Raw genomic sequence first — 50,076 nt, 5'->3', positions numbered from 1 at the left:
GGCCTGCGCGGAAGATGTAACGGGGCTCAAACCAGGCACCGAAGCCGCGGATTCACGCTAAGCGTGAGTGGTAGGGGAGCGTTCTGTAAGTCTGCGAAGGTGTATCGAGAGGTATGCTGGAGATATCAGAAGTGCGAATGCTGACGTAAGTAACGATAAAGGGGGTGAAAAGCCTCCTCGCCGGAAGACCAAGGGTTCCTGTCCAACGTTAATCGGGGCAGGGTGAGTCGACCCCTAAGGCGAGGCCGAAAGGCGTAGTCGATGGGAAGCAGGTTAATATTCCTGCACGACTTGTAATTGCGATGGGGGGACGGAGAAGGCTAGGTGGGCCAGGCGACGGTTGTCCTGGTGAAAGTGCGTAGGTGGTGTTTCTAGGCAAATCCGGAGACACAACACTGAGACACGAGACGAACGCACTACGGTGCGGAAGCCATTGATGCCCTGCTTCCAGGAAAAGCCTCTAAGCTTCAGATTACAAGTCATCGTACCCCAAACCGACACAGGTGGTCGGGTAGAGAATACCAAGGCGCTTGAGAGAACTCGGGTGAAGGAACTAGGCAAAATAGAACCGTAACTTCGGGAGAAGGTTCGCTCTTGATGGTGAAGTCCCTTGCGGATGGAGCTGTCGGGAGTCGCAGTGACCAGATGGCTGGGACTGTTTATCAAAAACACAGCACTCTGCAAACACGAAAGTGGACGTATAGGGTGTGACACCTGCCCGGTGCCGGAAGGTTAATTGATGGGGTTAGCGCAAGCGAAGCTCTTGATCGAAGCCCCGGTAAACGGCGGCCGTAACTATAACGGTCCTAAGGTAGCGAAATTCCTTGTCGGGTAAGTTCCGACCTGCACGAATGGTGTAACCATGGCCATGCTGTCTCCACCCGAGACTCAGTGAAATCGAATTCGCCGTGAAGATGCGGTGTACCCGCGGCTAGACGGAAAGACCCCGTGAACCTTTACTACAGCTTGGCACTGAACATTGAACCTACATGTGTAGGATAGGTGGGAGGCTTTGAAGGCGTGACGCCAGTTGCGCTGGAGCCGTCCTTGAAATACCACCCTTGTATGTTTGATGTTCTAACGCAGGGCCCTGAATCGGGCTCGCGGACAGTGCCTGGTGGGTAGTTTGACTGGGGCGGTCTCCTCCCAAAGAGTAACGGAGGAGCACGAAGGTTGGCTAATCCTGGTCGGACATCAGGAGGTTAGTGCAATGGCATAAGCCAGCTTAACTGCGAGACGGACAGGTCGAGCAGGTACGAAAGTAGGTCATAGTGATCCGGTGGTTCTGAATGGAAGGGCCATCGCTCAACGGATAAAAGGTACTCCGGGGATAACAGGCTGATACCGCCCAAGAGTTCATATCGACGGCGGTGTTTGGCACCTCGATGTCGGCTCATCACATCCTGGGGCTGAAGTCGGTCCCAAGGGTATGGCTGTTCGCCATTTAAAGTGGTACGCGAGCTGGGTTCAGAACGTCGTGAGACAGTTCGGTCCCTATCTGCCGTGGGCGTTGGATGATTGAAGGGAGTTGCTCCTAGTACGAGAGGACCGGAGTGAACGAACCTCTGGTGTTCGGGTTGTCACGCCAGTGGCACTGCCCGGTAGCTAAGTTCGGAATCGATAACCGCTGAAAGCATCTAAGCGGGAAGCGAGCCCTGAGATGAGTCATCCCTGACCCCTTGAGGGTCCTAAAGGGCCGTTGGAGACCACAACGTTGATAGGTGGGGTGTGTAAGCGTAGCGATACGTTGAGCTAACCCATACTAATTACCCGTGAGGCTTAACCATACAACACCCAAGAAGTGTTTCTGGCCTTGTAGCGAATGAACGAATTACTTACATCAGCTTTTTCAGATTGAAGATTTTGCCTGGCGGCAATAGCGCAGTGGAACCACCTGACCCCATGCCGAACTCAGAAGTGAAACGCTGTAGCGCCGATGGTAGTGTGGCATTCGCCATGCGAGAGTAGGACACTGCCAGGCACCCAATACAAGAAACCCCGCTCACTCGAGCGGGGTTTTTTATTGCCTGAAATTAAGCACTCACTGGAGTGCAAGCGGGCACTATGGTGCTGTTCGTCGTTCACTTGTTGCCTGTACCGGAAAAAGTTGCGCCTGCTCTGGCCGCATTGAACCCACATATTGGCTCTCTCCGTTCTCATCATTTTTAGCGTAATAACCCAGTCGGAGCCGTTCTGTCTAAACCCACCGCCCGCGCTGCGATTGGGGTTGTATCTGAATCATAACTCGGTAGAGTAAGGGGCATTCCGGGTTTGCCCGTGCCATGGTCTCGGTTTCTTTTTCTGGTATGGGACTCTCCGCCTGTTTTCATTCACCTTCACTCAGTGGTACCGATATGGAACAAGTAAACAAGTCAACCTTCAACGATGTGCTGGAATATGTGCGTATGTCCCGTCGTCAGAACAAGCTCAAGCGTGAAATCGCGGACAACGAGAAAAAGATCCGTGACAACCAGAAGCGGGTACTGTTGCTCGACAACCTGAGTGACTATATCAAGCCCGGTATGAGCATTGACGAGGTTCAGGCCATCATCGCCAACATGCGGACCGATTATGAAGAGCGCGTAGATGACCATATCATCAAAAATGCCGAGCTTTCCAAGGAGCGCAAGGAGCTGAGTACCAAGCTGAAGAGCATGAGCACCAGCAAATAATCCCGCCCCGCTCTCGTCAACACCGGCCTCTGGCCGGTGTTTCATTTTCATGCCGCAGCTCGGATCTCTTGCCGCGTTGCAACAATCGGCTCCCATTTTCACAATCGCCCTGTTAACATCGCTGCAAAGCGGTCAATAGATTTCAAGCCCTTGACTTGAAACGACTAAGCTTGATTGAAAGACAATAAATTGCGCAACCATGGTGGGGCTGATATGGGCGCATCAAAACAGACGGATTCAAATAAAGTGGCATCTCAGGATTCATCCGTACCTAACGCGGACGGACAACAACAGCGTAAACGCCGACCTTGGTGGCGCTGGTTGTTCTGTTTTATCTTCTTGCTTTGCCTGGCTGCCGTGATCGCCCTGGTGGGTTATGAAATGAAGACCTCCCGACTGCAGTCACAGGAGATCTCCCGCTATGCGGCCACCCTGACCTATCAGCTCGAACCCGGCCCCAGCAAGCAGATAGCCTTCCCCGACGACGGCCCGTTCGACAAGCGACTCGGTTATGTGCTGATGCCCATGATCCAGGAACGTCTCGTTCAGCGTGGCTACCAGGTGAGCGAGCAGGTCCGTTTTTCCGATGCGCTCTACAACTACGCCAGCCACGGTTTCTTCGTGCCTTATACCGAGAAGGTCCAGGCAGGATTGACACTCTATGACTGCCGTGCTGAGCCTTTCTACCAGTACAAGTATCCGACTCATTACTATCCGGATTTCAATGCCATACCGCCCTTGGTCATCCAGTCTCTGCTGTTTATCGAGAACCGTGACCTCCTGAGCAACAAGGAACCGCTGGCCAACCCGGCCGTAGACTGGCCGCGCTTTGCCAAGGCGGCGCTGTCTCAGGTGGGCAAGGCGCTGGATATGCAGGATCAATCTGCTGGCGGCAGCACCCTGGCGACCCAGGTGGAAAAGTATCGTCATTCTCCCGATGGACTGACCGTTTCGCCGACCGAGAAGATCCGCCAGATGGTCTCGGCCAGCGTTCGTGCCTATCGGCTGGGGCCCGAGACACTGGAGGCCCGCAAGCTGGTTGCCTGGGCCTACCTCAACTCGGTCCCGCTCTCTGCGGCGCCCGGTTATGGCGAGGTGCACGGTCTCGGTGATGGCCTCTGGGTCTGGTTTGGCGCCAATGTCGATGAGGTGAATCGACTGCTGGATCCCGCTCGCAACCAGGATTCTACCCTGGCCGAGCAGGGCCTTGCCTTGCGCCAGGTTGTCTCTCTGATGATCGCCCACCGCCGTCCTTCCTATTACCTGGCGCAGGGGAGAGAGGTACTGTCTACCCTGACAGACAGCTATCTGCGACTCTTCGTGCAGGAGGGAATGATCACCCCCCCCCTGATGGAGTCGGCTCTCAAGGCCAAGCTGGTCTTCCGCGATTTCCTGCAGGCACCTGCCATCACTCGAGTCAACAACAACAAGGGGCTGCAGGTGGCTCGCACTCGTCTCAGTCGTCAGCTCGGGGTGCAGCTTTATGACCTGGATCGCATGGATCTGATGGCCAACACCACCCTCAATATGCCGCTGCAGAACGAGGTGTCACGGTATCTGCAGCAACTGGCAGACCCTTCATTCGCAGCCCAGGTGGGCCTGTTCGGTGAGCGCCTGCTCTCGCCGGAGAAGACGGGTGATGTGAAGTACAGCTTTACCCTGTTCGAGAAGACGCCGGAAGGGGTCAAGGTGAGGGTGCAGACCGACAACACGGACCAGCCGTTCGATATCAACGAGGGCAGCAAGCTTGAACTGGGATCCACCGCCAAGTTGCGGGTGCTGACCACCTATCTCGAGATTGTCACCGAGTTGCATGACAGCTACGGCAATATGCCGGTGGAGAGCCTGCGAAAGATCGAAGTGTCCGATCAGGACAACATCAGCCGCTGGGCCATCGCCTATCTGATGAGTGCCAAGGACAGAAGCCTGCCGGTGATGCTGGAGGCCGCACTGGACCGCAAGTATTCCGCAAGTCCCTATGAAGGCTTCTTTACCGGCGGTGGCATGCACACCTTCAACAACTTCCGCAAGGAAGACAACGGTCGCATCCCGCCCATTCGCGATGCGCTGCGGGAATCCATCAACCTGCCCTTCGTGCGCTTGATGCGGGACATCGTCCGCTACAGCCTCTACAAGGAGGGAAATCGTGCCCAGTTGTTGAAAGATGACAGGGATCCTCGCCGTACCGAGTACCTGGCCAAGTTTGCTGACAAGGAGGGCCAGACCTACCTGCTGAGGTTCTGGCGCAAATATCGTGGCAAGAGTGCAGAAGAGCAGCTCGATACCTTCCTCGATGGTCTCAAACCCAGCGCGGTGCGTCTCGCCGCCGTGCATCGCTATCTGATGCCGGAAGCCTCCCAGGCCGACTTTGCCGCTTTCCTGGCCAAGCGCCTGCCGCGGGAGAAATTGACCGAGAAGCGCATCGAGCAGCTCTATACCAATTACGGCCCTGGCAAATATTCTCTGCCGGATCAAGGTTATATCGCACGGGTGCATCCACTTGAGCTGTGGTTGCTTGCCTATCTCAAGGAGTTTGACAAGGCCACCTTTACCGATGCGGTAACCGCCAGCCGTGACGAGCGTCAGGAGGTCTACAGCTGGCTGTTCAAGACCCGTCATCGCAGTGCCCGGGATAGCCGGATCCGCACCATGCTGGAGGTTGAGGCCTTCCTCGACATCCATCAGCGCTGGGCTCGCCTGGGCTACCCGTTCGATCACCTGGTTCCGTCCCTGGCGACCGCACTGGGCAGCTCGGGCGATCGTCCTGCTGCGTTGGCCGAGCTGATGGGGATCATCCAGAACGGCGGCATTCGTGCGCCGACCCTGCGCATCGAGCACCTCTCCTTTGCCAAGGGGACCCCCTTCGCCACCGTCTTTGAGCCGGCGAACACCCAGGGGGCACGGGTGATGCCTGCCGAGGTGGCCAACGCCTTGCGCAATGCACTCTCCAAGGTGGTGGAAGGGGGGACGGCGCGGCGCATCGCCGGGGCCTTCGCCTTGCAGGATGGTACTGTCCTGGCCCTGGGGGGCAAGACGGGGACCGGGGACAACCGGATCGAGACGGTGGGTCGCTACGGCAATGTGACCAGTTCACTGGCTCGCAACCGGACTGCGACTTTCGTCTTCTACATCGGGGATGATCACTTCGGCACGCTGACGGCCTATGTACCCGGCAGCCAGTCCGACAAGTTCCGCTTCACGTCGGCGCTGCCTGTACAGGTGCTCAAGGGGATGGCCCCCCTGCTGGTCCCCTATCTGCAACCCGCTACTCACACCCAGTGCGTGGCGGGCAGCTGAGCGGATAGCGTATGAAAAAACGGGGCCATTGCGGCCCCGTTTGATTGTGTACTGCACGCCGCCCTGAGGCGGACGTGAGTCATCACTTACAACAGATCTTCAATTTCACCGCGCAGGTACTGGTACATCTCGCGATAGGCTACCGGCGGCTTGTTCAGCTCCCGTTCCTTGTTGGCGGTGCGGATCAGCTGACGCAGCTTCTGGCGATCCAGCTCGTGGAACTGGGACATCAGCTCGTTAAGGGCGCTGTCGCCTTCGGTGATCAGCCGCTCGCGCCACTGTTCGAGGCGGTGCAGGCGGGCGTTCACGGTGGAGTGACGCATCTTGATGATGGAGAGGGCCTCTTCAATGGGGGCCACATCGCGGCTACGCATCAGACGGCCGATGAACTGGAGATGGCGACGGAAGGACTCATCCTTCTTCGGCTTGAGCTTGCGACCCAGCTCGACCGCTTCGGCGAGCTCTTCATCCAGGGGGATCTTCTCCAGCTCGCTGTGACTTAGGGAGACGATCTCTTCCCCCATCTTCTGCAAGGCCTCGGCATCACGCTTGAGCTGGCTCTTGCTGGGGCCCCAGTCTTCCCACTCGTTGTCGTCTTGATATTGACTCATCGGTCTCTGTATTCCTGTCATTCACGTTTGGCGGATATGTTACCAGCTTCTCCCGCTGGGCGCAGGGGTCTGATATGCTTAGCCCCTTTCCTTCCCTTCATACAGATGTGAGTTATGGACCAGCAAGATCAAATCCGCCAGGATCAATCCCATCTCGAGGCCGTGGTCGCCGAGGCCCTTGAGATAGCGAAAGGGCTGGGCGCCGGGCTTGCCGAAGTCTCCATCAGCAAACAGACCGGCCTCTCGGTGAACACCCGGGGCTGCGAGCTGGAAAGCATCGAATTCAACAAGGATGGCGCACTCGGCATCGCCGTCTATCGCGATGGTTGCAAGGGGTCCTCCTCCACCACGGATCTGACCAAGCCGGCCATTCGCGCCGCCGTGGAAGCGGCCATGGAGATCGCCCGCCACACCTCTCCCGATGACTGCGCCGGTCTTGCGGATGCGGATCTGCTGGCCTGGGATGCCCCGGACCTGCAACTGTGCCACCAAATCGAGCTGGATCCCCAGCGTGGCATCGCGCTGGCCATCGAGTGCGAGCGGCTGGCCCTGGGACGGGATGCCCGCATCAAGCACTCTGACGGAGCCAGTTTCTCCAGCCACCTGGGCGTCAAGGTTTATGGCAACAGCCACGGCTTCGTCAAAGGCTATGCTGCATCGCGCAACTCCCTGAGCTGCGTACTGATCGGCGAGCAGGATGGCGACATGCAGCGCGACTACGGCTACTCCTCCAGCCGCTCCCTGGACGGGCTGTGGAGCCCCCAGCGCATCGCTGACGAGGCGGTGGAGCGCACTGTTTCCCGCCTGGGGGCTCGCAAGATCAGCACCCGCCATGCCCCTGTGCTGTTCCACCCCGATACCGCTGCCGGTCTGTGGGGCCATCTGGTGATGGCCATCAGCGGGGGCAACCTCTATCGCAAGTCGAGCTTCCTGCTGGACAAACTGGGCAAGCAGATCCTGCCCGAGTGGCTCACCATCCAGGAGTTCCCCCACTTGCCGGGAGGACATGCCAGCACCCCGTTCGACGGGGAAGGGGTTCGCACCCGCGACATGGACATCATCCGCAACGGCGAGCTGATGAGCTGGCTGCTCACCTCCTACTCCGCCCGCAAACTGGGCCTGACCACCACGGGCCATGCCGGGGGTATCCATAACTGGCAGGTTTCCAATACCGGCCAGGACTTCCAGGGCATGCTCAAGGAGATGGGTACCGGCCTGCTGGTGACCGAGCTGATGGGGCAGGGGGTCAACATCGTCAATGGTGATTACTCCCGCGGCGCAGCCGGTTTCTGGGTTGAAAATGGCGAGATCCTCTATCCGGTGGAGGAGATCACCATTGCTGGCAATCTGGCCGACATGTTCAGCCATATCGTGGCGGTGGGTAGTGATGAGGATGAGCGTTCCAGCCTCAAGACCGGCTCCGTACTGGTCGAGCAGATGAAACTGGCGGGGCACTGATCCCCTCCGTCCGATCTGGACTATGGTGTCTAGTCCTGAGATAGGTCTACACATTTTCAGCTAGCTTTTAGCACTCAGAACCCCCGATGCGTCACATCAGGGGTTCTGTATTTCAATGCCTGATGCGGTTGCTCCAGGTTATAAGTATCCACTGCCTTTCGCACTTTTCCCCGCCTGCGCCAGCCTCTGCAGGCTTTGCAGCAGTGACTCTCTTTTCAAGATCTCAGTGCATTTTGGTGACAGTTATGAGTATCTGTCATCAAGCATTTGACCCCGTGTTGTTCATGCAATGACTGATACAACCCCGAACAATACTGCACCTGGTGGTCCGAATGATGAATAAGCTTTCCGTGGTCACGTTGTTGCTTCAGTGTTTTCTCGATCACCATCGACTCGGCATTCATCTCTTAGTTGCCACTATTTTGCGTGAGCAGGTGTCCGTCACCTAGCTCAGGTAGAGCGGCCCTGAGTGTCATAACGCGTCTGCGTCTGTTTATAGGTGAGCTTGCCTTCTTCAATCTGCTCGACCAGGGCCAGTTTAAAAATCAGAGTAATTGTATTGTGTTCGTTTACGCCCTGTCCCATCGAGATCTCCATCTATTCGGAGGAGAAGATGCAAACCATATTCAGGCAGATGCGCCGATCAGACGTCGGCCAGCTGCAATGCCTGGCGGTAGTACTCGTTGGCCTTGTTGGTCAGGCGGCGCTTGTCCATCACCTGGCCGAGGGCGTGGTAGAGGGCGGCATCCGGCGCCTTCGCCACTTCCTGCTCCAGCAGGCGCTGGGCGTCGTCCAGTTGGCCGGCCAGCAGGCAGACCCGGGCCAGCGCGGCTTCGGCGCCAGGCTGATCCTGGATCTTTCTGAGCAGGGTCAGCATGGGCTGGTAGTCGTCCAGTTTGAGCTTGGGCAGGCGGGCGAACAGCTCGGGGGAGGGATCCTTGCGCAGGGCCTCCAGCCAGAGATCGGCGGCTTCGGCATCGGCCCCCAATCGGCGCAGGCGATCCCCGTAACTGGCCAGCAACACGGGATCCTGGCGCTGTTTGCGGGGCAGTCCCTGCCAGACCGTGCGCAGGGTGTCGAGGGAGCCGCTGGCGGCCTCCAGACGACCGCACCACGCCTGGTGCAGCAGGGTCTCTTCCTGCTGGGCGGTCAGCTTGCCCACCTTGCGCAGGGCAGGGGCGAGATCGATGAGGGCCGCCCAGTCTTCACGGGCCAGATACACCTGACGCAGCTGATCCAGCACCATGGGGTGGCGCGGGTTGAGGGCATAGATGGACTCGAGGCGACCGAGGGCGCTGTCGTACTGGCCCTGCTCAATCTGCAACTGGGTCTGGATCAGGGTCAGTGCCAGCTCTGCCTTGGGGTTCTCTTCCTGAGCTTTCTGCAGGTAGTGATCCCGGCGCACGTCATCGCCCCGGGCCTGGGCCACCCGGGCGGCGCTCAGGTAGTTGAGCAGCGGGGTGTCGCTGTTGTCTGCGCCCTTGATGAGGAGCTTCTCGGCCTGGTTGTAGTGCCCCTCGGCCATGGCCAGGGTGGCATTGACGGTTTGCAGGTTGGCCTTGCGGCGGCGGCGGGAGCCGAACCAGCCCTGGGTCTTGCGGCGCAGGCCGAACAGGCGGGCCAGCACCCATTCCACGATGAGCAGGGCGCCGTAGAACAGCACCGCCAGGATCACCGCGCTGGTGACCGAGGATTCCACCGTGTAGTTGCCCAGCGAGATGAGCACATAACCCTTGTTGCCGGAGGCTTCGGGACCGAAGATGAGGCCCGCCACCATCACGGCGACTATGACGATCAGACGAATCATGGTCTCCTCCTCAGTTGCCGGCCAGGATGCGTTGCAGGCGTTCGGTCAGCACCTGTTCCAGCATGGTCTGGGTCTTGAACTGATCCGGGTAGTCAAACTGGATCTGCTCGCCTTTGAGCTTGTCGAGCTCGGACTGCATGTACTGGGTGGCGCTGTTGTCGGCATCGAAATACTGGGTCAGCCAGCGCTGGGCCTTCTCCAGGCTGTCGACATAGAGGGACTGCTGTTCACGATAGACGGCGAGCTGGGCCTGCAGCAGCTTGGTCTTGAGGTTCTCCCGCAGGAAGATCTCCTGCTGCGGGGAGAGCAGGGCTTCCACGGCGCCATCGCGGCGACGGATGGTGATGAAGTTTTCGGTGAACTTGACCCAGTTCTTCTTCAGGTTGCTCTGCCACTCGTCCGGGTTGGTGCTGACGGTCTGGTCGGGCTCGCTCTTGGCTTCCGGCATGCTAACGGTGGAGAGGGGCAGCAGCTCGATCTGGTCCGAGAGGGCGGCCAGCTTCAGGGTCAACCCTTCGCGATCGACTCGCGGCATCCCCTTGAGCTTGGCGATGTCTTCCGCCAGCGCCTTGCGGATGGGCATCAGGCTGGGGTCGTTGAGCGCCTTGATGCGCTCGTCGGCGTTGCCGAGCAATGTGATGGCGGAGACGATGTCGTGTTCGAGCCACAGCTTGCGGCCCGCCATGCGCACCAGGTATTCGGATTCGGCCAGCATCCAGTCGTTGGGGCGCTTGTCGTCCAGATCCAGCACCTTGGTCTGCAAGGCGTCCAGCGCCTCCTGCAACTGCTGCTGGCTCTTGCCGAGGGCACCGATCTGTTCGGCATCCTTGCTGCTGCCCTGATCAATCCTGGTCATGGCGCCGGCCAGTTGCTGCTTGAGGGCTACCAGTTCGGCCTGCTGGGCAACGGCGTTCTGGTGTCCGTGGACATAGAGACCACCGGCCAGCCCCAGGGCCAACAGGATGGCGATGCCGCCAAGCACGGTGCCAGAGCTGCCCTTCTTGCTCCCTGTCGTTCCGGGCGCGGGCTTGTTGTTGTCGGCCACGGCGGCCGCGGCACTCGGCTGGACTTCTTGCTGTTCAGTCATTCCATCTTCCTCAGTTCCAGGGCGGCCACCAGAGCCTGGTTGGATGCACCTTGGGCAATCACGATACGGGTAAAACCAGCCCCTTCTGCCATCTCGGCCACCCGGGGACTGGGCACCACCAGCAGGCGGTCATAAAGCCAGGGGTGCTGCGGGCCGGGCACCAGGGCCAGCAACCGCTGCAACAATTCGCCACTGGTGATGAGCAGGCTGTCGAGCCCGGCTGCCTGCCAGTGGCGGGTCAATGCGTCCCCGTCAAGATCGGGGTAGTGGCGATCGTAGGTGGCACAATAGTGCACCAGTGCGCCCCGTGAGGCCAGCGTCCGGGCGATGAGATCCCGCCCGTCGTTGCCGCGCAGGATCAGCACCCGGCGGCCACTCACCCCTTGCAGTGCCGGCAGGGCCAGCAGCCCTTCGCTGCGGGGATCGGCCGGGCACAGGGCCTGGATGCCCGCCTCGGCGAAGGCATCCGCACTCGCCTGGCCGACTGCAAAGTAATCAATATGTGGCCAGGTCTGACCAGTTTGCAACAGAAAATGATGTGCAAAATGAACGGCATGCATGCTGACGGCGATAACGAGGTCCGCCTCCCGCAGCATGTCACCCAGGTGAGGGAGGTCGCATCCCGGCCGGGTTTCCAGCAACGGACAGCAGAGCGGTGCGTGACCCAGCTGGTGCAGCATCTGCACCAGCTGGTTGGCCTGGGCGGCCGGGCGCACCACCAGGGGGACCATCAGGGGGCGCTCCGAGCAGATGACCGCGAACCTGGCTGTGCTGCACTCATGCCCGGTAGACCTCGGCCAGGATGACGTCGGCGCCGGCGGCCAGCAGGCGCTGGGCCAGGGTGTGGCCCAGTGCCTCGCCTTCTGCCAGGGGGCCGCGGATCTCGTCGCGAATGACGCGGCTGCCATCCGGGCTGCCCACCAGGCCGCGCAGCCATACCTCTTCTCCCTGTACCAGGGCATAGGCCCCGATAGGAACCTGACAGCCCCCTTGCAGGGCGCGGTTCATGGCGCGCTCGGTCAGCACCCGGATGCGGGTCTCGGGGTGTTCGAGCGGCGCCAGCAGGGCGTGCAGCTCGTGATCGTCGAGGCGGCATTCGATGCCGACCGCCCCCTGGCCGTTGGCGGGCAGGCTCTGCTCGGGCTCGATGAAGGCGGCGATACGATGGGCAATCTCCAGTCGTTTCAGGCCGGCGGCGGCCAGGATGATGGCGTCATAATCACCGGCATCCAGCTTGGCGAGGCGGGTGTTGACGTTGCCCCGCAGGTCGCGGATCACGAGATCAGGGCGCGCAGCGCGCAGCTGGCACTGACGGCGCAGGCTGGAGGTGCCGACCACGGCCCCTTGAGGCAGCTCGTCTATCTGGTTGAAATGGTTGGAAACAAAGGCATCACGCGGGTCTTCGCGCTCACAGATGGTGTGCAGGCCGAGTCCGTCGGGGAACTCCACAGGTACGTCTTTCATGGAGTGGACAGCGATGTCGGCACGCCCTTCCAGCATGGCAGTCTCCAGTTCCTTGACGAACAACCCCTTGCCGCCGACCTTGGCGAGGGGGGTGTCGAGGATCTTGTCACCCTGGGTGCTCATGGGCACCAGTTCGACCTGCAGATCCGGATGGAGTGCCTCCAGCCGATCTTTCACAAAATTGGCCTGCCACAGGGCCAGTGGGCTCTTTCGAGTGGCAATTCTCAGGGTTCGGGCTGCCATATCAATCAGTTGTTTCATCTTTTGAGAGGAAAACGATCTTACCACCCTTTGCTGGGGCTTTCATGGCGCAGCCCGCAAAAGCGGGGCCAAGCTCAAAAACGGGGGCTGAAAATTATTTTCATTCAGCCAATAATTGATTTTAAGTTATTGAAAACAAGCAATTTTATTGCTTTCCGCTGATACCGTTACGAACGGGGTCAGAAATAATCCGGTGATTGTGTGCGGGCTTGTTTACCACTGCTGTTTGCATTGTTAACATGATCACACTTTTTTGACGTCTCCCCGTTTTGGTGCGTCATTTCTCTTCCCCATAGGTAGGGCATTGCTGGTTAAACTCGACACGCTGGTGGCGCGCTACGACGAACTCAATCGTCTCAAGACGCAACGAGCGCTGGATCTCATGAGTCGCTACGGGCAGCAGGTTTTCCACTTGCTGCCTGTCATGCTGCACTTCAATCACCCCCTGTTGCCCGGTTATGTGGCAGGGGATGTGCCTCATGGTATCTGGAGTTTTGTCGCCAACGAGGCCCAGCAGGCCTTCATCCAGGATCTCTGCCAGAACGCCAACTGCCAGGGCGGTCTCAGTACCCACGACAAGTCCATTCAGGGCCTCTACTCCATGGGGAGCACCTCCTCCATCGGTCAGTGCTGCCACTCGGATCTCGACATCTGGGTCTGTCATGTGGCCGGTCTGTCGAGCGAGCGCCTCGCCCTGCTGGAACAGAAGTGCCAGCACCTCTCCATGTGGGCGGAGCAGCGGGGGGTCGATCTCAACTTCTTCCTGATCCCCGAAGACAAGTTCCGTCAGCGCAACGATGCCCAGATGCAGGGGGAGAGCTGCGGCAGCGCCCAGCACCTGCTGCTGCTCGACGAGTTCTACCGCAGCGCCATGCACATCGCCGGCAAGCGGCTGCTCTGGTATCTGGTGCCCAGCGAGTATGACGACCACTACGACGACTACGTCAACGGCCTGTTTGCCCACGGCAAGTTGAGCCAGGATGACTGGCTCGATCTCGGCGGCTTTGATCGCATTCCTGCCGAGGAGTATTTCGGCTCCGCCCTGTGGCAGCTCTACAAGGGGATCGACTCCCCCTACAAGGCGGTGCTCAAGTCGGTGCTGATGGAGGCCTACTCCCACGAGTATCCCAACACCCGGCTGCTGTCGGTGACCAGTCGCGACTGGTTCCAGCACAACGAGGGGATGCACTACCGCCTCGACAACTACTGCCTGATGCTGGACAAGGTGACCAACTACCTCAAGTCCATCGGCGACATGCAGCGCCTCGATCTGGTGCGTCGCTGCTTCTATCTGAAGGTGTGCGACGGGCTGAGCCATCCCAAGGAAGATCACTCCCCGGACTGGCGCCGGGAGCAGATGGCCCAGCTGGTGGCCTACTGGGGCTGGAGTCCGGAGCGCCTTTACCACCTTGATCACCGCCAGGAGTGGAAGGTGGAGGACGTCAAGGTGGCCTACGCCGAGTTGCTGGAGGCTCTGATGCAGAGCTACCGCAATCTCATCCAGTTCGCCCGGCGCAACAACATCAGCGAGTCCATCAACCCGGAAGACATCGGCATCCTGTCGCGCAAGCTCTATGCCGCATTCGAGAGCCTGCCGGGCAAGGTGCAGCGCATCAACCTCAAGATTGCGCCGGATCTCGGCGAGCCGGATCTCAGCCTGGTACAGGTACCCCACGGCCGCCTGAATCGCGCCGGCTGGTATCTCTACAAGCATTCCCTCGAACCCGCCGACATCATCGGCCGGGCGCCGCTCGAATATAACGGCTACATCAGCAAGCTGGTGGCCTGGGCCTATTTCAACGGCCTGCTGACGCCCCAGTCCCGGGTGCACCTGTTCAACCAGGGCTCGGATCTGCACATCGACAACCTGCATCAGTTCTGTCGCGATCTCTCCGGGACCTTCCCGGTCAAGTATCCCCGCGCGACCAACCTGGCCCTGAGCCGGCCGTGCGAGATCCGCCAGCTCTCCATCTTCCTGAACCTGGAGACGGACCCGTCCAGCCACTGGGTGGGGCAGGTGATCGAGTTCGATGCCAACGCCGCCGATGTCTTCTCGTTCGGTCGCAACCAGGAGTGTCTGGTGGGATCCGTGGATCTCGTCTATCGCAACTCCTGGAGCGAGATCCGCACCCTGCACTTCGAGGGGGAGGAAGCCGTGGTGGACGCCCTCACCACCATACTCGGCAAGATGCACCAAGATGCCGCGGCCCCCGAGATGATCGAGGTGTTCTGCTATAGCCAGCACTTCCGCTCCCTGGTGCGCACCCGCTTCCAGCAGCTTGTGGCTGAATGCATCGAGTTGCGTCTGGCCCGGGACAAGCAGCAGCTGGTCAAGACGCTGGCGCTTGGCAAGGAGAAGTACGGCATCTTCTTCGAGCGGCGCGGCGTGTCGGTGAAGAAGCTGGAGAACGCCATCGACTTCTACCGCCACATCTCCCACAACAAGCTGGATCACCTGCCGCTGCGCCTCGACAAGACTCACAGCCAGCACCTGCCCGGCATCGTCGACGCCTACGCCAGCGAAGGGCTGGTGCAGTTCTTCTTCGATACCCGGGATGCAGGCACCAACATCTATATCCTGGACGAGGCGAACCGGGTGGAGATCTACCAGCACTTCGCCGGCAACAAGGACGAACTGGTACAGGGGGTGAACCGGTTCTACACCTCGGGTCACGAGCGATTCAGCAATGCGGGTCAGTTCAGCAACTTCAACCTGCCCCAGTACTACGAAATCGTGCAGGTGGGTGACAAACTCGATGTGATCCCCTACCGCAGCCAGAGCCCGCAGCGGGACACCCCAGGAGCGGCGCGGGAAGTAGGATGATGCGCTGATAACAGCACCGGCAAGATGGCAAACGGCCTGCATGATGCAGGCCGTTGTCCTATCCGTGGTGCGGGAATCAGGCGTGGAGGGGGCGCAGCCAGTGGGGGGATGCCGTCGAGCATCGCCGTCAGGGATGAAAGCAAACGGCCTGCTGATGCAGGCCGTTGTCTTACCCGTTATCCGACAATCAGGCGCCGAGGCGGGCCAGCAACCAGCTGCGAATGTCGCCCAGCTGGGGGCGGCAGATCTCGTGGCGCATGGGGTATTCGTGCCACTCGGGGCTGAGTCCCGCCGCTTCCAGCCGGTTCTTGGCGTCCCAGCCCATGGAGAGGTTCACCACGTCGTCATAGATGCCGTGCATGTAGCAGATGGGCAGGGCGCGGGCCGCCTTGCTCATCTCGCCGGGCAGGGTGTTGGGCGCAGCCAGGTAGGTGGACATGCAGAGCAGGCCTGCCAGGGGCACCGGATGACGCAGGGCGGTGAAGGAGGCGATGACGCCCCCCTGGGAGAAGCCGGCCAGCACGATGCGCTCGGGGGCGAAACCCTCGGCCACCAACTGTTCGATCAGCGAGGCGATACGGGCCGCTGACTCCCTGACATGGGACTCCACGGCGCGATCCGCCGGATCCTCGAAGCTCTTGATGTCGTACCAGCCGCGCATCCGGTAGCCCATGTTGATGGTGATGGGGCGCTCGGGCGCATCGGGCAGCAGATGGCGGACGGGCAGGTCGGCGGGCAGGGCCAGCGCCTCCACCAGGGGGGCGAGGCCGGCGCCGGAGTCCCCCAGCCCGTGCAGCCAGATCACCGCATGGCGGGCACCTTCGGGATGCAGATCCGTCATGAGAAGACCACGGGCTCGCCGGCCTGGGTGGTGCAGGCCCGGGTCAGCAGGGCCTTGAGCTCGTCGCCGAAGCGGTTGTCGATCCAGCTGTCACCGCGCAGCTCGAAGTGGAAGCCGTTCTCCCGGGTGGCGACCCAGATCTGGTGCAGGGGCTCCTGCTTGTTGATGATGACCTTGGTCTTGTTCTCGAAGCTCAAGGTCAGCACCCCGCCGGCGCGTTCGCAGTCGATATCCGGATACCCCTCGTCGATGGTGTCTTCCACATACTGGAAAAAGGCGTCGGTCAGGGCGTGATACTCGTGATCCTTCATCGGTTTATCCTGTTGCTTTTAACAATGTGAGTGCGATTATAGAGGGCCAAAAATTTTTTCGCAGCGAACCATTATGATTACCCAGTTCACCAAGTGCCTGTTTGCCGCGTCGCTGTCGCTCGGGTTGGCCGCCTGTGGCCTGACGGGGCCGCTCTACATGCCGCCGGCCGAACAGCCCGCACCTGCAGAGCAGACACAGCCCATGACAGAGAGTACACCGCAAGCCGCCTCGCCTGCGACCGCTACACCGGCCTCAGAGGCCGCGCCGCAATAATCTAGGAAGGAACCGCCCCCTTGGATCACTTTAACTACGACGCAGACGGTCAGCTTCAGGCCGAACAGCTTCCCCTGCAACAGCTTGCCGACCAGTACGGCACTCCGCTCTATGTCTACTCCCGCGCCACCCTGGAACGCCACTGGCATGCCTTCGACCAGGCGGCTGGCGACATTCCCCACCTGATCTGCTATGCGGTCAAGGCCAACTCCAACCTGGCCCTGCTCAATCTGCTGGCACGCCTCGGTTCGGGCTTTGACATCGTCTCCGGCGGCGAGCTGTCCCGGGTGCTGGCGGCGGGCGGTGATCCGGCCAAGGTGGTCTTCTCCGGCGTCGCCAAGAGCGAAGCCGAGATGCGCCTTGCGCTGGAAAAAGAGATCCTCTGCTTCAACCTGGAGTCCGAAGCCGAGCTGGAGCGCCTGAACCGGGTCGCAGGCAGCATGGGCAAGAAGGCGCGGGTCTCGGTGCGGGTCAACCCGGACATCGACGCAGGCACGCACCCCTATATCTCCACCGGCCTCAAGCAGAACAAGTTCGGCATCCCCATCGAACAGGCGCCCGCCATCTACCGCAAGGCAGCGGCCATGGCCCACATCGAGATCAAGGGGGTGGATTGCCATATCGGCTCGCAACTCACTGAATTGAATCCCTTTATGGAGGCGGCGGACAAGCTGCTCAAGCTCATCGACGAGCTGGCGGCGGAAGGCATCCACATCCATCACCTGGACGTGGGCGGCGGTCTGGGGGTCAACTACGGCGCCGAGCAGCCGCCGCACCCCACCGAGTATGCCGAGGCGCTCAAGCAGAAGCTGGCGGGCCGGGATCTGACCCTCTTGTTCGAACCGGGCCGCGCCATCGTCGCCAACGCCGGTGTGCTGTTGACCCGGGTCGAGTTCCTCAAACCCGGCGAGACCCGCAACTTCGCCCTGATCGACGCCGGCATGAACGATCTGCTGCGCCCCTCCCTCTACGGCGCCTGGATGAACATCATCGAGGTGGACAGCCGGGCGACCCACGAGAAGGCACTCTATGACGTGGTGGGCCCGGTGTGCGAGACCGGCGACTTCCTCGGCAAGGAGCGTACCCTGGCGATTGCCGAGGGCTCCCTGCTGGCGGTGCGCTCCGCTGGCGCCTACGGCTTTACCATGTCCTCCAACTACAACACCCGACCCCGTGCGGCCGAGGTGCTGGTGGACGGTGACCAGGCGCACCTCATCCGTGAGCGGGAGCAGTTGGCGGATCTCTGGCGTGGCGAGCACCTGCTGCCGTGATGGATGGATTTTCAGCGTTCCTCCATGTGAGAGCGTGATTAACGGTGAGACAGGAACGCGCGATGTTGATTGAGTTTTCCAAAATGCACGGCCTCGGTAACGACTTCATGGTGGTGGATGGTGTCACCCAGAAGGTGTTCTTCAGCAACGACATCATCAAGAAGCTGGCGGATCGTCACTTCGGTATCGGCTTCGACCAGCTGTTGCTGGTGGAGCCGCCCTATGACCCCGAGCTCGACTTCCACTACCGCATCTTCAATGCCGATGGCAGCGAGGTGGAACAGTGCGGCAACGGGGCCCGTTGCTTCGCCCGTTTCGTGCGTCTCAAGGGGCTGGTCAACCGGGATCGCATCGCGGTCAGCACCGCTCGGGGCCGCATCACTCTGCAGCTGGAAGGGGAGAACCAGGTCACGGTCAACATGGGGGTGCCCCAGTTCGAGCCGGGCAAGATCCCGTTCCGTGCCCAGAAGGCGGAGAAGACGTATCTGCTGCGGGCCCAGGATCACACCGTGATGTGCGGCGCCGTCTCCATGGGCAACCCTCACTGCGTCATCGAGGTGCCCTCGGTGGCCGATGCGCCGGTGGAGACCCTGGGACCCATCATGGAGCGCCACGAGCGCTTCCCCGAACGGGTCAACGTCGGCTTCATGGAGATGGCCAACGCCAGCGAGATCAAGCTGCGGGTCTTCGAGCGCGGGGTGGGGGAGACCCTGGCCTGCGGGACCGGGGCCTGTGCGGCCGTGGTGATAGGCATCAGCCAGGGCAAGCTCAAGGAGCGGGTCACCGTCACCCTGCCGGGTGGCAAGCTGACCATCGCCTGGAAGGGACCGGGTCAGCCCGTCTACATGACGGGGCCGGCCGAGCACGTCTTTGACGGCCAGATAGAGTTGTAGACAAGGAGCGGGTGATCCCGCTCCATCAACGGATCATATCGGGGCCCTTGGCCCCTTTTTCGGATGGATCAACCAAGTTATGAGCGAACTCAAACGGCAGGAATCACTGGTGGATGAAGCCACAGTGCTGGAGTACCTGGCCCGTTATCCCGAGTTTTTCCTGCGTCACGGGGCCATGCTGGACAAGATCCGCATTCCCCATGCGCAAAAGGGCACCATCTCCCTGGTGGAGCGCCAGCTGGACAGACAGCGGGAGCGCATCGAGCAGCTGGAGCAGGAGATCACCGAACTGATGGGGGTCGCCAGCGAGAACGAGCGGATCTTCCGGGTCTATGCGGATCTCTACGGGGAGATCTACGGCTGCCAGACCCTGTTCGAGCTGAGCGCCGTGATGGGCAAGGCCTTCGTCCAGCGGCTGCGACTCACCGGCCTGCGGCTCTGGCTCAATCCCAGGCATTTCCAGCTGAGCGGCCCCGAGCAGCGTTTCCTGGCGCAGGGCAAACAGCTCGAACAACTGCTGGGGCAGCGCCTGCCCGGCACGGACTACTATTTCGGTCGCCTCAACCAGAGCGAGAAGCAGGCACTGTTTGGCAATGATGTGCTGGTCAACTCGGTGGCCCTGATGCGGCTCGGGGAGCTCGGCGTGCTGGCCTTCGCGAGCTCGGATCCCAGCCACTTCACCCCCCACAACGACACCCTGCTGCTGGGTCAGCTGGGGCGTCTGTTGCAGCTGCGTCTGCCCGAGCTGGCCCGTGGCTAAGGCAACGACCCGATCCCCTGCCAGGACGCCCCCTGCCGCCGACCCCCTGCCGGTCGCACTGGCGGGGGAGCTGAACGCCTTTATCGAATACCTGAGGGTCGAGCGCCAGCTCAGCCCCCACACCCGCAGCAACTATCAGGCCCACCTGGAAGCCATGACCGCCGAGCTGGTGAAGCTCGGGGTCGACGACTGGGCCCGGCTCGAGGCGAGCCAGGTGCGCAGTCTGGTGACCCGGATGCACAAGGGAGGGCTGGCGCCCCGTTCCCTTGCCACCAAGGTGTCGGCCCTGCGCAGCTTCTGCGACTGGCAGGTGCGCCAGGGGCGGCTCACCGCCAACCCGGCGCGTGGCATCGTCACCCCCAAGCAGGGGCGGCCCCTGCCCAAGAACCTGGACGTGGACGAGATGTACCAGCTGCTCAACATCACCGACGAGCAGGATCCGCTGGCGGTGCGGGATCGCGCCATCATGGAGCTGATGTACTCCTCCGGCCTGCGCCTTGCCGAGCTGGTGGGGCTCAACCTCGCGGACGTGAAGCTCGACGAGCGCCAGCTCAGGGTGATCGGCAAGGGCTCACGGGAGCGGGTGCTGCCCATCGGGCGGATGGCGGTGGAGTGGTTGCACAAGTGGCTCAAGGTACGCCCCCTGCTGGCCGGTGACGAGGGGGAGGCATTGTTCGTCTCCAAGCGCAGGCAGCGGCTCTCGGCCCGCTCGGTACAGGAGCGGCTCGACGGCTGGGGCAACAAGCAGGCTCTCAATGCCCACGTGCATCCCCACAAGCTGCGCCACAGCTTCGCCACCCACATGCTGGAATCCTCCGGCGACCTGCGGGCGGTGCAGGAGCTGCTGGGGCATGCGGATCTCTCCACCACCCAGATCTATACCCACCTCGACTTCCAGCATCTGGCCAAGGTATATGACAGTGCCCACCCGCGGGCGAAGCGAGATCCGGAAACGCCGGAGGATGAGTGATGTGGTGTGCGATCTGCGGGGATGACAATCTCCACGTCGCCCGGGTCAGGCGGGAGCCCGCAACGCCAGAGGATGAGGAGTAAAGAGGAACAGCCATGCAGTTTTACCGTCGCTGGCAGCCGGTGGCCGCCATCTCGTTCGATCTGGACGACACCCTCTATGACAACGGCCCCGCCATCGCGCGGGCGGAACAGTGGATGCTGGACCACCTGCGCAGCGAATACCTGGCTACCGCCATGCTGGACAAGCCGCGCTGGCTCGCGCTCAAGCGCCAGTTGCTGCTGGACCACCCGGCGCTTAGCCACGACGTCAGCCTGACGCGCCAGCGTGGCATTCGCGAGGCCCTGGTGCAGGGGGGCATGGAGCCCAGGCTGGCGGAGCAGCAGGCCCGGGCGGTGTTCACCGGCTTCATGGCCGAGCGCTCGAAGATAGAGGTGAGCGAGGCGACTCACGCCCTGCTGGCTCGTCTGGCGGCGCGCTACCCGCTGGCGGTGATCACCAACGGCAACCTGGATCTGGAGCAGGCAGGTCTGGCTGGCTACTTCACCCTGGTCTGCAAGGCGGGAGCGGGAGCCAGAATGAAACCGGCGCCCGACATGTTCGTGCAGGTGCAAGAGGCCCTGAGGCTGGCCCCCGGCCGCATCCTTCATGTGGGGGATCACCCGGTGACCGACGTGCTGGGGGCCAGGCTGCACGGCTTTCGGGCCGCCTGGCTCAACGAGAGCGGTCAGTCCTGGCAGTCGCTGTCGCTGCTGCCGGATGTGGAGCTGGGGCTGCTGCAGGATCTGGCCACCCTGCTGCTCTGAGCTGGGGATGAGGGACAGATTCCGTGATGTATATCTGGCAATAATAACAAGGGAGCAAGGGCGTGAAGGGAATGAAGGGTGTCATCTGGCTGGCGATCCCCGTGATGCTGGCGGGATGCGATCTGGTGCAAGACCGTTACCGGATGGAGTTCAGGGACGGATCCTGGCGGGAGATCGCCATCTCCCCGTTTTCCGACGAGGCGCGCTGGCGCGAGGGGTGTGCCACCGGCGAGATCCAGGTGGACATGACCCTGCCCCTGAAACGGGGCAAGGTGGTGAATGGCCGGGAGCAACTGCTCATCGGCGGCGAGCTGTTCGAGCTGGAGGATGCCCGTCTCTATCGCGGCAACGGCATGGTGCTCGGGCAGGCCCCGGACCATATCCAGCGGGGCCTCAAGGGGCTGGATGTCTGCCGAACCCTGCGCCCTGATCGCGGGGCCCTGCCCAAGCTCAAGGGCAAGGGATTTGGCGACTAGCACTTCTGCTGCTTGAACGGGCAGGAGGCGTCGCCGAAAGCAGTGGGCAGCTTGATGGCGTGGGGGGGTCACAGGCCCGTCACGTCGGATGCCTCTGGGTAGCCCCCGATGTACGAGGCCCTGCCCAGGCTCAAGGGCAAGGGGTCGGCGACTAGCCGACCTGCTGCCTGAACCGGCGACAGGCGTCGCCAAAGGCGGTGAAGAGCTTGATGGAGTGGGGGTTCTCGCTGGCCTTCCACTCCGGGTGCCACTGCACCGCCAGCAGGAAGGGGGAGAGGGCGGGAGCGTGGATCGCCTCGATCAGCCCGTCTTCGGCATGGGCCAGGGGGGCCAGCCCCTTGGCCAGCGTCTTGATCCCCTGCCCGTGGAGGGAGTTGACCGGAATCGACGGCTGCCCCATCAGCTCGGCCAGCCAGGTACCGGGCACCAGCTCGACCTGATGGCTCTCGCCATACTGCTCGTCCACCGGGTCATCCGCATCCTCCCGATGATCGTCATAACCCGGCTCGCAATAGACCTTCTGGTGAATGTCGCCTCCCAGGGCCACGTTGATCTCCTGCATGCCGCGGCAGATCCCGAGGATCGGCAGGCCACGGTCGAGGGCGGCGCGCACCAGGGGAATATCGAACAGATCCCTGTCCCTGTCCTGGGGCTTCTCCGGGGTGAGGTTCTCCTGGCCATAGAGGGCAGGATCGATGTTGGATCCGGCACCGCTCAGATAGACCCCGTCGGCGAGGTCCAGATACTGCTCCAGATCCTCGGTGCCACAGCAGGTGGGCACCAGCAGCGGCACGCAGCCGCTGATCTCCACCAGAGGCTTGATGTATTTGTGGGTCATGACCTGGTAGGCGTGGCCACTGCGGGCCTGGGCCCCCATGGTCATCAGCACGACGGGTTTGTTATGGGAACTGAGGTTGGGCATAGGTCACCTTGGCTATCCTTGGCGGTCTCATCCTGCGCCTTGGGAAGGCCCTTGCCGCCTCGGCTCGCAAGGGCATGCCTCAAGGCATGGTCGTGGGATCAGGGTCGCGCCAGAGTGCCAGAATCGTCGGTCAGCCTTGGCAACGACAGCCTGGATCCTGCTTCCAGTCTGCCAAGGCCGTTCAATATGTCAAACAAAATGATGCAATTATGTTAACCGTTGATGCCGGGATACGGCTCTTAGTCCTATTTAAAGGGGCTTGAGGGGGAATGCCTGGCGCGGCGAGCGATTTGATGGTGGATATATTAAACATCTGGCCGGGCGGCCGGATAGCAGAAGGGGCCCACAGGGCCCCTTGTCGACTCAGGCGTTCAGGATGAAACGTTCGATCACCTGGGCGACCCCGTCTTCATCGTTGCGCCCCGTGGTGTGCTGTGCCAGCGCCTTGATCTCGTCGGTGGCGTTGCCCATGGCGACCCCGAGTCCGGCGTAGGCGATCATGTGGTGATCGTTTCCCGCATCTCCCACCGCGATCACCTGGGAGGCATCCAGCCCCAGGTGCTCGGCCAGGGTGGCGACGCCGGTGCCCTTGTTGCTGCGCTTGTTCATGAACTCGAGGAAATAGGGTGCGCTGCGCACCACGGTATAGCGCTCGTGGAGCTCGGCGGGCAGCTGGGCGATGGCACGGGAGAGCAGGGGCTCTGGGTCAATCATCATCACCTTCATGATCTGCTCGTCGTCGGGCAGGGTGGCGAAGTCCACCAGGTTGATGGGTTGACCGATGAGGCGGGATTCGTGCTCGGTGTAGGGGCTGATCCTGGGGCTGATGAGCCCCTGGCGGACGGAGAAGCCGTGGATGTTCACCCCCAGCTCACAGGCCAGGTGGGCGATGGCACGGGCGTCGCTGCCGGTCAGCAACTGGCTGCGGATGATGCGTTGCTCGGACACCTGCTGCACCAGGGCGCCGTTGTAGCAGATGACGTAGTCATCCTGGCCGGTGAGGCCCAGCTCGGTCAGGGCGGCGGTCATGCCTTCCAGCGGGCGGCCGGAGGCCAGCACCACGGTCACGCCCCTGGCGCGGGCTGCCGCGATGGCGGCCTGGGTGCGGGGGGAGATTCGGCCCTCTGGGGTCAGCAGGGTGCCATCCATATCCAATGCGATCAGCTTGTACATCTTCTCACTACCTGAGTCTGGCCGGCCCGCCCGATGGGGCCATGGGGAGGCTGAGTGTAGCGAAAATCGCCGCCGGGATCACGCCGCCTGCCGAAGCGGGGGCACGTTGCCCCTCAGCGCTGGCCCTGGTAGGGGGTCAGTTGCAGTTGATCTTCCCGGATGGCGAAGTGGATGGGGCCGTGCTCGATGTCGACCCTGTTGTGGTGGTGGGCCATCTCCACCTCGACGCCGGGGAAGAGGCGCTGGGTGGCGATGATGTCCATGTTGGCCATGAGCGCCTGCAGCTCCCGCTGCGCCTCGGCGAGCTGCTCGTCCAGGCTCTTGCTCTCGTCGAACTGGCGGGTGCGCAGCGCCTTGATCTTCTGCAGGGTCTCGGGATTGCGCTTGTCACGGGGCAGTTGCAGCAGCCGCAGGATGAGATCCTGCAGCTTGTCTATCTGCTCGGCGCAGGTCTGTTTGCGCTGGCGCAGCGCCAGCTCCTGCTCCTTCTGGCTGAAATAGCCACCGAGGATCTGCAACCGGGTCCGGTTGGCCGCCGAGGCTCCGAGCACCGGTGCCATGATGAGCCGGTTGGCGATGTTGATGCCGCCGATGAGGTGCCCCTTGCGCATGGCGCTATCCCCCACCTTGAGATCCTGGCCGCTGCGGCAATAGCAGTGGCTGAGCTGGCTCAGGATATGGATGTCGCCATCGGCCTCCAGCCTGGCGTACTGGGCATAGCTGGCGTGGATCTCCCCTCCGGCGTTGAGGTGGCAGAGGTATTCGTCGTCCGCCAGCTTGCGCCCTATGATGCCGTTGCGCACCGTGATGGTGCCGCCGGATTCGATGTAGCCACCCTCGACGAAGCCGCCGATCACCACGTCCCCGCTGGTCTTGACGCGCATGCCGGGCATGACGTCCCCGGTGACCAGCAGCGATCCCTCGAACTCGACGTGGCCGTGGCGGATGTCGACCTGCTTGACGTTGAGCACCTCATCGACCCGCATCCCGGCACGCTCCTGACAGGGGAGCCCCGGGCGTGTCGCCAGCAGCAGGTCCGGATCCTCGGGGGAGAGGCAGGTGCCGTCACCCGGCGTCATGGCGCTCTCCTTGCCGTGGCGGGCGGTCAGGGTCTGGCCCGTCACGGTGAAGCCGTCGATGCCCTGGGTGGCGGGGTGCCTGCGCATCAGCAACGCCCCCGCCTTGACGGTGAGAAGGGGGCCGAGGTCGCGCATGTCCACCTTGCCGTGATCCCGCTCCTGGGGTTTGAGGATCCGCTCGGCTGCGGTCTCCACCAGCCGCTCCAGGCGGGTATCCAGGCCGTGCCTGGCGGCCTTGCCGAGGGCGATGACGGGATTGAGCTGGGCACCGGGGGCCGCCTCACCCGCCGCCTGGATGGCGGCGGCAAGCAGTCGCTCGCTCACCCCCTGCTTGACCGTGCTGGCCGCCAGGGCCTCCTGCAACTGGGCCAGGGTCAGGGGCTGGCCACCCCAATCCGCGGTGATCTGCGCCCTGGCGCTCATCTGGTCTTTGTCCACCTGGATGAGCAGCCTGGCATCCTGGCGCCGGGCAATGGGGACTGGCGGATGCGCGGGGGCATCCGGCTCTGCGATGAGGGCGTTGAGCAGGGTGACGGCTTCGCGGATCCCCTCGCCGAGGGGTTCGTAGCGCCGACAGTTGGAGAGTCGCAGCAGGGCCAGGACGTCGCTTTCCTGGATGGGCTCGGTGAGGCCCGGGGTGATGCACAGGCAGACATAGCTCATGTCGGCCGACAGCTGAAACCACGCTTTGCTTAACACCGGGCCCTCCTTCGTTGTCTCTGTCCGGTTTGCCCCATGCCGGGGCCTCTCCTTGCCGGCATCCAATGCCGCCGGGGCGGATCCAACGCGCAGTATTCGGGTATTTTTCCTTCCGGGTCAACGATCTGAATGCAAATGGGTGAGCCGGGTTGAGGAAATATCGGCTGACGGGAGAGGGGCAGAGCCGGCCATGCCATGGGCTCCATTGCAGTTTTTTAGCGCAATATGCTGACGTTTTATGCTTTCGCTATCCAGAGTGTCAACCACGTTGAAGGTGGCGATGCAAATCACCTTGCCAGGCAGGAAGAGAAGGATTTTAATCTGCCGCCGCCCCAGGGCGAGGACCCTGGTCGCCATCGATCAGCCCCTTTTTCTGTCCAACCGAACGAGCCCCATGACCGCCCAAGGCCACCTGCTGTTTTCCGTCACCTGCGTCCTGCTTGCCCACAAGGTCGAACTGACTCCGGCCCTGGCCGATGCCAGCCTGTGGCACATCGTCCCCATGGCCCTGGCGAGCGCCTTGCTGCCGGATCTCGATCACCCCCGTTCCCTGCTCGGGCGGCAACTGCCCTGGATCTCGGGGCCGCTCTCCCGGCTGTTCGGCCATCGCGGTTTCACCCACAGCCTGCTGGCGGTGGGGATGGGGGTCTGGGGGCTGGCCCAGGTGGAAGCCCCCTGGTTGCTGTCGGGGGCGGTGAAGGATGCCCTCATCGTGGGCTATCTCAGCCATCTGCTGGGGGACTGGCTCACCCCCATGGGCATTCCCCTGCTCTGGCCCTGGCGTCGGCGCTTTCGCCTGCCCGGCCTGCCCCTCAAGAGCGGCGGGGGTTACGAGAGGGCCTTCTGCCTGCTGACCCTGGCGCTCGCCGGGTACTGGGTCCATGGCGGTGCAGGCTTGGCTCACTTCTAGCCCCGGGCGCCCTCCTGGCACCTGGCCGTTCGGGCCAGGGTGAGGTAATCGGCGAGCACCGGCAGCCCCAGCAGGTGGCGGCGCAGCATGTCGAGGGCGGCGAAGGCGAGGATCCGGCGACCGCTCGCGGGATCCGGGTGGCTGACCCTGAGCGTCTGGCCGTGCAGTTGCCCGTCGGCGCAGAGCAGCAGCGGCACGCCGTCCGGCCCGGCACGGCCTATGGTGAGGCTCAGGGGGGCGGCGGGCACTGCCAGTTGAGTGAGGTCGTCGCTCAGGGTGTGGCTGAAGCCGGCGGTCAGGGCCGGGTGCCCGTGACACATGGCCAGCAGGGCGCCCCGGCTCTCCCCTTCCTGCAGGTGCAGCGACCGCTCCCCCAGCAGGGCCAGGATCTGGCTGGCAGGCGCCTCGTTGCCACGCCCCACCAGCCAGGGGGCGATGGCCGCAAGCAGCCGCGCCTCGGCGGCGTCCATGTCCGCCGTGCTGGCGCCGTGGCTAATAAGCTTCAGCTCGATGAGCGGCATGGAGGAGCGGTAGCCCAGCTCGATGCCGGCGGGCCAGGGCGCGGCATCCAACATGTCGCTGAGGGCTGACTCCGAGACGCCGAAGGTATAAAAACGGCGCAGTTCGGTGTCGGTCTGCTCGCCAGCCAGCGCCTTGAGGCGCGGCATGATCTGCTCGCGCACCATCTGCTTGAATTCGAACGGCACGCCCGGGGTGAAGAAGAGCCGGCTTGGGCCCTGGTGGCCTGTGTGGGTGACCACAAAGCCGCAGGCGGTGCCGACCGGGTTGTCGAGGATCTCGCACCCCTGCGGCAGCCAGGCCTGCTTGGCGTTGCTGGCGGGCATGGGCCTGCCGCGGTTGGCGTAACGCGCTTCGATGGTGGCGAGCCAGTCCGGGAACAGGGTGAGCGGCTGGTCGAAGGCTTCGGCTGCCGCCTGGGCGGTGAGATCATCGGCGGTGGGGCCGAGCCCGCCGCACACCAGTACCACCTCGGCGCGGCTGGCGCTCTCTGCCAGCACGGCCTTCAAGTCCTTGAGGTTGTCCCCCACGGTGACGCGGCGGCGCACCTGCCAGCCCTGCTCCAGCAACAGGGCGCTCAGCCAGGCGGCGTTGGTGTCCACCACCAGACCCGTCACTATCTCGTCTCCGGTGCTGATGATTTCGATGCGCATGGCGGGCTCCTCGGGGCTGACGGCTGGGCTGGGGGGGCCACCTGGGTGGCCGGGTCGATCAGGGCTTGGTGTGTTCGAAGTAGTAGCTGATGCGGGTGCGCGGGTTGAGGTACTCAAATACCGCCGGCGGCAGCCGTTTGGGATGGATCACCTTGGCGATGGAGAGCTCGGCCTGCTGCAGGTCGATGATGGCCGCCTCCTGGCGCGGGATGCGCGGATCGTACACCAGCACGGCGGGGTAGAGCAGGCGGGAGGCGTTGACCGACATCACCAGCCCCACCTGGCCGTTGGAGAGCTGCACCACGCTGCCCGGGGGATAGACCCCCATCAGCCGGATCAGCATGCCGAGGTAGTCCGGGTTGAACTGGGCCTTGCGCTGCTTGTAGAGGCCGCTCAGGGCCGAGTAGGGTACCTTGGCCTGCATGTGGCAGAGGTTATCGTACTCGTTGATCAGCGACACAATCTGGGTGAGCGGATCGAGCTGCCCCTTCTTGAGCCCCTCCGGCCCGCTGCCGTCCAGGTATTCGTGGTGGTGCAGCACGATTCCCTTCGCCTCGGCCGGGAAGTCCTTGGCCAGATTGAGCAGATCCAGCCCGTAGCGCGGGTGCTGGGCCATCAGGTTCTGCTCCGGCTTGGTGAGCGGCTCGGTCTTGCGCAGGATCTGGCTCGGGATCTTCAGCTTGCCGATGTCGTGGAACAGGGCTCCCATGCCGACCTGGCGGATCTCGTCGGCCGACATGTTGCACTCCTTGGCCAGCAGCATGCTGAGCACGCTGACGTTGAGGGAGTGGAAGTAGAGGTTGTTGCCGTCCTCGCTGTCGGAGACCAGGTGCAGCACCATCTCGTCCACCGACAGCAGCTGCTCGGTCATGGCGTTGATCAGCTCCTGCGCCTCGCCGATGGCATTGAGGGGGCGGGACTGGATCTTGCTCATCACGTTGCGCACCTGGGCCAGCGACTGCTGGAACTGCTTCTCGCACTGCTGAAGATCGCGGCGATACTGCTGCAGCTGCTCGATGCGGCGCTCCTTCTCCAGCTGCATCTCGGCCTGACGATGGGAGGTATCCGGCGCCTCTACCGGCTGGGCCTGGATCTGGTTCAGCGGTTTGGGCGGCGCATCGCTCTTGTCGGGAATGATGGTCACCAGCTTGAGGCCAAGGCGACGAATGAGCTCGATCTCCTCCTCGCTCTTGAGCTTGAAGCTGGAGAACAGAAACGGGTGCTCACGCCATCCCAAAGGCAGGGAGACATAATTGCCGACTTGCAGCCGTTCTACGGAGATCTTGATTCCTGTCATGGGGTTGGGCACGAGGGACACACTGAGCCGTATGCTAGTCAAAGGGCGGGGTGAATACAAAAGGTATCTGATGACAGCGGGAGCGCTTTATTATAGGCTTCTAGATGTCCAGACATATTTACCGATGCAGTACAGGGAGTCAGCATGCCGATCAAGATCCCGGACCAGTTGCCCGCCGCCGAAGTGCTGGGGCAGGAGAACATCTTCGTGATGACGGAATCCCGGGCCGTCACCCAGAACATCCGCCCGCTGCGGGTGCTCATCCTCAATCTGATGCCCAAGAAGATAGAAACCGAGATCCAGCTGATGCGGATGCTCTCCAACTCGCCCTTGCAGGTGGACGTGGATCTGTTGCGCATCGACGATCGGGAGTCGAAAAACACGCCCCAGGCGCACCTGGAGAACTTCTATCACGACTTCGAGCAGGTGAGAGGCAACAACTACGACGGCATGATCATCACGGGGGCGCCGCTCGGGCTGGTGGAGTTCGAGGAGGTGGTCTATTGGCCCCGCATCGTCGAGATCATCGAGTGGTCCCATCAGCATGTCACCTCCACCCTCTTCCTCTGCTGGGCGGTGCAGGCGGCGCTGAAAGCCTTGTACGGCATGGAGAAACAGACCCACGGCGAGAAGCTCTCCGGGGTCTATCGCCACCACCGCCTCGACGAGCACGAGGCGCTGCTGCGCGGCTTCGATGACGAATTCGTGGCGCCCCACTCCCGCTATGCGGCCTTCGACGGGGATCTCATCCGCGCCCACACCGATCTGCAGATCTTCGCCGAGTCGGAAGAGGCGGGCGTCTATCTGGCCGCCACCAAGGATTGTCGCCAGGTGTTCGTCACCGGCCATCCGGAATATGACGCCCTGACCCTGGATGGGGAATACCGGCGGGATCTGGCGGCCGGGCTCACCCCCGTCATTCCGGTCAACTATTACCCGAACAACGACCCAAGCCAGACCCCGCGCGCCACCTGGCGAAGCCACGGTCACCTGCTGTTTTCCAACTGGCTCAACTATTACGTCTACCAGTTGACCAGCTACAAGGTGGAAGACATCGGCAAGGTCTTTACCTACCAGCAGCCCAAGGGATAGAGCCCATCAGTCCGCTCCGGCCAGCCGCCGCCCACGGGTATCGAGCCAGTGGCGGTGGCAGGCCAGGGTGAAGGCCCGTGGCCGTCTGGCCCGGATGAGGGTCATGGCCTCCTGCTGGGGCAGCCCCTGGGTCATCAGCAGCAGGGCGGCCGCCAGCCCGGTACGCCCGCTTCCTCCGTGGCAGTGAATGGCAAGGTGCCGTCCCTCGCGTAGCAGGGCGAGCAGTCGGGGTTGCACCCCGGGCCAGGCCTGTTCGAAGGCGGCATCCGGTGCCTCGTCATCCGCAATGGGCAGATGGAACCAGCTCATGCCTCTGGCCTGCACCAGCTGCCCGAGAGAGAGGGGCCCGCACAGGGCCAGCTCCTCCACCGTCATCAGGGTCAGCACCCCGCCGGCACCGGCCAACTGCAACTGGGCAAGGGCGTGGGCCATGGGGACCTGCTGGCTGCCGGGGCAGGGGGTGAGCAGGAGCTGGCCGTCGAGCCGTGGAACGTCCAGGCTCCAGAAGGGATGGGCACTGAGCATGGGGGTCCTCGTGGTGGTCGGGATCAACGGGATCGGCATCCCGCGGGTGCGGCACAGCATAGAGGGGCCGGAGGCGATGTCAATCTGCGTTGTGTTCGGCCCGGTTTACGGGCAGAGTCTAAAAAAATCGAGCGATGCAAGGAGTAAAGATGAGAAACCTGGATCAACTGGACTTGGACATCCTGGCCCATCTGTTTCGCGATGCGGGCATGACCAACAAGGATTTGGCGGCCCTGGTCGGGGTGGCGCCGTCCACCTGTCTGGAGCGGGTGCGCAAGCTGCAGCAGGATGGCGTGCTCAAGGGGGCGCACTGCGAGGTGGATTACCAGGCCCTGGGCGGTCACATCCAGGCCATGGTCTCCCTGCAACTGGCCCGTCACAGCCGCCAGATCATCGATGCGTTTCGCGACGCCATCCTGGCCCTGCCCGAGGTGATCAGCCTGTTCCACATGGGCGGCAAGGACGATTTCCTGGTGCACCTGTGCGTCTCCGATACCGAACACCTGCGCAATTTCGTCTTCGATCACTTCACCTCCCGGGAAGAGGTGGTGCACCTCGAGACCTCCCTGGTGTTCGAGCACAGGTTCAGCCGCTCGCTCCCCTGCTTCCCCCACCCCTGATGGGGTGAGCCGCAAGAAAAAACCGCCCGAGGGCGGTTTTTTTGTGGGCGGTTCCTCAGTTGAGAGCCAGCCGGCTGTCCTGCGCCGTCCGGTAGAGCCCCTGCTGATAGGCCAGGCTGCCCCACAGGACCAGCCCCAGGGCGGCATCTTTCATGGCGCCTGGCTGCGGCGCCGGGGTGAGCGTTTCGGTCGCATCCTCGTAGATGAAGCCTTCCGGCGCCCGCTCGGGCTGCAGGATCACCACATCCTTGCCACGCATCAGGGCGAAGTTCTTGTCGTACTGCATGATGGCGCGTCCCGGCCAGTCGGCGGGCATGCGAGTGAGATCCTTGCCCAGCATGGGGTAGTCGGCACTGATGCCCATGAGGGAGAGCAGGGTCGGGGCCATGTCGATCTGGCTGACGATGCGGGGATCCTTTCTCGGTGCTATGCCGTCCCCCAGGATGACCCCCGGGATGTGGAAGCGGGGGATGGGCACCAGGCTGGCTCCCCCGACCCGGCTGTCGTGATCGGCGATGACCAGGAACAGGGTGTCCTGCCAGTAGTCCGATGCCCTGGCCTTCTTGAAGAACTCGCCGACGGCGTAGTCCGCGTACTTGGCGGCGTTGTTGCGGGTCTGCTTGGGCTGCTCGTACAGGGCGATGCGGTTGTCGGGGAATTCGAAGGGATCGTGGTTGCTGGAGCTGAACACCAGGCTGAAGAAGGGTTTGCCCTCCTTGTGCAGCGCCGCGAAGGTCTCGTTGGCCTTGGCCATCAGATCTTCATCCGAGGCGCCCCAGGATCCCTCGAACACCGGGTTCTTGAAGTCCTTCTGCTCGACGATGGTGGTGAAGCCGTTGCCGAGGAAGAAGCTGCGCATGTTGTCGAAGTGGCTCTCGCCGCCATAGATGAAGCTGGTGTCATAGCCTCGCTGCTTGAGCAGGTCGGCGATGGTGAAGAAGTTGGTCTGGCTCTTGCCGAGCTTGACCACGGCCTGGGCCGGGGTCGGCGTGAAGCCGGTGAGCACCGCCTCGATGCCGCGTACCGAACGGGTACCGGTGGCGTAGAGCTGCTCGAACGCCCAACCCTCTTTCGACAAGGCATCGATGTTCGGGGTGAGCGGCAGGCCGCCGAGGGAGCCGACGAACTGGGCCCCCAGGCTCTCCTGCAGCAGGATCACCAGGTTTTTGGGCTTGCCCTGGTAGCTGGCCGTGTTGAAGGTCTGGCTCGGCAGATCGGCAGAGGTGAAATCGCCGAGAGGACGGCCGCTCTCCTCGCGGACTATGTCGAGTACCTGATGGTCAGCCATCTTGCCGTAAAACTGGCTGGCGTCCTCCTCGGCCCCCATCTGCTTGATGGCAAAGAAGAGGGAGTAGGCGGAGTTGACGGTGAGGGCGTTGACCAGGGGATCGTCGGCAAAGGCCACCATGGCCGGATTCAGGGCGCGATGGCCGAGACTGGAGCGGGCGCCGAGAAAGCCGACGGCGAGGATCAGCAGGGCGAAGGCGGGGCGCCAGTACCAGCGGGGAAAGCTTAGGTCACGCACCAGGCGGCCGCTCAGCCACCAGCCACCGCCCAGCACGGCGCCGCTGAAGATCACGGCCAGCAGCAGCTCGCCCTTGCGGCCAGCCCACAGCATGGAGAGCACCTCCTTCGGATAGATGAGGTACTCCACATAGAGGCGGTTGGGGCGCACTCCGTATTCGGTGACGAAGGCGGGAGTGGAGATCTCGAGAAAGAGCATCAGCCAGAGCCCCAGGGTGAGCCAGATCCGGATCAGCTGCATCCAGAGCCGCCCCGGCGCGTGGGGCCCGGCCAGCAACTGGGTCAAGACGGCGGGTACGCCCCAGACCCAGCAGAGGGTGGCAACGTCGACGCGAATGCCTTGCAGCAGCATCTCCTGCCAGCCAGAGACGGCATCCACCCGTTCCAGTTGCCAGAGGCCCAGGCCAAGGCGGCTGACGGTCAGGGAGATGAGCGCGATCAATGAAAAGACGGCGATGGGCCAAACCGGTCCCAGCCATTGTTTGATGGTGGTCATATTGTTCCTGCAAACCTGTTTGCGCCCAGTCCCCGGACGCATTGTTGTTATGGTGCAGGAGTATGACAGTGGCGCCTGGCAAAGGTTGCATAGGGGTGAGGTATAAATGGAGAAGCTGGCACGTTTTATGATTTTTTGTGACGGGATGCAGGGTTCGAAGAGAGCATAAAACGCTGGGGAAACTGTGATCCTGCTGGCACATCGAGACAATGGTCGTGCCTATAATGGCGCCGGATTTCTCAATCGGAGCCGAAGGGATGCCGGTCTTCATCGATGTGGAATATATGCAGGGCTGGTCTCTGTTCGTGGTGCTCTCCGACGGCACCACAGGCGTGCTGGATCTCACCCCCTGGCGCGGCCAGCCGCTGTTTGCGGCCATGGAGACCGAGCGTCGCTTCGCCCGTGTCTTCATCGATCATCGCCATCAACTGGCGTGGCCCTCGGGCTTCACCCTGGCGGCCCACGAGGTTTACCACCTGATCCTGCCCATCGACGAGCGCGCCGCCTTCCCCGATCGCAACATGCATCGCTTCTGACATGCTAACTCGTTGAGTCAGGTAACGTTTTCAGTCACAGACCCGCGTCGGTCAGGTCGTTATCATGACCCCAGTGCGGCGCTTTGGGCGCCCATCCACCACAGCGGGAACATAACAATGAAACAAGGAACGTTGCGTCGTGGCGGCCTCATCGGGGCCGCCCTGTTACTGACGGCTTGCGGCAGCGGGGGAGGCGGTGGCAGCAGTGACCCCCAGCCTCCGGTGGTCAATCCGCCCCCCGCGTCGGCCAGCCGCGCCTGCTACGGCAATGATCAGCCAGCCTGCAACCTGCGCACCTACCAGGTGATGGTGGACTCCTTCGTCGACGGCGATGGCAGCGCCAACTACGGCGTCGGCTACGGCCCCTCCCGGCACAACGGCGATCTGCAGGGGATCATCGACAGCCTCGACCACATCAAGAGCCTCAACGTCAACGCCATCTGGCTCACGCCGGTGTTTGACTCCTGCGCCGGCCAGGCCGGGGACGACCGGCTGGATGCCACCGGTTACTTCGCCTGCGACTTCTTCAACGTGGATCCCAACTTCGGCAGCAACGCCAAGCTTAAAAAACTGGTGGACGGGGCGCACCAGCGCGGGCTCTATGTCTTCCTCGACGGGGTGTTCGGCCACGTCAACAAGGTGGGGGTGAGCAAGCCTTCACCAGAGGGGCGGCTGCCTGCCCTCAAGAGCGGCGGCGCAGGCTACCCGGGTCAACTGGTGGATTACGGCCAGCCCGAGAGTCTGGCCTACTTCAAGGAGGTGGCCCGTTACTGGGTCGAGCAGTACGGCATCGACGGCTGGCGCCTCGATCAGGCTTATCAGTTGGGGCTGGATGACTGGCGCGCCATTCGCAGCGAGGTGGCCCAGGCCAGCGCGGCGCGCAAGGCCGCCGGCCAGCAGTGGGGCACCCTCGGCTACATGGTGGGGGAAGTGTGGAAGGGCGCCGACGAGATCCGCGCCCAGGCCTATGGCCCGAGCGACAACCCGGCGCTCTCTTCGGCGTTCGACTTCCCCCTGCGCTACGGCCTGGTACAGGCGCTGGCGGTGGAAGAGTCCGGCAAGGGCGGGCAGGGGGCCAGCGTGCTCGACGCCAGCTGGAACAAGGTGGAGAACTACCCGGACCATGCCATGCCCAACCTGATGCTGGGCAACCACGATCTGGTGCGCTTCGGCGATCTGCTGGAGCGGGGCAACTTCAATGGGGCGGACTACTGGCAGCGCCACAAGGCGGCCTTCAGCTTCATGGCCGCCCGCTCCGGTCCCATTACCTTCTACTATGGCGAGGAGTTTGGCGACGAGGTGCCTGGCTTTGCCAGTCAGGTGGGGGGCGACTGTGCGGCCCAGGGGCTCTGCGATGATCACGTGGCCCGCAGCGATGGCAAGGTCCCCGGTGTCACCGGCTTCGTGCCGAGCAGCGAGCAGGCCGAGCTCAAGCAGTGGCTGAGCGCTCTGCTGGCCCTGCGCGCCGCCCACCCCGCCCTCTATCAGGGGGAGCGGGTCAAGCTGGTGGCCGAGGGGAGCGTCTATGGCGACATCAAGCAGACGGCGGGCGAGCAAGTAGTCTACCTGCTCAATGTCTCCACCACGCCTCAGAGCTACGCCGTGCCGGTCGGCAAGCTGCGCAGCGGCAGCGCCCTGGTGGATCTGCAGAGCGGCGAGAACCTGGCCATCGGTGGCAGCAGCGTGACGGTGGACTTGCCGCCCCTCACCGGCCGCTTCCTGCTGGTGCGCTGAGGGAGGCAGACAACAGAAAGGGCTCCATAGTGGAGCCCTTTTTCATGGTGGCGGCTTACTTCTCGATGCCGCTGCCCAGATCGTCCCGGCGGGAAGAGACCGAGGGCTCGGCCCCGTGGCGCCAGTGTTCCAGCCGATTGTGCACCCCGCGGCGCAGGCTCTTGAAGCTGGCTTCCAAGTAGTCCACCCCCACCAGGATGGAGAGGGTGACGCCGGTGAGCAGCAGCGCCTGATGCAGCATGTCCATGCCGATGAGGGCGCCGAGGGCGGCCAGCATCCAGATGGCGGCGGCGGAGGTCACCCCCAGCACCTGACCATCCCGGGTCATCATGACCCCGGCCCCGAGAAAGCCGACCCCGGTGATGAGCTGACCCAGCACCCGCGCCTGATCGGCGCCCTGAGGACTGACGGCGGCGCCGATGGCGAGAAAACAGTAGGTGCCGAGCACGATGAGGGAAGAGGTGCGGATCCCCACCGGCTTGCCGCGAAGCTGCCGCTCCAGCCCCACCAGGGTGCCACACACCAGACAGACCAGGATGTTCTCCCAGCCAAGGGGCGCGATGTCCCCACCACTGCATTGTCATCATATCCACCTCTGCTCGCGATGCTTGTTATCCTGTCGCGCTCTGCCCCCGGTTCTCCAGCCGCTGGCGGAAGGCCCGGGCGAGGCGCTCGTAGAGGTCCTTTGCCTCCCTGTCTTCAATATCGCCACGTATCCAGGGGTTGTCGATGATTTCCAGCAACACGCAGCCCTGACCCTGCTGGCGCAGATCCACCCCGAACAGGCCGTTGCCGAGCTGGTGCACGGCGCGGCGGGCGGTTTGCAGCACCCGCTCCGGCACGTCGCTGAGGGGCAGCGCCTCGATGCGGCTCATGTCGAGGGGGTGTTTGCGGCGACGGATGCGGTTGCCGGGTTCGGGTCGGTAGCGGCGGCAGGCGAACAGCGGCGAGCCGTCGAGAAAGCCGATGCGCCAGTCGAACTCGGCAGGGATCCGGCTCTGGACCAGCAGCAGGGCGGAGCGGGCCAGCCCCTCGTCCAGCAGGCGGGCGAGCTGGATGTCATCGCTGGCCATGGCGAGGTCGCGCCCCTGGGCGCCGTCGGGGATCTTCACCATCAGCGGCAGACCGAGGCGCTGCACCAGTTCGTCCACATGCTGGCGGCCGCGGCGGGTCACGACGGTGGTGGGGGGCATGGGCACGCCGCTGCGCACCATCAGCTCGTAGAGATAGAGCTTGTTGCTGCAGGCGAGGATGGCACGGGAGCTGTCGATGACCGGCATCTTGAGCTGCTCGGCACGGCGGGCAAATTCGAAGGTGTAGTGGCCGACCGCGGTCTCGGCGCGCAGCCAGAGGGTGTCGAACTCCGGCAACCGCTCGATGGCCGAGGGAGGCAGGATCTCGGCCTGGATCCCCTGGGCAGCGGCCGCCTTGATGAAACGCTCCAGCGCCAGGGCATCGCTGCTGGCGCGGCCGTCGTTGGGGTCGACCAGGATGGCGAGCTGGTAGCGTGGCGCCGTCTGTTCCTCGTCCCCCGTGCCCACCAGCGCCTGGGCGTGCTGCACCATCAGCGCCTTCTCGCTCGGGCTCAGCGCCAGCGGTGACAGGCTCTCCTGCTGGCGCACCGACCAGCCGTGGCGACCGCGCTTGAGGGTCAGCTCCTGCAGCGGCAACTGGCTCAGGCCGTAGTAATAGCGGGCGAGCCCCGCCAGCTCGCTCTGTTCGCACTGGCCGAAGATGGCGCGCACCCGGATCCTGTCCTCGCTCTGCTGGGCCAGCCAGCCCTGCAATTTGCGCCACAGCTTGGCGGGAGGCTGCTGGGGTTGCAGCCTGCTGATGGCCTGCAATCCCGGCAGGCAGTGGTGGCCGCGGGCCTGGGCCAGCAGGGAGCAGTAATAACCGGCCCCCAGGTGTTCCAGGCTGCGGCAGAGGTTGATGATGCGCGGACGCCCCCCTGTGGTGGGCAGACCGTGTTGCAGGTAGGTGCGGGCGGTCAGCAGATAGTCGGCATGGCAGGGCCAGTCGCCCGGCTCCTCGACGATGACATAGGTACTCATATTTTCAGGCTCCACAGAAAGGACTGCCAGAAACGGCAGGATCCCCAGTGGGCTTCGATGCACCGACAAGCACGACAATGGCGCGAGGGGAAACAAGAGGTTACAGTGCCTAATATTCTGCCTTGGTAACTTGTGATACAAGTCGCATTTCTGGTGCTGAGGATAAATAACCGAACAAGGACTCCCCGTGTTGACCGTGCGCGCCGCCCGAGCCGATGATTTGGGCGCCATCGTGAAGCTGGAACGCTACTGTTTTCCCCCCGAGGTCGCCTTCGGCCGCAGCCGCTGGCACTATCTGCTCAATCAGGCCAAGGGGCGCACCCTGCTGCTGCAAGACGAGAAGGCGCAGGTGATGGGCTATGTGAGCGTGCTGGAGCACAAAGGCTGGGATCGTCTCATCATCCAGACCCTCGCCATCCGCTGGACCATCCGCCGTCAGGGGTGGGCACGCCGCCTGCTGGAGCAGGTGATCCGGGAAGGGCGCGAGGCCGGCTGGGGGGCGATTCGCCTCGAGGTCGCCGACGCCAACCCAGAAGCCAGGACCCTCTATCAGGGGCTGGGGTTTCGCCCCGGGGTACGGCTGCCCGATTATTACGGGCCCGGCCAGCATGCCCACCGCCTGGTGCTGGCGCTGGGGAATGAGCGGCAGGCGCCATCATGAGTTGCGAAGATTGCCTGGCTACGGCCATCAGGGCCAAGCTCGGGCGCTGCCCGGTCTGTGCCGCCCAGACCTTTCTCATCGGGGTCGTCGGCTGGCTGGTCTGGTGGTGGTGCGGCGCCGATACCTCGGTCAACGCCCTGACCGGCCTGCTGTTTGCGCTGGGGGGCTCGGGTCTCTTCCTGCTGCATCTGGCGGTGTTCGCATGGCGAAAGCTGGGCAAACGCGACATATAACGTGCTGATTTTTCAAGAAGACAAATAACAATGGAGGTTCACATGATTGCAATGGTAACGGGCGCCTCGTCCGGCTTTGGTGAGGCCATCAGCCGCCTGCTGGTGAGCGCTGGCCACCGGGTGATCGGCACCGGGCGCCGCGGCGAACGGCTGGCCGCCCTGTCCGAGGATCTGGGCGAGCAGTTCCTGCCCCTGGTGTTCGACGTCCAGGACAAGGCTGCCACCCGCGCCGCCATCGAGGGGCTGCCGACCGAATGGCAACAGGTGGACCTGCTGGTCAACAACGCCGGCCTGGCACTGGGGCTGGAGCCTGCCCACAAGGCAGACCTTGAGGACTGGGAGCAGATGATCGCCACCAACATCAGCGGCCTGACCCTGATCACCCGGTTGCTGCTGCCGGGCATGGTGGCGCGCAACTGCGGCCACGTCATCAATATCGGCTCCATCGCAGGGACCTACCCCTATCCGGGCGGCAACGTCTACGGCGCGACCAAGGCGTTCGTGAAGCAGTTCAGCCTCAACCTGCGTGCCGATCTGGCGGGCACGGCGGTGCGTGTCACCAACGTGGAGCCCGGCCTGTGTGGCGGCACCGAGTTCTCCAACGTGCGCTTCCACGGCGACGACGCCAAGGCGGCCACCGTCTATCAGGGGGTGCAGGCCATCCTGCCGGAAGACATCGCCAATACCGTACTTTGGATCAGCGAGCAGCCTGCCCACGTCAACATCAACAGCATCGAGATCATGCCGGTGGCCCAGACCTTCGGTCCGCTCCACATCAGCCGTCGCTGATGTCATGACGAGCCGACTTCTGTCCACAAGAGGCGCCTTCGGGCGCCTTTTTTGATGGATCTGGTCGCACTCGTCATGGAGTGCAGAAGGAGGCGTGCTGTGACCCCGTGCTGAACCATCGGAAGAGGGGGGTACTCAAGTTGGCCTGCAATTTGCCGTCTCCGGCCCATGGCGGGGAACCCGTCCCCGGAGCCGGCGAGGCCGGCAGTGAGCGTGGAGCCTTCATGGATATCAAACCCTATGGTCATCAACTTGCCCAGAGCGCGTCCCAGAACCGTGCCCTGGCGACCCTCAGCGACAGCGACGACAAGCAGAGCGGCTGGTCTCAGCAGGTCAGCCTCTCCAGTCAGGTGCTGACCGGCAAGGCGCAGCAGGCGCTGACCTACGAGCATCTGGCCAGGAACGGCAAGAACACAGTCCTGACCGGTGGCGTCAAGGATGCGCGGGTGCAGCAGATGGTGGACAAGGCCCTGGGCTTTGATCGCAAAAAATTTGACGATCTCGAGCGTCAGCTCAAGGGGATAGCGGATGACAAGACGCTCTCTGCCGAGGAGCGCGAAACGCAGAGCAAGGACCTGTCCGCGCAGCGCGATGCCATGCTCAAGGAGGCCATGGATCGCCTCACCGGCAAATCCGCCTCCCAGGCATGATGTGATTCAAACGGCAATCTTTGGGCGTTAAAGGCAAGGGGTTGCCCCCTTGCCACGGGGCCGGCAGGCAGTGGGAGGCACGGCCTGCCGTGGTCAGGGCTCAGGGACTCTGGGGGGCGATCCCGATGGCGATGGCGATGGTCTGCACGGCCTTGATCTGGTCCCCCTTGGCGATGAGGGCGAACTGGGCCGGATCCTGCACCTTGAGGGTCAGGGTATGGTCGACCCCCTTGACCCGGATGGTCTGGTGCGCCTTGTCCACGTCGATGACGTCGGCATAGATGGTTACCTGCATGCCGGCGCCGGCTGCGGGTTTCTCCCCGGCGGCCGCCTTGCCCCCTTCTACTTCCACCACCCGTTTTCTCACCCCGGCGGTGCCCTTGAGCAGGGTCAGGTCCAGCAGTTGCAGATATCTCAAGGCCACGACATCTCCCACCTTGAGCTGGGGAAGGTTGGTCACCTCCTCCCCGGCGATCAGATCCAGGGTCTGCCCTTCGGCATTTTTCAGGCTGACCTTGCGGGTGGCCAGGTCGATGGCGGTGACGGTTGCCCTGGCCGTCAGTTCTTCGGCCAGACTGGCTTGTCCGGGGGCCACGGCCACATGGGTGGTGACCTCGGCGGCATAGAGCAGGGGAGGGGCACAGAGAGTGAGGGCACCCGCAATCCAGGCGTGCTTCAGTTTCATGATAGAGACCCTGTGAGTGGGAAAGGGACCCCGGGAGGGGCTTGAGGGGGCGACGAACTCGTCTGCCCGCTATCACCATAGCAAAGCCGGGCAGGAGCGCCCGGCATCGGCAGGCTGGCATCGTATTTTTGACGACAGGCTCCCGTTTTTGACCTGATGGCACGGCAGGCGCACAATTCCCCGGCATGCAATCAACCGAGGGCTCTGCCGTGTACAACTTCCAATATGCCAATCCCACTCGCATCTGCTTTGGTGAAGGCCAGATAGCCACTCTGCCGGAGCTGATCCCGGTCGGCAGCCGTCTGCTGGTGCTCTACGGGGGTGGCAGCATCAAGCAGAACGGGGTCTATGAGCAGTTGACCCAGGCGCTGGCGGGCCGGGAGTGGCTGGAGTTTCCCGGCATCGGCGCCAACCCCCAGTACGACCAGCTGATGGAGGCGGTGGATCTGGTCAAGCGCGAGCGTATCGACTTCCTGCTGGCGGTGGGTGGCGGTTCCGTGGTGGATGGCACCAAGTTCGTGGCCGCCGCGGCCTGCTTCGAGGGGGACGATCCCTGGGAGATCCTGCGGGACAAGGCCCCCATCAAGGGGGCGCTGCCGCTCGGCTGTGTGCTGACCCTGCCGGCCACCGGTTCGGAGAGCAACCCCGCCGCCGTGGTGAGCCGGGGGGAGGCCAAGCTCTCCTTCTACAATCCGCTGGTGCAACCGGTGTTTGCGGTGCTGGATCCCGCCACCACCTACAGCCTTCCGCCGCGCCAGGTGGGCAACGGGGTGGTGGATGCCTTCGTCCACATCCTCGAGCAGTACCTCACCTTCCCGGTGGGGGGCGAGGTGCAGGATCGGCTGGCGGAAGGGCTGTTGCAGGTGCTGGTGGACAACGGTCCGCGGGCGCTGGCGGAGCCCACCAACTACCAGGTACGTGCCAACCTGATGTGGGCTGCCAGCCTGGCCCTCAACGGCCTCATCGGTCGCGGTGTGCCCCAGGACTGGTCCACCCACGCCATCGGTCACCAGCTCACCGCCCTGCACGGGCTGGATCATGCCCAGAGTCTGGCGGTGGTGCTGCCCTCCCTGCTGCGGGAGCAAGCGGCCCAGAAGCAGGAGAAGCTGGCCCAGTTCGCCGAGCGGGTGTGGCACTCCAGCCGGGAGGACAAGGCGCTGCGCATTGAGGAGGCGATCATCCGCACCGAGCAGCTCTTCCAGCAGATGGGGGTGGGTACCCGGCTTGCCGACTACGGGCTGAGCGAGGGCTGCATCCCCGGCATCTGCTCCAACCTCAAGCGTTTCGGGCTGACCGCCCTCGGGGAGCAGCAGGACATCGATCCCGACAAGGTAGCCAGGATCCTCTCCCACGCGCTGTAAGTCATCCTGGCAACCATAGTGGCGCGGATCCTTTCCCTCGTCCTCTGATCACCGGCTGACCAACGGAAAAGAGAACGCCCCGATCATCGGGGCGTTTTGCAGGGTGTCACCGGGGCACCGCCGTTTATTTGGCGCTGCGGTCCAGCTCGCGCTCCAGGGCTGCCGCCTTCTGGCGAGCCGGATAGGTGTTGAGTCGCTGCCAGTAGGCCTCAAGGTGCGGGAACTGGGCCAGCTGGCCGCTCTGGGCCAGCAGATCCACCAGGAAGGAGTTCAGGATGTCGGCGCCGGTGAGGCGATCGGCCACCAGGTAACGGCGGTTTGCCAGCACCTCATCGAGATAGCCCAGCACCTTGGCGCACTCGGCTTTGGCGTAGTCCGGCAGGAAGCGCATCGGGCTGCCATCCTTGCGCACGAACATGTCGAGCAGCAGCGGCAGAATGCCGGAGCTCTCGGCGAAGTGGAGCCACTGCAGGTATTCGGGATACTCCGGGCTGTCGGCGGCCGGTGCCAGCCGGTCCGGGGCGTGGCGGGCGATCAGGTACTCTGTGATGGCACCGGATTCCGCCAGCACCCGCCCGTCAAACTCGATGACCGGCGACTTGCCGAGGGGGTGGACGGCCTTGAGCTCGGGCGGCGCCAGAAAGGTGGCGGCATCGCGTTGGTAGGCCTTGATCTGGTAGGGCAGGCCCAGCTCTTCAAGCAGCCAGATGATGCGCTGGGAGCGGGATTTGTTCAGGTGGTGCAGGACTATCATGGAAACCTCGACGCAGTGACGGAAGGCGGTGATACGCAGCGCCCCGGCAGCAGGTTCACTGATGGATGAAAAAGAGCGGGCGTGGTGCCCGCTCCTTCGTCGATTGACTCAGGCCTCCAGCGCCTGATCCAGATCCGCCAGTATGTCCTCGATGGCTTCGATCCCCACCGACAGCCGGATCATCTCAGGTTTCACTCCAGCCTTGGCCTGCTCCTCTTCGCTCAACTGGCGATGGGTGGTAGAGGCGGGGTGGCAGGCCAGGGACTTGGCGTCGCCGATGTTGACCAGCCGCTTGAAGATCTTGAGGGCATCGTAGAAGCGCACGCCCGCCTCGTAGCCCTCCTTCAGGCCGAAGGAGAGGATGGCCGAGGGGCGACCGGCCATGTACTTCTCCGCCAGCGGGTAGTGGGGGTGACCCGGCAGACCGGCGTAGCTGACCCAGGCCACCTTGGGGTGGTGCTTGAGGTGGTGGGCCACCCGCAGAGCGTTGTCCACGTGGCGCTCCATGCGCAGGCTCAGGGTTTCCAGTCCTTGCAGCAGCAGGAAGGCGTTCATCGGCGCCAGCGCTGCGCCGGTATTGCGCAGCGGCACGGTGCGCACCCGGCCGATGAAGGCCGCCGGGCCGAAGGCCTCGGTGTAGACCACCCCGTGATAAGAAGGCTCGGGTTGGGTCAGCTGGGGGAAGCGCTCGGCGTGATCCGCCCAGGGGAACCTGCCCGAGTCGACGATGACGCCCCCCAGGGAGTTGCCGTGGCCGCCGACATATTTGGTCAGGCTGTGCACCACGATGTCGGCGCCGTGCTCGATGGGTTTGCACAAGACCGGAGTGGCGACCGTGTTGTCGACGATGAGCGGCACGCCGCGGGCGTGGGCGGCCTTGGCCAGGGCGGCGATGTCGACGATGTTGCCCGCCGGGTTGCCGATGCTCTCGCAATAGACCGCCTTGGTCTTGTCGTCGATGAGGGCGGCGATGGCCTCGGCGCTGTCATCCTTGGCGAAGCGTACCTCGACCCCGAAACTTGGCAGCATGTGGGCGAACAGGGTGTAGGTGCCGCCATAGAGCTGGGGGGTGGAGACGATGTTGTCACCGGCTGCGGTCAGCGCCTGGATGGCGTAGGTGATGGCGGCGGAACCTGCCGAGACCACCAGGGCGGCGATCCCCCCTTCAAGGGCGGCCATCCGCTGCTCCAGCACATCGTTTGTGGGGTTCATGATGCGGGTGTAGATGTTGCCCGGCACCGCCAGATTGAACAAGTCCGCCCCGTGCTGGGCGCTCTCGAACTCGTAGGCCACCGTCTGGTAGATGGGCACGGCAACGGCCTTGGTGGTGGGGTCGTTGGCAAAGCCGTGGTGCAGGGCCAGGGTCGCATCTTTCATCACACACTCCTTGTTGGATGTCACCATTATGGATGGATAGACGTCCAATCTATCAGGCCCAGCGCCGATGTAAACCACCCATTCCGGCAAAGCAATGCCGGGGGATGGCGGTGACCGGATGGCGTCTGTGACGGCGACCTCAGAGACGGCGGCGATACTCCCTGTCGTCTATCTGGTGCATGTCCCACTGCATCAGGCGGTTGAGCTGCACCATGGGATCTTCGACCAGCGTCAGAGGGCGGGGCAGGATCCTCAGGAAGTAGCGACGAAGGGTTTGCTGGATCCGGTTCGGTTTGAGGGGGTTGGCGTGGCTCATGATGGTGCTCCTGTGCTGTGGTTCTCACGTTCGCCAGCAGTATTGAGCTAAAATGCGGAAGTAAAAACTGATGACTTTCAGCTACAGGATTTCCTCTTTTATGCCTACCAGCCGCCTTTATCAGCAATTTCAACGGCTCGCCCAGCAGCTTGGCTGCGACGAGCGGGAGATTAGCCTCGCCGAGGTGGCGGATCTGCTCTGTTGCACCCCCCGCAATGCCCGCCTGCTGCTGCGCCGCATGGAAGGGCAGGGCTGGCTGTGCTGGACGGCGGAGGCAGGGCGGGGGCGGCGCTCCCGCCTCACCCTGCTCGACAACCAGGAGAGCCTGACCCGGCGCCGATTGCGGGATCTGCTGAGTCAGGGCCAGCTGGCGCAGGCGGTGCGGCTGGCCGAAGATCGCCTGGATCTGCTCACTCCGCTGCTGATCGAGCAGCTCGGCCAGGCCACCCGGGAGGGGCGCCAGATCCTGCGGGTGCCCTACTACCGGCCCCTGCCCGGTCTGTTGCCCACCGCGCCCTTGCGCCGCTCCGAAATTCACCTGAGCCGCCAGATCTTCAACGGTCTGACCCGGCGAAACGAGGAAAATGGGGAAATAGAGGGGGATCTCGCCCACTACTGGGAGTGTCTGGCCCCCTGTCACTGGCGCTTCTATCTGCGCCCCGTGGTGCGCTTTCACCATGGCCGCGAACTGGTGGTGGAGGATGTGATGGAGAGCCTGCAGGCCTTGCGGGATCGCCCGCTGTTCGCCCATCTGGCACGGCTGGAGAGCCGCTGGCCGCGCACCCTGGACATCCATCTCGACAGCCCGGATCCTCTGCTGCCGCACCTGCTGGCCGAGCCGGTGGCGGCCATCCTGCCGCGGGAGCTCAAGGGGGAGGCGAATTTCGCCCTGCAGCCGGTGGGCACCGGCCCCTATCGGGTGAGCGCCAACGACCCCCTGCACCTGTGCCTCGAAGCATTTGACGACTACTTCGGGCTGCGGGCCCTGCTCGACGAGATCGACATCTGGATGCTGCCGGAGCTGGCGGAGCGGCTGGAGAGCCACGTCAGGCTGGGCAGCGACACCCCGGAGCTTGGTTCCATGCGCGGGGAGTCCGAACTGGAATCCGGCTGCTACTTCCTGCTGCAGGACGACAGATCGGTCCCCCTGCAGGACCCGGCCCTGCGCCAGTGGCTGACCCGGCTGCTCAACCCCATCGCCCTGATGGCCCGGGTGGCACCCGAACTGCAGCGGGGCTGGACCAGCGCATTGGGCCTCCTGCCCCACTGGCGCGAGAGCCTGCCTCTTCCCGAGCCCGGCCCGGTCAGCCTGCCAGCGCGGCTGGTACTGGCCTGCTTCAACCAGCACCTGGAATTCAACGAGTGCGCCAGCGCCATGAGCAGCCTGCTGGCAGAGCAGGGGATCCAGCTCGAGGTACGTACCCTGGACTACGGCCGCTGGGTGAGCGGGGAGGATGAAGATGTGGATCTCTGGTTCGGCACCCTCAACCTGGAGCATGAGCACGCCTTCGCCCCTTACGCCTGGCTTCAGGGCACCCCCTTGCTGCGCCGGGTGTGGGGCGGCCAGCAGGCCCTGTGGCAGGGATTGACGCAGTGGCGCGCCCATGGTGAAGAGCCCGGCCCCCGCGCCCTGCTGGCCGAGGTGCAGCGCCAGAGCTGGTTCGTGCCGCTGTTTCACCACTGGCTGGAGCTGGAGAGCCGGGTCGGCGTGCACGGTGTGCGCATGACGGCCCTCGGCTGGTTCGATTTTCGCAGCGCCTGGTTAAAGCCCGAGCAGGTGGCGCAGGAGCCGGAAACCGGCGGTGGCTCTCACCCCCAGGCAGGGACGCTTGAGTCGGACGGGTTGGCGCGCTAGCCTGTGCGCGGTCCTACGACAAGGAGTCGACATCCATGCTGGAAATGCAGATCCAACCCCGTTTTCAAGAGACGGACGCCCTCGGCCACATCAACAACACGGTGCCGGCGGTCTGGTTTGAATCGGCCCGTGATCCCCTGTTTCGCCTCTTCTCGCCCGAGCTGGATGTGCATGACTGGCATCTGATCATCGCGGGCTACACGGTGCAATTCAAACGGGAGCTGTTCTATGGCCAGATGGTGTCGATCAAGACCGGCGTGCGGCGTATCGGTACCAGCTCCTTCACGCTCTGGCAGGAAGCCTGGCAGGGCGGCGAGCTGGCGGTGACCGCCGAGACGACCCTGATCCATTTTGACTACCGGACCCGGCAGTCCATCCCTTTGAGCGAGGCTCACCGGGAGGGACTGAGGGTCTGGCTGGTAGAGAGTTAATCCGGCCTTCGGGCCCACCACAGGACACTTATGCGCACAACCGCGATCGCCCTGAGCCTCGGCTTGGGACTGGGACTCTGCTCCCTGCCTTCATTTGCCGCCTCCCTGGCCGAGCAGTTCACCCTGATGGAGAAGGGGGCCGACAGCGCCCTCGATACCCGCTTGTTCAGCCACGATGGCGTTGACATCAAGGCCTGGGTCGACGGCACGCCCGTCATCATCGCCGTCCCCATCCTGAACGAGCAGGGCGAACAGGAAGGGGAGAGCCGTTACTACTTCAAGGGCGGCAAGCTGTTCGGGGTGAAGGAGCCCGCCGCCCAGTTCGCCTTCGATGGCAGTGGCAAGCTGACCCAATGGCTGGACGACAAGGGGCAGCCTGCGGAGTTTGTCAGCAAGATGAGCATGCAGCAGCGGGAAGCCTGGCTGACCAGACGGGCGGCCGAGCTGGGCGGGTTGTTTACACCGAGCACCGCCGAGGAGAAGGCTGACAAGGGGGGCGTCAAGCTCAAGGGGGCGGAGCTCGCCCAGTGGCTCTGCAACGGCAAGCTGATGGCGCTCGCCGGAGGTGACAAGGTGACCTTCGAGCCGGCCAAACTTAAGAGGAGTGCAGAGGGCATCAAGGGAGAGGTTTCCCTGCGCCAGGAGAAGGGGTGGCAGGATCTCTGCCTCACCTGCGAGGTGCAGGGCAACCGGGTGACTCGCCTCACCTGGCAGCCGCTGCCGGGTGCCAACAAGCCGCAGTAAGGGCGGCAGCGTCAAAGAATGGGGGCCCACTTGCGGGCCCCTTTTTCATGCCGGTTACTGCTCGCCCAGGGTGAGCCGGGTGAGGGCCTCCACCCGTCGCCACTGACCGGGCTCGAACCAGCGTGCCAGGATCTCCGGCTGCTGGCTGACCCGGGCCTCGGCAGGCAGGGGCCTGATCTCGGCCAGATAGCCGGCCAGCTGCTGCTCGAACCCCTGCTGGCTCTCTGCCAGCTGGTGCAACCGGTCTGCCGCCTCCGGTCCCAACTGTTCGCGCAGTGCGGCGTCACGCCCGGCTGCGGGGAGTTGCTCCAGAGCCTGCAGATCGCCCAGCAGGCGGCTGTTGGCCTCCGCCTCCCGAAACCACTGGGGCTGCTCCGCCAGCCAGAGCTCCAGCTCGCTCGCCAGCAGCGACTTGTCGGCATCGCTGGCCTCCGCCAGCGCCTTGCGGCGCAGGGTCCACTGCTCCATCAGCCTGTCCTCGGCAAACAGTTGCTCCTGCTCGACCGGGGTGAAGCTCTGCCTGCGCAACTGTTCGCGCTCGTCGAACAGCTTCTGCAAGCTGGCCAGGCCCGGATCCGTCGGCACCGTCAGGCCGCCCTCGGCCGCGAGAAAGGCTTCATGGCGGGCCTGCAGCGAGGACTTATCCGACGGCGGTGCGGCCTGCCTGACCAGAGGGGAAGCGGGCCCGGCATGTTGCGGCGAAGGGGCGGTTGCGTCAGCGGAGGGCCAATACTGCCAGCCCCCCAGCAGCAGGGCCGCCGCCAGCGGAGCGGCCATCAGCCATGCCCTGTTCATAGTCCCAGCCTCTGCAGGCGGTTGGCGTGCTGGCGATAGAGGTTGACCGGGTCGGTCTCGAACAGGTGGCGAATGCCGAACGACTGGTTCACCTCGTCCAGATGGTTCATGCGGTAGTGGGTACCGATCACCTTGCCGAGGTGGCTGCTGCATACCCCGACCAGGCCGTCACTGGGCTCCTTGAAGAAGCTGCCGGTCAGCGCCAGCGCGGGATCCACCGGATCCAGGATGTTGGTCATGGTGCCGCGTCCGCTCCAGGAGAAGTAGTAGACCCCGTTGGCGGCCTGCATGGGCCCTTCGCCGCAATGCTGGCTCGGCAGCCCTTCCGGATAGCGCTGGTTGAAGCGTTGGGCGCCGGTGCTGGTGAGGGCGTCGAGGGCGGCGAGGGGATCCTGCGGCAGCTGGCTGCCCCCGGAGAGCAGCGAGATGACCCCGGACAGGGCCGAGGCGGCGGCCACCGCCAGACCTTCGGCCGCCGAGCCCGGCGTCACCTTGGCCCGCACCAGGTCGGCGATCTCCGAGCCATGGTTGACCCCGCCCACGCTGGTGGCGGAAGCGACCAGCTCGGGGGCGACCGAAGCGACGTAGCGAATGGTGGGGCCACCGTGAGAGTGGCCGATGAGGTTCACCTTCTCCGCCCCCGTGATGGCGAGCACCTGCTGCACCTGCTTGAGCAGCTGTTCACCGCGCAGCTCCGAGCTCTGGGTGGCGGAGACCTGGGCCACGTAGACCTTGGCGCCATCCCGGGTCAGGGCCTGGGGGATGCCGTAGAAGTAATCGACACCGAGCAGCTTGTCGAAACCGAACAGACCGTGCACCAGCACTATGGGGTAGCGGGTCTGGGTATAACCGGCCCCCTGACCCAGCATGGGCAGGGCGCACAACAGCATCAATAGCCATCTTTTCATCTTCACCGTCCTTGTGAAAAAACCGGCTGCATTCTGGTCGTCACCGGGGCAGGCACCGGCCTCATGCCAGTACCGGCAGCATGGTAGCTGAACTCAAATGTATCTGTGGGTGGGATCACTAAACCGGGGATTGCAGAAAAACCCTACCCATATGGGCAAAAAAGGCGGCACCAACTATTCCTTGTGTCTGCTCATCAAATAAGTTAAATAATAATTATTATCATTTGAGTGGTCGAGTCATGGCGGGAACCTGGGTGAAGGGGTGGGTCGGTACCACCGGAGCGGACAGCAGCATGGCGCACTGGAAAGCGCAGACCCTGAGTGGCAACCGCCATTTCGATGCGGGGGAGTACGCCAGGGCGCTCGACTGCTATCAGCAGGCGCTGTGGCTTGCCCGCCAGCAGTTTGCCGACTGGCATGATGCCGACGAAGCGGTGGCGGCCCTGGTGGTGGCCCATCACAACCTGGCGGATCTGCTGGTGGCCATGACCCTGCCGGATCGGGCCGCCGACCTGCTGTGTCACATCCATGATTGCCTGCTGGCCACCAGCCAGTCCCCCACCAGTTCCGCTGCCCTGCGGGAGGCGGCTGTTCGCCACGC

General features: G+C 63.5%; 48 protein-coding genes, 2 rRNA genes and 2 pseudogenes (2 of these 52 running past the window's edge). 27 read left to right on the top strand and 25 right to left on the bottom strand.

Annotated features, from left to right (window positions below; translation table 11 throughout):
- The 4 genes from I6L36_RS10890 to I6L36_RS10875 form a co-directional block, all read left to right on the top strand.
- A 23S ribosomal RNA gene (locus tag I6L36_RS10890) occupies positions 1 to 1,787 on the top strand; it begins 1,102 nt to the left of the window's first position.
- A 79-nt stretch (positions 1,788 to 1,866) separates the two neighbouring features.
- Positions 1,867 to 1,981: ribosomal RNA gene (gene rrf / locus I6L36_RS10885) — 5S ribosomal RNA — on the top strand.
- Positions 1,982 to 2,354: 373 nt separating this feature from the next.
- Positions 2,355 to 2,672, top strand: coding sequence for a PTS system regulator TmaR (tmaR, locus tag I6L36_RS10880; RefSeq protein WP_010672687.1), 318 nt, complete (start codon positions 2,355 to 2,357; stop codon positions 2,670 to 2,672).
- 213 nt (positions 2,673 to 2,885) lie between these two features.
- The gene (locus tag I6L36_RS10875) at positions 2,886 to 5,969 is read left to right on the top strand and encodes a transglycosylase domain-containing protein (protein WP_216987126.1); all 3,084 of its coding nucleotides are present in this window, start codon (positions 2,886 to 2,888) and stop codon (positions 5,967 to 5,969) included.
- 86 nt (positions 5,970 to 6,055) lie between these two features.
- On the opposite strand, the gene yjgA is transcribed toward I6L36_RS10875, so the two are convergent.
- Positions 6,056 to 6,580, bottom strand: coding sequence for a ribosome biogenesis factor YjgA (gene yjgA / locus I6L36_RS10870; RefSeq protein ID WP_010672689.1), 525 nt, complete (start codon positions 6,578 to 6,580; stop codon positions 6,056 to 6,058).
- Positions 6,581 to 6,694: 114 nt separating this feature from the next.
- Between yjgA and pmbA the strand changes: the two genes are divergently transcribed.
- Positions 6,695 to 8,038, top strand: a complete 1,344-nt coding sequence (pmbA, locus tag I6L36_RS10865; protein WP_109112262.1) for a metalloprotease PmbA — start codon at positions 6,695 to 6,697, stop codon at positions 8,036 to 8,038.
- A 74-nt stretch (positions 8,039 to 8,112) separates the two neighbouring features.
- On the opposite strand, the pseudogene I6L36_RS21960 reads toward pmbA, so the two are convergent.
- The 6 genes and pseudogenes from I6L36_RS21960 to hemC all read right to left on the bottom strand — a co-directional run.
- A pseudogene (locus I6L36_RS21960) lies at positions 8,113 to 8,507 on the bottom strand (DDE-type integrase/transposase/recombinase); the annotation flags it as partial.
- A complete protein-coding gene (locus I6L36_RS22175; RefSeq protein ID WP_010672691.1) occupies positions 8,489 to 8,623 on the bottom strand; it encodes a hypothetical protein in 135 nt (44 codons plus the stop codon). The pseudogene I6L36_RS21960 and the gene I6L36_RS22175, both read right to left, overlap by 19 nt.
- A 58-nt stretch (positions 8,624 to 8,681) precedes the next feature.
- On the bottom strand, positions 8,682 to 9,845 hold the full coding sequence (locus I6L36_RS10860; protein ID WP_069785406.1) for a heme biosynthesis HemY N-terminal domain-containing protein: 1,164 nt from the start codon (positions 9,843 to 9,845) through the stop codon (positions 8,682 to 8,684).
- Between the two features lie 10 nt (positions 9,846 to 9,855).
- Positions 9,856 to 10,932: a uroporphyrinogen-III C-methyltransferase gene (locus I6L36_RS10855; protein WP_109112263.1), complete on the bottom strand. Its 1,077-nt coding sequence runs from the start codon at positions 10,930 to 10,932 to the stop codon at positions 9,856 to 9,858.
- Positions 10,929 to 11,663 carry a uroporphyrinogen-III synthase gene (locus I6L36_RS10850; RefSeq protein ID WP_109112264.1) on the bottom strand — a complete coding sequence of 245 codons (735 nt, stop codon included), beginning with the start codon at positions 11,661 to 11,663 and terminating at the stop codon, positions 10,929 to 10,931. The genes I6L36_RS10855 and I6L36_RS10850 overlap by 4 nt, the downstream gene beginning before the upstream one ends.
- A gap of 46 nt (positions 11,664 to 11,709) precedes the next feature.
- Positions 11,710 to 12,639, bottom strand: a complete 930-nt coding sequence (hemC, locus tag I6L36_RS10845) for a hydroxymethylbilane synthase (protein ID WP_216987139.1) — start codon at positions 12,637 to 12,639, stop codon at positions 11,710 to 11,712.
- A 322-nt stretch (positions 12,640 to 12,961) separates the two neighbouring features.
- Between hemC and I6L36_RS10840 the strand changes: the two genes are divergently transcribed.
- Entirely contained in the window at positions 12,962 to 15,481 is a 2,520-nt protein-coding gene (locus tag I6L36_RS10840; protein WP_109112266.1) for a class I adenylate cyclase, read from the top strand.
- Between the two features lie 187 nt (positions 15,482 to 15,668).
- Here I6L36_RS10840 and I6L36_RS10835 read toward each other — a convergent pair whose 3' ends face one another.
- The gene (locus I6L36_RS10835; RefSeq protein WP_109112267.1) at positions 15,669 to 16,322 is read right to left on the bottom strand and encodes an alpha/beta hydrolase; all 654 of its coding nucleotides are present in this window, start codon (positions 16,320 to 16,322) and stop codon (positions 15,669 to 15,671) included.
- Complete coding sequence (gene cyaY / locus I6L36_RS10830) at positions 16,319 to 16,633, bottom strand: iron donor protein CyaY (protein WP_010672698.1); 315 nt, start codon at positions 16,631 to 16,633, stop codon at positions 16,319 to 16,321. Before cyaY ends, I6L36_RS10835 begins: the two co-directional genes overlap by 4 nt.
- Positions 16,634 to 16,706: 73 nt before the next feature.
- Here cyaY and I6L36_RS10825 point away from each other — a divergent pair, with 73 nt between their 5' ends.
- The 7 genes from I6L36_RS10825 (at position 16,707) to I6L36_RS10795 (ending at position 22,083) form a co-directional block, all read left to right on the top strand.
- Positions 16,707 to 16,907 (top strand): lipoprotein, encoded by a 201-nt coding sequence (locus I6L36_RS10825; protein WP_109112268.1) that lies wholly within the window; start codon positions 16,707 to 16,709, stop codon positions 16,905 to 16,907.
- Between the two features lie 20 nt (positions 16,908 to 16,927).
- Positions 16,928 to 18,178, top strand: a complete 1,251-nt coding sequence (gene lysA, locus I6L36_RS10820) for a diaminopimelate decarboxylase (protein ID WP_039039806.1) — start codon at positions 16,928 to 16,930, stop codon at positions 18,176 to 18,178.
- A gap of 62 nt (positions 18,179 to 18,240) precedes the next feature.
- Positions 18,241 to 19,071 (top strand): diaminopimelate epimerase, encoded by an 831-nt coding sequence (dapF, locus tag I6L36_RS10815; protein ID WP_109112269.1) that lies wholly within the window; start codon positions 18,241 to 18,243, stop codon positions 19,069 to 19,071.
- A gap of 79 nt (positions 19,072 to 19,150) precedes the next feature.
- The gene (locus I6L36_RS10810) at positions 19,151 to 19,831 is read left to right on the top strand and encodes a DUF484 family protein (protein WP_010672702.1); all 681 of its coding nucleotides are present in this window, start codon (positions 19,151 to 19,153) and stop codon (positions 19,829 to 19,831) included.
- Complete coding sequence (xerC, locus tag I6L36_RS10805; RefSeq protein ID WP_109112270.1) at positions 19,824 to 20,801, top strand: tyrosine recombinase XerC; 978 nt, start codon at positions 19,824 to 19,826, stop codon at positions 20,799 to 20,801. The genes I6L36_RS10810 and xerC overlap by 8 nt, the downstream gene beginning before the upstream one ends.
- A gap of 95 nt (positions 20,802 to 20,896) precedes the next feature.
- Entirely contained in the window at positions 20,897 to 21,607 is a 711-nt protein-coding gene (locus I6L36_RS10800) for an HAD-IA family hydrolase (RefSeq protein ID WP_109112271.1), read from the top strand.
- Positions 21,608 to 21,678: 71 nt separating this feature from the next.
- Positions 21,679 to 22,083 (top strand): hypothetical protein, encoded by a 405-nt coding sequence (locus tag I6L36_RS10795; RefSeq protein ID WP_010672705.1) that lies wholly within the window; start codon positions 21,679 to 21,681, stop codon positions 22,081 to 22,083.
- A gap of 151 nt (positions 22,084 to 22,234) precedes the next feature.
- Here the strand turns inward: I6L36_RS10795 and I6L36_RS10790 are convergent, their stop codons facing one another.
- The 4 genes from I6L36_RS10790 to I6L36_RS10775 all read right to left on the bottom strand — a co-directional run bounded on the left by I6L36_RS10790 (position 22,235) and on the right by I6L36_RS10775 (position 26,313).
- Positions 22,235 to 23,005, bottom strand: a complete 771-nt coding sequence (locus I6L36_RS10790) for a gamma-glutamyl-gamma-aminobutyrate hydrolase family protein (protein ID WP_104455156.1) — start codon at positions 23,003 to 23,005, stop codon at positions 22,235 to 22,237.
- Between the two features lie 363 nt (positions 23,006 to 23,368).
- Positions 23,369 to 24,178 carry a sugar-phosphatase gene (gene yidA, locus I6L36_RS10785; protein WP_109112272.1) on the bottom strand — a complete coding sequence of 270 codons (810 nt, stop codon included), beginning with the start codon at positions 24,176 to 24,178 and terminating at the stop codon, positions 23,369 to 23,371.
- Positions 24,179 to 24,291: 113 nt separating this feature from the next.
- Complete coding sequence (locus tag I6L36_RS10780; RefSeq protein WP_367142333.1) at positions 24,292 to 25,956, bottom strand: FapA family protein; 1,665 nt, start codon at positions 25,954 to 25,956, stop codon at positions 24,292 to 24,294.
- Between the two features lie 117 nt (positions 25,957 to 26,073).
- Positions 26,074 to 26,313 (bottom strand): hypothetical protein, encoded by a 240-nt coding sequence (locus tag I6L36_RS10775; protein ID WP_043154044.1) that lies wholly within the window; start codon positions 26,311 to 26,313, stop codon positions 26,074 to 26,076.
- Between the two features lie 37 nt (positions 26,314 to 26,350).
- Between I6L36_RS10775 and I6L36_RS10770 the strand changes: the two genes are divergently transcribed.
- Positions 26,351 to 26,866: a metal-dependent hydrolase gene (locus tag I6L36_RS10770; protein WP_010672710.1), complete on the top strand. Its 516-nt coding sequence runs from the start codon at positions 26,351 to 26,353 to the stop codon at positions 26,864 to 26,866.
- Here the strand turns inward: I6L36_RS10770 and I6L36_RS10765 are convergent.
- Both I6L36_RS10765 and I6L36_RS10760 read right to left on the bottom strand, forming a co-directional pair.
- A complete protein-coding gene (locus I6L36_RS10765; protein ID WP_216987125.1) occupies positions 26,863 to 28,038 on the bottom strand; it encodes a CinA family nicotinamide mononucleotide deamidase-related protein in 1,176 nt (391 codons plus the stop codon). The genes I6L36_RS10770 and I6L36_RS10765 overlap by 4 nt on opposite strands.
- Positions 28,039 to 28,096: 58 nt before the next feature.
- On the bottom strand, positions 28,097 to 29,335 hold the full coding sequence (locus I6L36_RS10760; RefSeq protein ID WP_162540567.1) for a DUF3391 domain-containing protein: 1,239 nt from the start codon (positions 29,333 to 29,335) through the stop codon (positions 28,097 to 28,099).
- A gap of 144 nt (positions 29,336 to 29,479) precedes the next feature.
- On the opposite strand from I6L36_RS10760, the gene metA reads away from it, so the two are divergent.
- Positions 29,480 to 30,427: a homoserine O-succinyltransferase gene (metA, locus tag I6L36_RS10755; RefSeq protein ID WP_010672713.1), complete on the top strand. Its 948-nt coding sequence runs from the start codon at positions 29,480 to 29,482 to the stop codon at positions 30,425 to 30,427.
- 6 nt (positions 30,428 to 30,433) lie between these two features.
- Here the strand turns inward: metA and I6L36_RS10750 are convergent, their stop codons facing one another.
- A complete protein-coding gene (locus I6L36_RS10750; protein WP_042864527.1) occupies positions 30,434 to 30,952 on the bottom strand; it encodes a tyrosine-protein phosphatase in 519 nt (172 codons plus the stop codon).
- A 149-nt stretch (positions 30,953 to 31,101) separates the two neighbouring features.
- Between I6L36_RS10750 and I6L36_RS10745 the strand changes: the two genes are divergently transcribed.
- Entirely contained in the window at positions 31,102 to 31,572 is a 471-nt protein-coding gene (locus tag I6L36_RS10745) for an Lrp/AsnC family transcriptional regulator (RefSeq protein WP_010672715.1), read from the top strand.
- A 55-nt stretch (positions 31,573 to 31,627) separates the two neighbouring features.
- Here I6L36_RS10745 and I6L36_RS10740 read toward each other — a convergent pair whose 3' ends face one another.
- A complete protein-coding gene (locus I6L36_RS10740) occupies positions 31,628 to 33,592 on the bottom strand; it encodes an LTA synthase family protein (RefSeq protein ID WP_048208951.1) in 1,965 nt (654 codons plus the stop codon).
- A 257-nt stretch (positions 33,593 to 33,849) separates the two neighbouring features.
- Between I6L36_RS10740 and I6L36_RS10735 the strand changes: the two genes are divergently transcribed.
- A complete protein-coding gene (locus I6L36_RS10735; RefSeq protein WP_043154040.1) occupies positions 33,850 to 34,128 on the top strand; it encodes a DUF2442 domain-containing protein in 279 nt (92 codons plus the stop codon).
- Between the two features lie 117 nt (positions 34,129 to 34,245).
- Positions 34,246 to 35,862 carry an alpha-amylase family protein gene (locus I6L36_RS10730; protein ID WP_109112402.1) on the top strand — a complete coding sequence of 539 codons (1,617 nt, stop codon included), beginning with the start codon at positions 34,246 to 34,248 and terminating at the stop codon, positions 35,860 to 35,862.
- Positions 35,863 to 35,917: 55 nt separating this feature from the next.
- Here I6L36_RS10730 and I6L36_RS10725 read toward each other — a convergent pair.
- Positions 35,918 to 36,449: pseudogene (locus tag I6L36_RS10725) on the bottom strand (MgtC/SapB family protein).
- A gap of 24 nt (positions 36,450 to 36,473) precedes the next feature.
- The gene (locus I6L36_RS10720; protein ID WP_010672720.1) at positions 36,474 to 37,916 is read right to left on the bottom strand and encodes a RimK family alpha-L-glutamate ligase; all 1,443 of its coding nucleotides are present in this window, start codon (positions 37,914 to 37,916) and stop codon (positions 36,474 to 36,476) included.
- A 187-nt stretch (positions 37,917 to 38,103) separates the two neighbouring features.
- Between I6L36_RS10720 and I6L36_RS10715 the strand changes: the two genes are divergently transcribed.
- The 4 genes from I6L36_RS10715 to I6L36_RS10700 all read left to right on the top strand — a co-directional run bounded on the left by I6L36_RS10715 (position 38,104) and on the right by I6L36_RS10700 (position 40,249).
- The gene (locus I6L36_RS10715) at positions 38,104 to 38,577 is read left to right on the top strand and encodes a GNAT family N-acetyltransferase (RefSeq protein WP_052815613.1); all 474 of its coding nucleotides are present in this window, start codon (positions 38,104 to 38,106) and stop codon (positions 38,575 to 38,577) included.
- Entirely contained in the window at positions 38,574 to 38,810 is a 237-nt protein-coding gene (locus tag I6L36_RS10710) for a DUF3624 domain-containing protein (protein ID WP_041212265.1), read from the top strand. The genes I6L36_RS10715 and I6L36_RS10710 overlap by 4 nt, the downstream gene beginning before the upstream one ends.
- Positions 38,811 to 38,852: 42 nt before the next feature.
- Positions 38,853 to 39,599 carry an SDR family oxidoreductase gene (locus tag I6L36_RS10705; protein ID WP_052815614.1) on the top strand — a complete coding sequence of 249 codons (747 nt, stop codon included), beginning with the start codon at positions 38,853 to 38,855 and terminating at the stop codon, positions 39,597 to 39,599.
- A gap of 224 nt (positions 39,600 to 39,823) precedes the next feature.
- Positions 39,824 to 40,249: a hypothetical protein gene (locus I6L36_RS10700; protein WP_109112403.1), complete on the top strand. Its 426-nt coding sequence runs from the start codon at positions 39,824 to 39,826 to the stop codon at positions 40,247 to 40,249.
- Between the two features lie 100 nt (positions 40,250 to 40,349).
- On the opposite strand, the gene I6L36_RS10695 is transcribed toward I6L36_RS10700, so the two are convergent.
- A complete protein-coding gene (locus I6L36_RS10695; RefSeq protein ID WP_109112404.1) occupies positions 40,350 to 40,934 on the bottom strand; it encodes a hypothetical protein in 585 nt (194 codons plus the stop codon).
- A 185-nt stretch (positions 40,935 to 41,119) separates the two neighbouring features.
- Here I6L36_RS10695 and I6L36_RS10690 point away from each other — a divergent pair, with 185 nt between their 5' ends.
- A complete protein-coding gene (locus I6L36_RS10690) occupies positions 41,120 to 42,295 on the top strand; it encodes an iron-containing alcohol dehydrogenase (protein WP_109112405.1) in 1,176 nt (391 codons plus the stop codon).
- A 124-nt stretch (positions 42,296 to 42,419) separates the two neighbouring features.
- Here the strand turns inward: I6L36_RS10690 and I6L36_RS10685 are convergent, their stop codons facing one another.
- From I6L36_RS10685 to I6L36_RS10675, 3 genes are all read right to left on the bottom strand, one after another.
- A complete protein-coding gene (locus I6L36_RS10685) occupies positions 42,420 to 43,049 on the bottom strand; it encodes a glutathione S-transferase family protein (RefSeq protein ID WP_162540568.1) in 630 nt (209 codons plus the stop codon).
- 108 nt (positions 43,050 to 43,157) lie between these two features.
- The gene (locus tag I6L36_RS10680) at positions 43,158 to 44,426 is read right to left on the bottom strand and encodes an O-acetylhomoserine aminocarboxypropyltransferase/cysteine synthase family protein (RefSeq protein ID WP_109112407.1); all 1,269 of its coding nucleotides are present in this window, start codon (positions 44,424 to 44,426) and stop codon (positions 43,158 to 43,160) included.
- Between the two features lie 139 nt (positions 44,427 to 44,565).
- Positions 44,566 to 44,742, bottom strand: a complete 177-nt coding sequence (locus I6L36_RS10675; protein ID WP_080988754.1) for a hypothetical protein — start codon at positions 44,740 to 44,742, stop codon at positions 44,566 to 44,568.
- Between the two features lie 100 nt (positions 44,743 to 44,842).
- Here I6L36_RS10675 and sgrR point away from each other — a divergent pair, with 100 nt between their 5' ends.
- From sgrR to I6L36_RS10660, 3 genes are read left to right on the top strand one after another with little or no spacing between them, the layout of a single operon-like run.
- A complete protein-coding gene (gene sgrR, locus I6L36_RS10670) occupies positions 44,843 to 46,597 on the top strand; it encodes an HTH-type transcriptional regulator SgrR (protein WP_109112408.1) in 1,755 nt (584 codons plus the stop codon).
- A 35-nt stretch (positions 46,598 to 46,632) separates the two neighbouring features.
- The gene (locus I6L36_RS10665) at positions 46,633 to 47,028 is read left to right on the top strand and encodes a thioesterase family protein (protein ID WP_010672731.1); all 396 of its coding nucleotides are present in this window, start codon (positions 46,633 to 46,635) and stop codon (positions 47,026 to 47,028) included.
- A gap of 30 nt (positions 47,029 to 47,058) precedes the next feature.
- Positions 47,059 to 47,772: a hypothetical protein gene (locus I6L36_RS10660; protein ID WP_216987124.1), complete on the top strand. Its 714-nt coding sequence runs from the start codon at positions 47,059 to 47,061 to the stop codon at positions 47,770 to 47,772.
- Positions 47,773 to 47,826: 54 nt separating this feature from the next.
- Here the strand turns inward: I6L36_RS10660 and I6L36_RS10655 are convergent, their stop codons facing one another.
- Entirely contained in the window at positions 47,827 to 48,567 is a 741-nt protein-coding gene (locus I6L36_RS10655) for a lipase secretion chaperone (RefSeq protein WP_109112880.1), read from the bottom strand.
- Positions 48,564 to 49,475 (bottom strand): triacylglycerol lipase, encoded by a 912-nt coding sequence (locus tag I6L36_RS10650; RefSeq protein ID WP_039039783.1) that lies wholly within the window; start codon positions 49,473 to 49,475, stop codon positions 48,564 to 48,566. The genes I6L36_RS10655 and I6L36_RS10650 overlap by 4 nt, the downstream gene beginning before the upstream one ends.
- A gap of 293 nt (positions 49,476 to 49,768) precedes the next feature.
- Between I6L36_RS10650 and I6L36_RS10645 the strand changes: the two genes are divergently transcribed.
- Positions 49,769 to 50,076, top strand: the 5' portion of a protein-coding gene (locus I6L36_RS10645) for a hypothetical protein (protein ID WP_029313599.1). 118 nt of this gene lie beyond the right edge of the window; only the first 308 of its 426 coding nucleotides appear in the window; the start codon lies at positions 49,769 to 49,771; the stop codon falls past the right edge of the window.

It is taken from the genome of Aeromonas sp. FDAARGOS 1406, from assembly GCF_019048565.1.
GTDB lineage: Bacteria > Pseudomonadota > Gammaproteobacteria > Enterobacterales > Aeromonadaceae > Aeromonas > Aeromonas caviae.
This window is presented reverse-complemented; position numbering and strand designations above follow the sequence as displayed.

What these genes read in the sequence shown, in the direction of transcription:
- dapF (WP_109112269.1), top strand. Translation starts at nt 18,241, where the DNA reads ATGTTGATTGAGTTTTCCAAAATGCACGGCCTCGGTAACGACTTCATG.
- I6L36_RS10800 (WP_109112271.1), top strand. Translation starts at nt 20,897, where the DNA reads ATGCAGTTTTACCGTCGCTGGCAGCCGGTGGCCGCCATCTCGTTCGAT.
- I6L36_RS10825 (WP_109112268.1), top strand. Translation starts at nt 16,707, where the DNA reads ATGATTACCCAGTTCACCAAGTGCCTGTTTGCCGCGTCGCTGTCGCTC.
- I6L36_RS22175 (WP_010672691.1), bottom strand. Translation starts at nt 8,623, where the DNA reads ATGGGACAGGGCGTAAACGAACACAATACAATTACTCTGATTTTTAAA.
- metA (WP_010672713.1), top strand. Translation starts at nt 29,480, where the DNA reads ATGCCGATCAAGATCCCGGACCAGTTGCCCGCCGCCGAAGTGCTGGGG.
- I6L36_RS10765 (WP_216987125.1), bottom strand. Translation starts at nt 28,038, where the DNA reads ATGCGCATCGAAATCATCAGCACCGGAGACGAGATAGTGACGGGTCTG.
- I6L36_RS10795 (WP_010672705.1), top strand. Translation starts at nt 21,679, where the DNA reads ATGAAGGGTGTCATCTGGCTGGCGATCCCCGTGATGCTGGCGGGATGC.
- I6L36_RS10850 (WP_109112264.1), bottom strand. Translation starts at nt 11,663, where the DNA reads ATGGTCCCCCTGGTGGTGCGCCCGGCCGCCCAGGCCAACCAGCTGGTG.
- pmbA (WP_109112262.1), top strand. Translation starts at nt 6,695, where the DNA reads ATGGACCAGCAAGATCAAATCCGCCAGGATCAATCCCATCTCGAGGCC.
- I6L36_RS10705 (WP_052815614.1), top strand. Translation starts at nt 38,853, where the DNA reads ATGATTGCAATGGTAACGGGCGCCTCGTCCGGCTTTGGTGAGGCCATC.
- sgrR (WP_109112408.1), top strand. Translation starts at nt 44,843, where the DNA reads ATGCCTACCAGCCGCCTTTATCAGCAATTTCAACGGCTCGCCCAGCAG.
- I6L36_RS10710 (WP_041212265.1), top strand. Translation starts at nt 38,574, where the DNA reads ATGAGTTGCGAAGATTGCCTGGCTACGGCCATCAGGGCCAAGCTCGGG.
- I6L36_RS10835 (WP_109112267.1), bottom strand. Translation starts at nt 16,322, where the DNA reads ATGACGGATCTGCATCCCGAAGGTGCCCGCCATGCGGTGATCTGGCTG.
- I6L36_RS10745 (WP_010672715.1), top strand. Translation starts at nt 31,102, where the DNA reads ATGAGAAACCTGGATCAACTGGACTTGGACATCCTGGCCCATCTGTTT.
- cyaY (WP_010672698.1), bottom strand. Translation starts at nt 16,633, where the DNA reads ATGAAGGATCACGAGTATCACGCCCTGACCGACGCCTTTTTCCAGTAT.
- I6L36_RS10680 (WP_109112407.1), bottom strand. Translation starts at nt 44,426, where the DNA reads ATGAAAGATGCGACCCTGGCCCTGCACCACGGCTTTGCCAACGACCCC.
- yjgA (WP_010672689.1), bottom strand. Translation starts at nt 6,580, where the DNA reads ATGAGTCAATATCAAGACGACAACGAGTGGGAAGACTGGGGCCCCAGC.
- I6L36_RS10665 (WP_010672731.1), top strand. Translation starts at nt 46,633, where the DNA reads ATGCTGGAAATGCAGATCCAACCCCGTTTTCAAGAGACGGACGCCCTC.
- I6L36_RS10750 (WP_042864527.1), bottom strand. Translation starts at nt 30,952, where the DNA reads ATGCTCAGTGCCCATCCCTTCTGGAGCCTGGACGTTCCACGGCTCGAC.
- I6L36_RS10860 (WP_069785406.1), bottom strand. Translation starts at nt 9,845, where the DNA reads ATGATTCGTCTGATCGTCATAGTCGCCGTGATGGTGGCGGGCCTCATC.
- I6L36_RS10810 (WP_010672702.1), top strand. Translation starts at nt 19,151, where the DNA reads ATGAGCGAACTCAAACGGCAGGAATCACTGGTGGATGAAGCCACAGTG.
- yidA (WP_109112272.1), bottom strand. Translation starts at nt 24,178, where the DNA reads ATGTACAAGCTGATCGCATTGGATATGGATGGCACCCTGCTGACCCCA.
- I6L36_RS10655 (WP_109112880.1), bottom strand. Translation starts at nt 48,567, where the DNA reads ATGAACAGGGCATGGCTGATGGCCGCTCCGCTGGCGGCGGCCCTGCTG.
- I6L36_RS10730 (WP_109112402.1), top strand. Translation starts at nt 34,246, where the DNA reads ATGAAACAAGGAACGTTGCGTCGTGGCGGCCTCATCGGGGCCGCCCTG.
- I6L36_RS10790 (WP_104455156.1), bottom strand. Translation starts at nt 23,005, where the DNA reads ATGCCCAACCTCAGTTCCCATAACAAACCCGTCGTGCTGATGACCATG.
- hemC (WP_216987139.1), bottom strand. Translation starts at nt 12,639, where the DNA reads ATGGCAGCCCGAACCCTGAGAATTGCCACTCGAAAGAGCCCACTGGCC.
- tmaR (WP_010672687.1), top strand. Translation starts at nt 2,355, where the DNA reads ATGGAACAAGTAAACAAGTCAACCTTCAACGATGTGCTGGAATATGTG.
- I6L36_RS10685 (WP_162540568.1), bottom strand. Translation starts at nt 43,049, where the DNA reads ATGATAGTCCTGCACCACCTGAACAAATCCCGCTCCCAGCGCATCATC.
- I6L36_RS10740 (WP_048208951.1), bottom strand. Translation starts at nt 33,592, where the DNA reads ATGACCACCATCAAACAATGGCTGGGACCGGTTTGGCCCATCGCCGTC.
- I6L36_RS10695 (WP_109112404.1), bottom strand. Translation starts at nt 40,934, where the DNA reads ATGAAACTGAAGCACGCCTGGATTGCGGGTGCCCTCACTCTCTGTGCC.
- I6L36_RS10735 (WP_043154040.1), top strand. Translation starts at nt 33,850, where the DNA reads ATGCCGGTCTTCATCGATGTGGAATATATGCAGGGCTGGTCTCTGTTC.
- I6L36_RS10650 (WP_039039783.1), bottom strand. Translation starts at nt 49,475, where the DNA reads ATGAAAAGATGGCTATTGATGCTGTTGTGCGCCCTGCCCATGCTGGGT.
- I6L36_RS10855 (WP_109112263.1), bottom strand. Translation starts at nt 10,932, where the DNA reads ATGACTGAACAGCAAGAAGTCCAGCCGAGTGCCGCGGCCGCCGTGGCC.
- I6L36_RS10675 (WP_080988754.1), bottom strand. Translation starts at nt 44,742, where the DNA reads ATGAGCCACGCCAACCCCCTCAAACCGAACCGGATCCAGCAAACCCTT.
- I6L36_RS10720 (WP_010672720.1), bottom strand. Translation starts at nt 37,916, where the DNA reads ATGAGTACCTATGTCATCGTCGAGGAGCCGGGCGACTGGCCCTGCCAT.
- I6L36_RS10660 (WP_216987124.1), top strand. Translation starts at nt 47,059, where the DNA reads ATGCGCACAACCGCGATCGCCCTGAGCCTCGGCTTGGGACTGGGACTC.
- I6L36_RS10775 (WP_043154044.1), bottom strand. Translation starts at nt 26,313, where the DNA reads ATGGCGACCAGGGTCCTCGCCCTGGGGCGGCGGCAGATTAAAATCCTT.
- I6L36_RS10760 (WP_162540567.1), bottom strand. Translation starts at nt 29,335, where the DNA reads ATGACAGGAATCAAGATCTCCGTAGAACGGCTGCAAGTCGGCAATTAT.
- I6L36_RS10700 (WP_109112403.1), top strand. Translation starts at nt 39,824, where the DNA reads ATGGATATCAAACCCTATGGTCATCAACTTGCCCAGAGCGCGTCCCAG.
- I6L36_RS10875 (WP_216987126.1), top strand. Translation starts at nt 2,886, where the DNA reads ATGGGCGCATCAAAACAGACGGATTCAAATAAAGTGGCATCTCAGGAT.
- I6L36_RS10770 (WP_010672710.1), top strand. Translation starts at nt 26,351, where the DNA reads ATGACCGCCCAAGGCCACCTGCTGTTTTCCGTCACCTGCGTCCTGCTT.
- I6L36_RS10690 (WP_109112405.1), top strand. Translation starts at nt 41,120, where the DNA reads ATGCAATCAACCGAGGGCTCTGCCGTGTACAACTTCCAATATGCCAAT.